This is a genomic window from Bacillus sp. lyk4-R2A-2, from assembly GCF_030209735.1.
GTDB classification, from domain to species: Bacteria; Bacillota; Bacilli; order Bacillales; family Bacillaceae; genus Bacillus; species Bacillus pumilus.
The window spans coordinates 230,687-286,986 of record NZ_JARVRK010000004.1 but is presented as its reverse complement, the minus strand read 5'-3'; the positions used below and the strand labels follow the sequence as shown (position 1 = coordinate 286,986).

The following is a 56,300-nucleotide window of genomic DNA, read 5'->3' as shown; positions in this document are numbered from 1 at the left end:
GGTAGCGATTCGTCAATTTGATCTGCAAGATATCGATGCATTTTATCAATACCGAGCAACCCCCTCTATTGCAACCTATTTAAAGGAAAGGGCTATATTCACGAAGCCTTGAGTTCAATGATCGAATATATTTTCACTACACTGAACAAGCATAAAATCATTGCCTTTACTGATGTGCGCAATGAAAAATCTATTCGCGTGCTGGAACGTTTAGAAATGAGACGCGAAGGACATTTGCTTCAAAATGATATGTCAAAAGGACATTGGGTTGAAGAATATCAATATGCGATTCTTCAATCGGAGTGGACCGCTAAGCGCCAGTAAAAGACGCTTTTGATAAACCTTCTATATACATATAGAACTTTTCTATAACGCTCACCATGCTTTCTTTTTTTATAATAGAAAAAAAAGAAATGTGGTGGCGTATATGTCTACAACGATCGGAATTATGGGCGGGATGGGTCCTTTAGCAACGATTGATCTGATGAAAAAAATCATTTCTCATACTCCAGCGATAAAAGATCAGGATCATCTCCATGTGATTGCTGATAATTATCCGCAAATCCCTGATAGAACCAATGCCATATTTGGGAAAGGCGAAGATCCTACAGATGATATGATTGCATCAGCTAAGAGATTAGAACGTGCAGGAGCGGACTTTATTCTCATTGCATGCAATACCGCTCACTTCTTTTTAGAAAACATACGACATTCCACTCATATCCCTATCATAAATATGCCATTAGAAACCGCAAGTTACCTAAACAAACATCACTATACATCTGTGGGCTTACTATGTACTGATGGAACATTAAAAACCGAGCTCTATCAAAGGGCTTGTGCTCATCACAAGATTGACGTCATGACTCCTAGTGAAAATCTTCAGAAGAGCGTTATGAATGGGATATATGCGGTGAAAGCAGGAAAATTAAGTAAAGGCGAAAGTGAATTAGCGGTAGCTGCAGAGATTTTAATCAATCAAGGAGCAGAAGCCATCATTGCCGGCTGTACAGAAATCCCCTTAGTCTTAAGGTCAACTAAAGATGTGAAAGTGATTGACCCTACTGTCATTTTGGCGAAAGAAGCTGTAAAATTAGTGTATGAGCTTGAAAAGCTAAACATTTAAAGTACGTAATTTAAGGGGATAAAATGAATATTGAGAATATAGAAGCGTTTATTTACGTATGCCAGCTAGGCAGTATCAATAAAGCTGCGGAAGCACTGTATTTAACCCAGCCTTCTGTTTCGGCACGTATTCAATCGTTAGAAAAGGAATTAGACCTAAAATTATTTGATAGACAGAGAAATAAACTATCTCTGACGGAAAAAGGTGAACAGTTTTACCCGCATGCCAAAAAGATCCTCCATTCTTATCAAGAAGCAAAGCATAGTCTCAAACAAACGATGATTCCTTATGAATTGACGATTGGATGCGCATCCTCTATTTCCAATAATCTATTGCCTAACATATTGCCCGCCCTAAAAGAAAAATACGAAAACCTGAAAGTGAAAATCGTAACAGGACACTCAAAGGATGTTGTCCAAAAAGTGATTAACAACCAAGTAGACTTTGGCATTGTCAGGACTGAAACACATCCTCAAATTGAATCAATCCCGATTTTCAGTGATCCAATCGGGCTGTTCGTCCCAACTCATCACCCGCTCGCTAGCCTTGACAACATTAATATGAAAGAACTAGAAGAACAGCCTTTTATTTTCTTTGACTATGGGTCATTTGATTGGTTGATGCTCCACCGATTATTTCAAAAAAACAGCATCACACCGAACATTTCCATTGAGGTTGATCATATGGAAACCGCAAAAAATTTAGTACTTCAAGGAATGGGACTATCGTTTCTACCTCATCATTGCGTTAGAAATGAGGTAGAACAAGGAACATTAAAACAAATTTCAATCGATCCATCCATCAATTTCAACATCAATATCGAGTTCATTTATAAAAAAGGAAAATCCAAATCAGTTTTTATTGATCAACTCAAACAGTTTTTTCATGAATTAGATTAAAAAAGCCCTTTTTAGGGCTTTTTTGGATACGTTCTGATTAGCTTTCCAAAGTTAAATAAAGTAAGCTCCCTTTAGAGAGGTTTAATACTCTCTAAGTGAAGTGAATTTTTCTAAGAATGTTCTTTTTATTATACAAGCCCTAATGAGGAAGGTTGTTTTGAAAATGAGACCCAAGAAAAAATTAGTTATTAGCATCATCATTGGTTTTGTTTTCTTCCTATTATCTACTAAAAAATTTATTCTTAAAAGAACATGCTACACACGTTTCAGAAAATGAGTTCAAACCTTCATTTCTAAATGACAAATTAGCTACCATCTACCTTTCAGCATCAATTGATTATCAGCGTGAAGGGAGCTACACAATATATATGAATAAAAAAGGTGAATTAACTACTTCAGAAGGTGATGCAATTGAATTAGGTTCTATTGCTCAAGGTGAACAGATGTTACTGAAAGAAAACCCTTCAGAAATAAATATTCTTGGAAAAAAAACTGCTCATTTTAAGTTCAAAAATAAAGTACATACTGGTTATGGACAAGCTAATGGATATTTAAAGAACAAAGAAATATTTTATACATTAAACAACCAAGGTTTTGGAGAGAAGGACTATAAAAGTTTAATTAGATGGGGCAACAGTCAAAACTTTCACGAGCAGATTTTAAATGGATACTTTGTTAGTACAGGAAACGACGAAGATAAAATTTACGTGATCAATCAAAATATGGATACTGATCGATCTACTTTTCATGAATTGAATTTAGAGGACAAACCGACTCTTCAAAATGGTGGTCATATTAAACTCATTAATGAAGACTGGGAAGTTTATTCAAATATTATCATTAAGGACAAATTAGCTTATTTTATCCTCTATCACACTCCTGAAGATTCTAAGGATGTGTCTTTTAAAGTAGCAGTATTTGATATAGAAAAGAAAAAATTAAGAGGAGCATATTTACTTGGCAGCTATAAAAGTGAAGATCAACTAATTCCACCAAATGAAAAGCACTTCTATATAAAAGACGATATTTTATATCACTTAACTGCAAATTCTAAGATTTATACATTTAACACAAAAACGATGAAACCAGAAGAATCCTATTCCTTAGAGCATGAGGAAGGACTCAATGTTAAGTTCGTCTATTTAAATTCTGATCATATCTACTTATTAAACCAAAAAAAGACTGGAGAATATGAAATTTCTTCTTATTCATATCAAAAGGGAAAAAGATTGAATTCTTTAAAGATAAAAGGTCTCGACAAAATTCTGGATAAGAATCATTTATCTGAATATGATTTTTTGATGTTAGAACAAAATAGAAATGATATTCTCAAAATATTTAATAAGTGATTCTAAAAGGAGAATTGATATGACTCATTTAGAATTCGCATTCGGCTTGCTTCCAGTCAGTATGATCATCGCTTCTTTTATCGTCACATTGATGTACAAAAAGTTTATTTCATGCCAGTTGTGAGCTTTATCTTTTTACTCATCCTGACATTTACACTTTTTAATGTCTCCTTCTTAGGCTGGGCAGTTGTTTACACTTTTGGCTCATTCATTGCTTCATATATAGCATTATTCATCATGAAAATTTTAAATAAAAAGAGGTCTTAAATACATTTAAAAAGCCCTTTACAGGGGCTTTTCTTCTTTCACTATCGTTTTTCCACTGGATGAATGTCTTCTCCCAAAAAGGCGATATTAGGCTCTCCACTCTTTTCTAGAAATTCAGCAATTTCTTGCAGCTCTTGATCGATACGGTCATTCCTTGGCATATCCGGGTTTAACAGAAGGATGGAGTGAATCGTTGTCGCTGTTTCATACAAGACATGTTGATCTTTTATCTGTTGGATGCATTGTTTCATACGATCGAAAAACCATTCGATCTCTTCCGTTTCTTCCATCGAATAATGTGCCATTTTGAAGAGATTCTGCTGACGAAGGTCCTGCCTCTCAAATATGTGTTCAAGCTCTTCTTTACTGACATATAAATCCGAAGCTTCCTCCTCAATCTCTACTACTTCGATCATCGCATCTTCAGCTGTATATAACTGTCCAATGAATTCATCGAAAGTTTCTGCCAGCTTAAAATCTACTTCCAGCTCTAAATCAAAATAGTGAATAGAAGGATGTTCCTTCGTTTCTCGATAATCCATGGCGATCCATGTATCTTCTTCTCCGCTGATGATCACAAGTCCCTCAGGCAGATTCAATTCATTACTTAACTCGGGACTATTCATGATGCCATCACCTTTGGCGATTCCTCTTAGATGGTCAAATTGAACATGATCCTCAGCCCATGAATTCGGCTGTTCCGTTGGAAAAGCATTGCGAACTGTAAAACCGCCATTCCATTCTAAAATGAGCTTTTTGTATGTATCAGGTAAAGTGACTCCAAAAGCTCCCTCTGCTTCACGAATTTGTTCCTCATTTATCTTTTTTAATGTGAAAGGGCTCTCTTCTTCTTTTTCCCAGAATGATTTCAAAGTGGGTGCCTCCCAATCTGTATTAAGGTCAGTATAACATTGGTTCATTATGAATTCTCTACTCAAACTTATCTATTAATAAACTGGTGATGAGGAGAAGATCATAAACCTTTCATCCTCTCTGAGACCTTAAAGGCTATAAGCTTTACGACAAAATAAAAAAGCCCCTTGGAGGAGGCTTTTTTACGTTTGTTTTCTTGAAGCAACCTCGATGTTGCTGTTATCACTTTTAGAAAGTGATGGAATACCAGCAGTAGATGCGAGTACAATGACTGCCAATGCACAAAAAACAACTTTTTTAATACTCATAAAGACAGTCCCCTTTCAAAATTTTTGTTTGCGCGTCCAACATTTTCATTAAAAATTCATTTGCTGTTTCGTGATCATTTTTAGATTTGAACACACCTGCCACATCATAAGACAGCTCTTCTAAATAAGCATAAATTTTGTTCTCATCTAAAAAATGAAAGACCTGTTTAATTTGGTCAATATTTACTTTATCAACATATAGGGCTTTGATAAAGTGGAACAGTCGTTTGTATAAATCGTCATCATATTGAACAGAGATCGAAAAGCCATAATCAAGGACATCTTTTCCCTTTTTATAATCGCCTTTTTTCATCAATAACGATGACAGAAAATAAAGCGAATGTGGTAAGTTGTCATATCGTTCATTTTTGTTGATACGAACAGCCTTTTCACAATAAGCAATAGCTTGATCTGTATCACCTAAACATTCATAGCAATCAGCCAGATTATAATATGCTGATGAGATCAATCTATTGTTTTGAATTTCTTCAGCCATCCTTAAAGATTTTTCTAAATGAGGAAGAGCTTTATCGCTGCGTTTCATATCATCGTAGTTTCCTGCAATTACAAATGAGCATTGAATCTTTCTTACTTTATACAGGTCATATTGTTCGTAAATCTCCATTGCTTTCAGAATATGGTGCATAGATACATGTGTCTGTTTCATCATGTAATAAGCTTCTGCAACTTTAAAATGGAATTCAGCTCTTTCAATTTCGTCAGAAACAATCTCCAGCTTTATTTCTGCTTTTCTATAATATTTTATCGCTTCTACATACTCTTTATTACTGAATTCATACATGCCTCTGAAAAATAAATTGTAATACTCTAACATGCCGGTGAGCGTTTCTTGAGAGGTTTCTATCAGATCTAAGAGGGATGAAATGGTTGGTCTATTTTTATTAAAGTCTACAGGTTTAATGTAATCTAACATGATTTGATGTCGAAAGCACATCAATTGATAATAAATGAGTAAATCTTGATCCTCTTCCATTCGTTCAATTTCTTGTTCTACCTCAGCTTTCAAAATCTCTGCGTCGGGTACACTGAATTGCCGAATCATTTTATACCATTCATTTATTTTCACACCTACATGTGAAGAAAGAACTTTCTCCATCCCTTATTCCCCTTCCACTAATTTCCCTTATATTACATTTATTATCACATATAGGAATTTACAAAGCACCGAAAAGAAACCGCAAAAAGAACAATTGTTACATCAATAAACCTTTGGCACATTATCATCACAAAACAAAAAGGCAGACTCATTTCAGTCTACCTTCATCTTCTAGATTTTCATGGGAGCACCTTTTGTCTTCAGGTAATATGCAATGAATCATTTAACCACTCTTCACAATGTTCAATAAGCCACCTCAAATATTCAACATATTGACCGGCATGATAGCCATCACAAACAGCATGATGTACTTGTATGGCAACGGGCAAAATGATTTTTCCTTCTTCCACCTTAAATTTGCCTATCGTAAATATTGGCAGTAAATAAGCTTCATCTGTAGATACATTAAGGTTAAAAGAAGTAAAATCAATCCACGGTAGACTTGAAATATTGAACATGTTTTCTGGCATATGAGGTTTCGGAAATAGGTTGCTGCTTTTGCTAAATGTTTCAATATCGGCTACACAGCTTTTATAAAACTGAGCAAAGTTTTCATCAAAAGGCGTCCAAATACTTGAAAACGTCTTTGTTTCTTTATTTAGAATCGTATAACTAGGATGGAGAATCTCCCAGTAACCAAGTTCATCGTTCACTTGATCCATCCGAAACTCAGGAATTTTTTGCACAGCTCTTGCTAACAAATAAATTTGCACAGGATATACTTTTAGCTTTTTTTCTTTTAATATTGCATGCAATTTCGTGATGTCTAGATTGATCACCAAGCTATATGAGCATCGGGTTAACGTCATATAATGGTGAAAGTGCTCTTTTCGCGGATAATTTTCGTCTATTTGTTTAAACATTTTTATCTCCTCCTGAATGTGATTTACTGTATTCAGGAGGAGACTTTATCTGTTTTCACCACCACAGTCATCCTTTCAAGAGATTTGTCATCTTTCTGTCCATTCAAAGTCTACCATGAGCTTTGCCTACGTTAAAGCCTGCAGCAACTCTTCGTAAGTCATCTTGCCCAACGTGAATTTTTCTAGTGCTATATATGTTTTCTCCGCTGAGGTATTCATTCTATTATGACATTCATTCACTAACTCATTTTCATTTGTTATTGGCTCATGTATATGTTCTTTTTTTCGAAATGCTTCATAATATCTTATACCAAATATTCTCTGGGACATCGCATTGATGTGAATTCCGTCCGGGTTAGGTATAAGGCCTTTCGCAGTAACATAATAACAATTTTCATGATGATGTGCAGATTTTTGTAGTTCCTCATTGATCAGTTGATATTCCACACATCCTGCGCCAAATGCTCTCTTTCCCAAGAAATCGCCCAAACCTCCTATCAAAAGCGGAATGTTAGGTGCAGATAATTCAGTTCTTAGCTCATGAAATAATCTTAGTATTTTTTCATAATATGCTTTGTACTTCCCATCTTGGCTGTCACTTTCTCCTTGATGCCATAATATCCCGGCCAATTCGCTATTTTCCTTTGCAAATTTAGCTTCATTTATTGCATGACGAAATAAAGCCCCCTCTCGTGACCACTCATCAATGGAACTGCCACCTTCGGCACATGGAATCAGACCAATCTTCTCTCCTTCATGATCCTTACACCAAGCCTCCGCAAAGGAAGCCGCCAGTCCAACGCCAGCTACCGGCCTATCAAAATGAATAGGTTCAGTCATCATTTGCCATCTACCATTTCGCAGCATCATGATTCTTTCATTATAAATTGGCGGCACTTCATGCATGAAGCCTCGACCCGCCATATTGGATTGTCCAATTAGTAAAAATGACTTCATATCATTTTCCCCTCCACTAAATATTTTATTAAATATGTATTCGCTTGAACGTTATCATTTTCTTTTTTTATAAATTTCAACAATCTCAAGCCCTATTAGCGCTTATTTTAATTAATTCAAAAAGTGCATTCAGCTATTAACACAATGAAAACACAACACTCCTATAAAATGGTATTTAAGTCTCTTTTTTATATTTGTTGAAAAAGATAAGATTGTGTCGCAAGACTATATTTTCCATAGGAGGAATTACATGAAAAAACGGGCGTTGTTTATTATTTTGTTGTCCTTGTCCCTGATTTTGACCTCTGTTCCCCCAAGTTTTGCAACTGAGAAAAACACCTCAAAAGAAAACGACTCTTTTAAAAATCACGAAGAATTCACCGAAGAAATAGACGGATTGAAAACAAATATAAAAACCATGGAAAACGATTCGCAACATGTTACCACTTTTAAAACTGAACTTGGCACAATCACCTATACCTCTAACAAAGAGACAGGTAATATTTCTGTTACTAGTAACTATCTAAAATCTGACGAAATAGCAGCAATTGAAGAACAGGTAAATAAGATTGCAAACAGCATTGTACTAGAAAATCAAATGAATCCAACGGTCACTAATTCAATTGAACAATTAGCAAATGATGATTTCATAACACAGAAACAAAAGGGCAAATGGGCATGGTCCAAATATGATCATTACCGTATTACAGTAGAAGGAAAGGCAGCTTTAGGGGTGATTGTAGCAGCCATTTTAAACCGCATTCCTTATGTTGGCTGGATTGCTACTGCCGCTGCTCAAATAATGATTCAATTGAAAATGAAAACAGGTTACTTCTCCGCACGTTGGGGAACACGAGCCGACACTGATATTTGTTATTTGTGGAGAAAGAGACACTTGAAAATGTTCTCGGACAGTAAACGTAAAAATAAAAAACTGGACGAAGTAGGATCGGCAGGAAAAGTTTATATGTGTGGAACTGGTTGAATAAAAAAGGCCCCAGTCTAATGCAGACTAGGGCTTTTTTTATTGCTGTTTTTGCTCTTTTAGTTTTTTGAAAATCACAAATTGATATACTCCAAATAGGACGGTTAGGATCATAATTGCGGTAAATATTTGTTCGACTGGAAGCAAGAAATATACGACAATAAAAGATAAAAGCAAAACAAGGTAACCTATATTGAACGCTTTTTTAAATGTCATCATATTACCTCCTTTTTACAATCATATCACGTTTTACCTAACCTTATAACCAACTTTTCACTATTAAAACACAAAAATTCCCTATCAAGGACAGTGGATTTACTTATTTCAATGCTTTTCGAAGAGCTGCTTTTGTCTTCGGACCATAGATACCATCAGCACTAAGCCCATACATGAGCTGGAATCGTTTAACCACATTTTCTGTTTTTGCTCCAAGTAGCCGTCTATCCCATTGTGTCAAAAGCTCGGTCACTTTAACGATGACAGATGATAAGTCGAACACCTTAATCGTTTTGATCCAAAAAATACTGAGAAACAATCTGGTGGATAAAGATCGTCCCCAATTCGTCCCCAATCAACAGAAACAGAAACAGAACAATTATTCGTTTTCAGAAAAACAAAAAACCCTTGCTACACAAGGGTTTCAACGATGATTCCGACTGGGCTCGAACCAGCGACCTCTACCCTGTCAAGGTAGCGCTCTCCCAGCTGAGCTACGGAATCGGGTTATGTATCAGTTCTGGGCTTTCTGTTACTGACAGTCTCTATTATATAATCATCATGATCCGTCGTCAATGGTTTTGTTCAAAAAAGGTCAAAAAGCCGGCGGCTGTGCCGGCTTTTTTCTCTTCTTTATGATTGGTTTACAAGAACAGGCTTGAGTTGATCGAGTGCTTGTTTGAAGTCGCGTTTGAGGTCTTCTCCGTTTTCTACTCCTACACTTAATCGAAGCAGGCCGTCCGTAATCCCTCTTTTTTCTCTTTCTTCTTTTGGCATAGCAGCATGTGACATTTTGGCTGGGTATGACAGAATGGATTCGACGGCGCCAAGGCTGACGGCGAATACAGGTAATGTGACAGCATCCACTAATTCTTTGACCGCTGCTTGGTTTTCTAATTCAAATGAGAGAACTGCTCCAGCTCCGCTTGCTTGCTTTCGCTGAATGTCTGCCCCAGGATGGTCATCTAAGCCTGGATAGTATACTTTTTTCACCGCAGGATGCTCTTTGAGGAATGAAGCGAGTTCAAATGCCGTTTGGCTTGCTTTTTCTAATCTGACTTGAAGGGTTTTTAACCCTCTTAATACGAGCCAGCAATCCTGCACGCCAAGGACCGCACCGAAGGAGTTTTGCAGCGAATAAAGCTCCTCACCCAGTTTCTCGTCTTTCACTACAGCTAACCCTGACAGTACATCACTATGACCGCTCAAAAATTTCGTTGCGCTGTGCAGGACAACGTCAACACCAAGATCGAGCGGACGCTGAAGAGCAGGTGTTAAAAACGTATTATCTAAAAAGGTCAGACAGTTATGCTCTTTTGCAAGCTGAACGACGCCCCCAATATCCGTAATCCCTAGAGTCGGGTTTGACGGTGTTTCCATGTAAATGACCTTTGTATTCGATTGAATGCCTCTTTTGACTTCATTCAAATCGGTCATATCCACAAAGGTATGCTCGATGCCAAATCGCGAAAGAACTTGAGTAATCATTCTGAAAGTACCGCCATACACATCTCTTGTGACAAGGACGTGATCTCCTTTTGATAATAGAAGAAAAGCGGTTGAAATGGCTGCCATGCCTGATGCAAAAGCAAGCCCTCGTGTTCCTCCTTCTAGCGCCGCAATCGTATCCTCTAATGCTTGACGTGTAGGAGTTCCCGATCTTGAGTAGTCATATTGACCAAAATCATCGAAGCTGCTTTGATGAAAGGTGGATGCATGCTGAATCGGCACACTGACTGCACCTGTTGAACGGTCTGTTTTGAATGCATTATGAACGAGTTGGGTTTCGAATGTCCAATCATGTGTGGTCATTTGGCGTGTACCTCCTCTTTTACTTGTGATAGTGCCTGCTTTAGGTCTGCCTTCAGGTCATCTACGTGCTCAATACCAACGGAGAAACGGAGCAGTTTGTTACACACACCGTTTGCAATGCGAATTTCCGCAGGAATATCCATGTGCGTTTGCGTCGCAGGATACGTAATGAAGCTTTCGACTCCGCCAAGACTTTCAGCAAAACAAATCGTTTTCAGCTGCTTTAAAAATGGATTGACCCAGTCCTCTTCGGCTACACGGAATGACAGCATTCCTCCCTTGCCCGGGTAAAGGACATCTTGAATTTCTGGCTGTTTCTTTAAAAACTCAGCTAGCTCCTTCGCATTTGCCTCGTGTTGGCGCATTCTAAGTGCCAGTGTTTTCATCCCTCTCATTAACAGCCATGAGTCAAATGGAGATAAAACGGCGCCAATTGCGTTTTGATGCTGGAACATGTCTTCAGAGAGCTTCTCTCCTTTTGTCACCACAAGCCCGGCAAGAACGTCATTGTGTCCACCTAAATATTTGGTTGCACTATGGATGACAATGTCCGCTCCAAGCGTAATCGGCTTTTGCAAAACGGGTGTGTAAAAGGTGTTATCGACAATGACCAAAGCGCCATGTTCTTTTGCAATCTTCGCTATTTTTTGAATATCTGCTTCCTGCATAAGTGGATTTGTCGGCGTTTCAATAAAGATTGCTTTTGTGTTCGGCGTGATTTTAGAGCGTAAACAGTCTTCATCTGAAAAATCATCGTAAAGAAAACGTAAGCCGTACTTTTTCCATTCGTTTTCAAACAAACGGTATGTACCGCCATATAGGTCTGATGAGACGATGAGTTCATCACCGCTTTCAAATAGCGCCATGATCGTTTGGATCGCAGCCATTCCCGAACTGAAGGCAAATCCGGCCGTCCCTTCTTCGAGTGAAGCAATTGCATCCTCTACAAGCTGTCTTGTTGGGTTTTTCGTACGAATGTAATCAAATCCGGTTGATTCCCCTATGCCTCTATGTCTGTAGGCTGTTGAAAGATAAACGGGGGGACTGACCGTACCAGTCGCCTCTTCGCTGCGGTTTCCAATTTGCGCTAATGTCGTTTCCACATGTTCTGTCATTTGACACCATCCTAAGTAAAAATCTGATTTCAAAACAGAAAACCCCTTCTTCATAAGAAGAAGGGGTTTTAATCGCTTCCTCTTATCTTCCAAGCAAAAAAGCTGCTTGCTGGATTTAGCACCTTGGTACATCACATGAAGTGATGCATACCGGTTGCTGAGGTTTCAAAGGGCCAGTCCCTCCACCTCTCACGATAAGAATGTGTTGTCTGTCTGTTCTAATTCTTAATACTGTAACGCATTAAATCTCATTTTTCAAGAGGAATCTGAACAATTAATTGAAATTTTCTGTATTTTATAACAGATTCGGTGTTAACTGAATTGATTGCATGTTAGCATATAGGAACAACGCTATTTTTCATGTTACAATGAATGGAAACGTTTCACTTTGTGATGAAATCGGTTAGCTGGAGGAATGGATTATGGTGAAGAAAACAGGCATTATTCAAGAAGAAACCTTACATTCAAAAGAACTTGGGGCGGATATGACCCTTTTGATCTATTTGCCAGTCAATTATTCCCCCCTTTATACATATCATGTCATCATTGCCCAAGATGGTCATGATTATTTCCGCTTAGGCAAAATAGGCAGACAGGCAGAAGAATTGATGCAAAACAAAGAAATGGAACGCTCCATTATCATTGGTGTTCCTTATGAAAATGTCACGGAAAGACGGAATACGTATCATCCAGACGGCACAAAATTTGAAGCGTACAAACGCTTTTTAGCAAATGAACTTGTCCCTTATATTGATACGCATTATCCAACCTATCAAATTGGCTCAGGTCGCACGTTTATTGGTGATTCACTGGGTGCTACGATTTCTCTTATGACAGCGATTGATTATCCTTCTTTATTTGGCGGACTCATTTTGCAGTCCCCTTACGTCGATGAGTCAGTCTTAGAAGCTGTTAAACAGTCGGCAGCCCTTTCTCATTATGCGATTATCCATCAAATTGGACTGGAAGAAACGGCTGTGAAAACAACAGATGGCCAAGTGCTTGATTTTATTCAGCCAAACGACGATTTAAAGGCACTTCTTGAACAGTCAGGTGCGGATTATTTATTTGAGACCTTCGAAGGGGATCATAAATGGACGTTTTGGCAGCCGCTCATTGCGCCTTCGTTAAAAAGAATGCTCCCATATTCGTTAATCAACTGAATTTTGTTATAATAAACAATAATAAATACTTTCTTAATCAGGAGGGAACAAGATGAAATACGGAGTTGTTATATTTCCATCAAAAAAATTGCAAGATATTGCGAACTCTTACCGGAAGCGTTATGATCCGAACTATGCACTCATACCGCCTCATTTAACACTTAGAACACCTTGTGAATTAACGGATCTAGAAGCGGCTGAGGTCGTCTCAACGTTAAGAGAGTATGCAAAAAATGTTTCTCCTATTACGTTACGTATTAAAAAATTCAGTTCATTCGCTCCTGTAAACAACGTCATTTATATGAAAGTAGAACCGAACGAGGAAATCATGGCGCTCAATGAAAGATTGTACGCAGATCCACTTGAAGGTACACCTGAATATGCCTTTGTTCCGCATGTGACAGTGGCTCAAAAACTATCAGATGATGAGCATTCAGACGTACTTGGCACATTAAAGCTGAGAAAGATTGACCATGAAGAAACCGTGGATCGCTTCCACCTTTTATATCAATTAGAGAACGGATCTTGGACCGTCTATGAAACATTTATTTTAGGAGAAGAGGGTTAAGTACACTTGAAAACAGTCATCGCAACAGCACAAACACAACGAGAAGATGCATATTACGTTCGAAAAGAAGTATTCGTCAAAGAACAAGAAGTCCCAATAGAGATTGAAATAGATGAACTAGAAGACAAGGCCGTTCATTTTGTCATTTATAACGATGAAATGAAGCCTCAAGCAGCCGCTAGATTACGGATCATTGAAGGGCCAAAGGCAAAGCTAGAACGAATTTGTGTGTTAAAAGAGGCGCGCGCTTTCGGCCTTGGCCACAAACTATTAGAAGCGCTGGAAACAGAAGCCATTGCGAATGGAGCGAAGGAAGCGGTTATGCACGCACAAGTCCAAGCTCTTCCTTTCTACGAAAAAAAAGGCTACAAAGCCGTATCTGAACCGTTTGAAGAAGCGGGGATCACACATGTCAAAATGACAAAAACACTGTCTGTTTGACCAAAAGAAAAGCCAGAGCATTCAAGATGCCCTGGCTTTTCTTTCTTTATCATCGTTCGTCAATGGAAGAAAGCGCAATCATTTATATATACGTATTAATATGAACGCCTTTGCCTTCCTCCATAAACATATCTCGTACAAAGCGTTCCCGCTTTTTTTGTTGTACTTTCGTTTCCGCTTCTGTCACTAAGTCCTCTTTTTTCTCCAGCTCTCTGTATATCTTGTCATGAAAGGTGCGAGTAACCTTAGTTACTTTCGCGTAGTCTTCTTTATCCTGAGGAGCAGGACGATTGATATATTGAAAATACAGATCCGGCTGAATCGGGGCTATATATCCCATCAAGAACGCCTCCTTTGCTTCTCTTCTACTCTACTATTCCCTAATTAATACTGTTTGAAACACGTCTCATTTGATATGATTAGATGTGTTTCTTTTTAAGATTGATTAACTATTGGAGGACTAGCTTTGAAATGCGCACGACGACATGATCGAACGATCTCATTACATACGTATTCGAGAGAACATTATCAATTCCTCCATGACGAGGGAAAAAAAGGGCACTTATTCTGCCCATATTGCGGACAACCAGTCTTTTTCAGATTAAATATACATGAAGAACCTGCCTTTACTCATAAACATATGTCTCAGCAAGTGCTGTGTGAACAAGCAGAAGAACAAGAAGATCAGAAAAAACACGCAGATCGAGAGGAAAGTGCTTCTTATAAAGAACTTGGAGGCTTCCGTTTTCCAACAGGTAAACAAATCATCTCGCAAACGAATGAATCATATGACTGGCAGGAACCAAGGTCGATTCAATTTAGTGATGCGTTACATTTAGAAGAGAATGAACAAGCACATACCATCGATCTCTTTCCGCATATCACCTTTAGCACACCGCAGCTTCAAGCTGTCACACATAAAGACGGTTCAATGCTGGTGCTGGCTGGCGCTGGCAGCGGGAAAACAAGAGTCCTGACAGCAAGAGCGGCTTATCTCATGTCACATCATCATATTCCTGCTCACCATATCTTACTCGTGACTTTCACCACAAAAGCCAGCAGTGAAATGAAAGAAAGACTGCGCAAGCAATATCAGCTTCACCCATCACAAGCAAGCCAAGTGGTGACAGGCACCTTCCATAGTCTTTTTTATAAAATGCTGCTTCACGATGACGCAAACAAATGGAATGGCCAGCACCTGATTAAGTTTGATTGGCAGAAGGAACAGTACATTCGGAAAGCCATCATGAATGAAGGACTAGATGAAAAAGACTACCCTACCGATCAAGTCCTGCAATCGATCGGCTATTGGAAAAATGCTTTTTTACCAGGTGAGCTTCCTGATTTGAAGGATGAAAAGGAAAAACACATGTGGACGATCTATCAATCTTATGAACATCAAAAACGAGACAATCAGCAATTTGACTTTGATGACATGGCCATTGCCTGCTTACATATGCTGACAGAACAGCCCGAACTGCTAAAACGGTATCAAGAACGATTCCAGTATATTTTAGTGGATGAATTTCAGGATATTAATCCAGTACAATATCAATTAATTCAACTTTTAGCCGGAGAATCAGAGCAGTTATTTTGTGTAGGTGATGATGATCAAGCCATTTATGCCTTTAGGGGCAGTAATCCTGCTTTCATTCTTGAATTCAAACGAGATTATCCTTCGGCTCAGATTGTCCATTTACATGCCAATTATCGGTCGCATCATACAATTGTCGCAAGTGCGGATGCCATTATTAAGAAAAATCAGCATCGTTATGAGAAAACGTTAAAAGCCGTCCGATCGGAGACAATCCCTCCTACGCTCTTTTATCCATATGACGAGGAAGAGGAAGCGACCATGATCGTGGCAGATATTCAGGAGAAAATTAAAAACGGCGCAAAGCCGAATGATATCTGCGTGCTCTTTCGCACCAATACGGGAGGCCGCGCGATTTATGAGCGTCTGCATCAATCCGCGATTCCGTATGAGACGGAGGCTGGTGTCAAAGCCTTCTACAGCAGACGAATTGTTCGGGTTCTTCTCGCCTTTCTCTCTTTAAGTCAGGATGCCGATGATGTAGCTGCTATGAAACAGCTGCTTCCAGTTTTCTTTTTAAAGCAACAGACCTTAAACACAATGAAGGCACTGACCATCACGGAAGATTGTTCAATGGTCGACGCACTCGGAAAACTAACTGATATTCAGCCGTTTCAACAGAAAAAGCTGCAATCTATTGTTCCTCTGTTCCGCACGTTACGAAATTTAAAGCCGTCTGATGCTGTGGCGTTTATTGAACAAAAGATGGGACTTGGTGATTACTTAAAAAAACGAGTGAATGATACGAATGTGCTTGAAAAAGGGGCGGATGACGTACGAGATGTAAAAACCGCCGCCAAACGCTTTGAAACGATTGAAGCCTTTCTCGCACATGCCGAACACATGAAATCTGCCGAAAAGGATAAAACAGACGAACCAGGTGTTCAGCTCATGACGATTCACCGTGCAAAGGGTCTGGAATTCCAAACGGTGTACATCACTTGCGTGGTCGACGGAGCACTGCCTCATGATTTCTCACTTGATGAACTCAGAAACGGTGATGAAGAAGCCTTGGAAGAAGAGCGCCGTTTATTATACGTGGCTATGACAAGAGCTGAACAATCTCTTTATCTATCGGTTCCATCATTTAGACGAGGGAAAACCGCTCATCGCTCGCGCTTTTTATATCCCCTTCTAAAGAAAAGCCGAGAATTATTCACAGAAAAACAACAGGCCCCCCTTTAAGCGGAGAGCCTGTTGTTTATTTTTTGTTGTTCATCATTTTAGCGATGGTATTGAAATCAAGCTTTTCTTTTCCACTTGTAATCGATTGAACGATTTTGTCTTCCATTTCTTTCGGTACACGTTTATTCGCAAGCTGCGCTACTTTTTTAATGACGCCTCGAACCGTTGCTTCATCTTTAAAGTTGGCATTTTGCAAAGAACCTGCAAGCTTGAAGACATCGTTCATATTCACACCTGTTTTATTTTCAACGCTTTTAAAGAATTTATTATCCATTCATTTACCTCCTTTTTGTGGAGTAATCACCTTACTATATGAAAATAGGCGAGATATGTGCCTATCCTAAAGCCTTGTTTGCCCAAAGAGAAAGGAAAGCAAAAGGCTCCCCTATTGCTTCCCTCACCTTCTTACTGTTTAGTTAAAGAAAGAAGCACCAACGATGATTAGAAGGATGAAAAGCACAACGACAAGAACAAATGTTGATCCATATCCGCCGCCATAACCTCCGCCGTAGCCGCCGCAAGAACCGCCACCGTAACCGTAACAACTCATATATAAGCACCTCCTCTTCTCCCTTACAAAATATGAAAAATACAACAAATGGTTTGGACGATCACATAAAAAAGTGCGGAATTTTTATTTTCGCTGTTTAAAGACGTAATCTGCCTCTCCATGACGTATCATGAATGCTTCTGTTTCTTTCGCAAAAGCATCCATCTTCACGCCAAATGCTTTTAAATGCTCCTCAAGATCCTTCGCTTTATCCGTTAGATCCATTTCAACCTTTTCATGCGCTTGCTCTTTCCCATCATGGGGTTTAGTGAACAAGGAACCGATTAATTGTTCGAATGCATCCATTCTGGTCACCCCTTCTCTCTTACATATGCATCACTCAAAAAAAGGGCAACAAAAAAACCGGATAAATCCGGCTTTTGTTTTCTCTTCTATTGAGGTTTCTTTTTGTTTCCACAGCCGCAGCCTGCTTTTTTAATTTTCTTCGTATAAACAGATTGTTGATTTGACTGCGCTGGATAACCTTGAAGCGTATGTGACGGCGTTTCAGTTGGTTTCATCGCAACCCTTCCTTTCCTATTCCATGATAGTATATGCATTTTTTAAAAGCGTGTCTGATCAGAATGCCTGTTTATTTCACCAGCTTTGAGACGATCGCTTCAATAATGCCTGCTGCTGCGGCAATCGCTAATAGTAAATTAAGCCACATGCTAATGACAGGAAATAATATGTATATCAGAAGTAAAGCAGCAGTGCACCACATGCCCGTACACCAATAACAGCTTAACAGCTCTCCTACCCAAGACCGCAGTCCTTTACCTTTAATGATGATATATGTCTCCACTTCACCTTGTTCATTGACCTCTTCCTGTTCTTCATGAAATAAACGGCGGAAAGGAGCAGTAATGGTATCAAATACAATGAGCCTCGTCAGTCTAAAGGATGCGAGGGCAAACACGACAAATGACAAAGCACCGCTCAGGAGCCTCCACCTCCTTCTTTCTTCTTTTTTGCGTCCTTTCTTTATATATGCAAAAAGAAAGACCGCCATGATGAATCGAGCGGAAATAAAATTGGGTTGTACTTTTTCACACTTTCCGATTCCACCTTGAGCCTCTGCTGCATTAAATAATGTATAGATAAGAAAGGAGTGAAAGTATTGTCTATTGAAGAAAGTGCTGATTTATTATACACACAACTGTTAAACGAATTAATCAGCAATTATGATGATTTCATTGAGATCAAAGATTCCGAAAATGTCACAATTCATAAAACAGATGTAACAGCCGCACTCTCCCTTCAAGCGACCGTAACGACAATCATTACTCTTTTAATCCAACTTCTTGTACCAGACGATGAATTGGCTACAGACATCACAGATCAGCTTTTAGCCACACAACAAGTAACAGTCCAAAAGAAAACTGTGATCCAAATCATCAATTGCTATAACGTCACGATTACATTATCAGATGCATCTATTATGAACTCTGTCCAAATTCTCACTCAAACATTGAATGTACTCTTAGTTGAAGCCGGCATTCTTTGACCCTTTCTTTTTCTAACATTATGTATGAAAGAGGTGAAATAATCGTGGCTGAAGAGAACGAAAAAAAGGAGTTTCAAATCAACACTGATGTTGATCCATTAACGAGCCTTCTTGTAAGTGATATTTTAAACAAAAACAATATCACAGATGATCAGAAAGCAAATATTACAGATGATCAAAGAAGAATGATTTTGAAATTAGTTGAGGACTTACAAAAGAAAGCAGATGACTTCGTACAGCAGCAGCAGGAGAAAAAAAGGCAGGCAGAGACAGCAAAACATCCGGAAGAAGTACAGCCTGAACCAAAAGTACGTCCAAAACGAAATTCACTTCGAGATCGTATTCAGCAGCGCCGTGATGCGCAGCGTAATAACGATTAAATAAAAATGGGTTGCCTGCTAGGGTAAATGCCCGAGACAAAACCACGCATTCCAGCATTTAATAAAGTAAACGGAAGGAGGAATAGAAATGGATTCTAAACCATACTCTTGGGTCGCTCTAGATCGTAACTGTACACACCACGGCGATTACAACTATGAAAGAAAAGCAGTTTGTGACGGCCACTATTATGATGATGAAGATGTCTTGCAAGACTTTGATCAAGTGAGTTTTACAAAGCAGACATCTGAGGAAGTCATTATCGTCAGAGACTCTTGTGACATTAATGTCTCTTCTGTTGATGCACAGGTTGCAGCATCTATCCAAGTAGCTGTTCAAACAGCGATCATCACCATTACAAATATCTCAATCGCAGATGGTGATTTAGCAGACCGCGTCACACAGGATCTTTTACAAGCTGCTACTCACAAACAAACAAACCGCCAAAAACTTGTCATCGAAAATTCAAGAAACGTTACAGTATCGACAATCGATGCGGACATCTCAATCGCAATCCAAACACTTACACAAACACTTGTTGCGACAATCATTGCGATCGGTATCCTCTAATGTACAAAAGCAGAGCGAAAAGCTCTGCTTTTCCTTTTATAAAAATACAACAAATATAAATAGTCATTTACCCACACCAACTAGAGGGCGCATACATATGTTGTTAAGGACTAAAGTCAAATACCTTGTTAAAGGAGCTGAAATCCATGAGCTGCGGAAAACACCATGGCCGACATGATGAAAACTGTGTATGCGATGCGGTTGATAAGATTTTAGCAGAGCAGGAAGCTGTAGAAGATAAATGTCCTACGAGCTGCTACAGTAATTTATTAAGCCCAACCGTTTCTGGAAAAGATACGATTCCGTTTTTACTTTTCGATAAAAAGGGCGGATTGTTTTCTACTTTCGGAAACATTGGAGGATTTGTTGACGATTGCCAATGCTTCGAATCCATTTTCTTCCGGGTTGAAAAATTACACGACTGCTGTGCTACGTTATCTGTATTAAGACCTGTTGATGTACACGGACATACGCTAAGCGTTTGTCACCCTTGTGACCCTGACTTCTTTGGTCTAGAAAAAACGGACTTTTGTATTGAGGTTGATCTAAACTGCTTCTGCGCAATCCAATGTTTAAACCCAGAACTAGTAGACAGAGTCATGCCATCGAAAGATAAAAAGCATCATCACCACGGCTAAATCAACCGCCATTGATCTCACTTGTCATGAGTCAAAGCATCCCCTTCCTTACGAATGACAGTCAATCATGCGGAGCAGTCAGCATAAGAGCTGCCGCTTCCGCATTGATTGTAAGTAGAAGTATCAACCGGCAAAACAAAAAGCTTGTAGATGATGACAGTGCTCAAACACTCAAACAAATTTCCTAGTATAGGAGGGTTGAATATGAGCCGCAAACATTCATGGAATTGTGTAGCAGAGGCTGTTGAAAATATTAACGACTTACAAAATGCCGTCGAAGAAGAATGCCCGACCAGCTGTTACAGCAATCTCCTTTCTTCATCCCATTCATTAGGTGACACTGTCCCGTTTGTTCTCTTTACATCCAAATCAAAACCATTCGTCGCATTCGGAAACGTCGGAGAAGTAGATGCAGGTCCTTGCTTCAGCACTACATTTTTCAGAGTCGAACACATCTCTGACCACTGCGCAACACTCAGCTTGCTTATCGCATTTGACAAAGACCGTCATATTTTAGATTTTACAGACAAAGATTCCGTATGTGATGTGTTCCGATTAGAAAAATCGAAGTATTGCATTGAAGTAGATCTTGACTGCTTCTGCGCAATCGAGTGCTTAAATCCACGACTCATCAACCGTAACTGCTAGCAAAAAAAGTCCCTCTATGGGACTTTTTTTATTCGTTAAAAGCCAAGTGGATGAATCGAGGAAATTTCATCTATTGCTAATTCAACTGGATTTCCCCCGCCCGCTGTTCGAATGACCACTGTATCTTCTTTTCGATCCATGATAATCCCTCTATATGTTTTACCATCAGCTTCAATCAGGCAAAGGGCTCTTGGCATATTATGAGGCAGGCTTGTGAGAAAATCGACTTTTTCGTCAATGCTCATCTGACTTAAAGGCTTTTTCACTCGTTTTCTTCTAGGTTCTTCTTTTGTTTCATGAAAAACGCCTTCTGGCGGCTTCTCCTCTTCTCGCTGAGGTTTTCGTTCTTGTATAAGCTCTGGCTCTTTTGTGATGTCTTGTTCTTGGGTAAGCTCTGCTTCTTGCATCATGTCTTGCTCTTGCTGACGCTCAGGCGGCTTTGCTTCTTTTTTCTTCTCGATTTCTTGAGCCACGGGTTCCTCGTGCGTACTTTCTTCGATCTTGTCTTTTTTACTCTTAGAAATTTCTTGTGGTTTTTCTGATTTCTTTCGCTTTCTCACAATATTTTGCATGGCCGGCATTGACTCATCATAGCTCGGCTGAACAATATACATAAGCGGCTTCTGGTTCTCATCACCTTTATTTGACATACTAATCCCTCCCGAATGATTCATTCCTTATATATATGAGCGGACGCCTCAAATCAGAAGAAAAATAAAAAAACAGCATACCCTTATTCGGTATGCTGCAAATCATTTAATTGGTTAGCGAGCAATGATATGGAAGCCAGAATCAACATGCAGATTCTCACCTGTCATGCCGCGTGATAGATCACTGAATAAGAATAGAGCTGTATCGCCAACTTCTTCAGGAGTCGTTGTACGACGAAGCGGTGCACGCTCTTCAATATCCTTCAGAATGGTATTAAAACCACTGATGCCTTTTGCAGACAGCGTACGAATTGGACCAGCAGAAATACTATTCACACGAATACCTTCTGCGCCTAAATCAGCTGCTAAGTATTTCACACTTGCTTCAAGTGCTGCTTTTGCTACACCCATTACGTTGTAGTTAGAAACCACCCGCTCTCCGCCTAGGTATGTAAGCGTGACGATGCTTCCACCTTCTGTCATTAATGGACGTGCTGCTTTTGCTACAGCTGTTAAAGAGTATGCACTAATGTTGTGCGCCAAAAGGAAGCCTTCACGGTTCGTGTTTAAGTATTCGCCGACAAGCTCTTCCTTGTTTGCAAATGCAATCGCATGCGCAACGCCATGAATGACTTGTACTTTTTCTTTAATTGTAGCGAAACATTTTTCGATTTCTTCGTCACTTGTCACGTCACATGGAAGAATGATTGAATCATCGCGCTCAAGTGTGCTTGCAAGTTCTTTTACAGATTCAGCAAGACGATCTCCAACATAAGTAAAAATCAAACGAGCTCCAGCTTCGTGAAGTGAGCGGGCAATTCCCCAAGCGATGCTTCGTTTATTGGCAACACCCATTACCACGATATTACGGCCTTCTAAAGAAAAGTTCATATGTAATAAAGCCTCCTATTTTTTCAAGACATAGTATTAGTACCTGATCATAATATTATCACAGATCACGAGAGAATGACAATTTCCTCAGAAAGAAAGTTTCTTTTTCATCAAAAAACCGTCCTCGCAAATGAAGACGGTTCGATTCTCTCATCGTTTGAGCCGGTTTTGCTGATAAGCAAAATGGTTGGTAGGTCCGTGTCCAGCCCCAATATTCAAAGGGAACTTGATGGCTTCATGGACAAAGGTTTCTGCTGTGTCAAAAGCCTCCCTCATGGAGTATCCTTTCGCAATTTCAGCTGTTAATGCCGCTGCAAACGTGCAGCCTGTGCCATGTGTATGGGGAGTATCAATGTGTTCGTTTGTGACTTCTATAAAGCCTTTTCCATCATACAATAGGTCTGTAATCATTCCGCCAGATGGACCGTGACCGCCTTTGATCACGACATGTTTCGTACCAAGCTCATATAAACGCTCCGCTGCTAGATAGCGATCCTCTTTTGTCTGAATCCGCATGCCTGTCAGCACTTCTGCCTCAGGAAGATTCGGCGTTACGGCATAGCTGACAGGCAGCAAGTGTGTTTTCAACGCTGTGACCGCATCTTCATTTAATAAAGAAGCGCCTCCTTTTGCGATCATCACTGGATCGACAATGAGCTTCATGTCATATTGAACCGTTTTTTCAGCAACTATCTTGATCATGTCTGCGCTCCACAGCATTCCTGTTTTGACGGCATCTGGCAGTAAATCCTCTGCCACTGCATCAATTTGACTTTCTAACGCCTCGTTTGAAAGCGGATATACTCCGTGAACACCTAGTGTGTTTTGTGCTGTAATCGCTGTGATCGCAGACATTCCGAACACACCGAGCTCCTGAAAGGTTTTTAAATCAGCTTGAATGCCTGCTCCGCCGCCAGAATCAGAACCTGCAATTGTGAATGCTTTTTTGATCGTCATTTCATCACACCTCTCATTAGCCAATCCATTGATGATAAATGGTTCTTGCTTTTGCCATATCATTTGTGCCATGGACAAGAGCTCTGCCGTCTTTAAATAAGACAAGCTTATATTCATCCTTTTGACAGGAAAGCAAATACGGATTTTCAAGGACATCCATCCCTGCTTTCTTTAACCGAAGAGCCACTTCGTGTAATGACGGCGGGGTTTCGGCTGCACTGCGGATTTGGACCGTATTGCGGCCGCATAGTACATCTGCTTTCGCTCTCTTGTCATAGGAGAGAAAAGGATATGTCTTCAGTCCGCAGCTTGGACATTGCTTCTTCTTTAAGGAGCTGGCTGATCGGATGTCAGACCGCTCATTGGTCCATAAATCAAACGATCTTAAAACTGGCGTCACTTGATGACCTGTTAAATACTTCAGAGCATCTGCCACTTGATATGCTGCCACCTGCTGCACAACTGGACTAATGATACCGGCTGTATCACAAGTCATGCCTTGTGCGGGTAAATGTTCAAGCAGGCAGTGTAAACATGGCGTCTCACCAGGAATGACAGTAAATTGAATACCATAGCTGGCGACGCAAGCTCCATAAAGGAATGGAATTTGATGTTTGACGGCAGCATCATTTGCGATCATCCTTACCTCAAAATTATCCGCTGCATCCACGATAATCGAAGCCCCGCTGACAAGTTCATCAATATGTTCAGCGGTCACATCAATGACAATTCCTTTGACCTGCACGTCACTATTTATCTGTTTGAGTCTATTTTCAGCCGCCACAGCCTTTGGCAGTCGATCCTGTACATCTTGCTCCGTGTAAAGCTGCTGACGCTGAAGGTTGCTCCATTCAATATAATCTCGATCCAAAATGGTGACAGATCCAACGCCAGCACGAACGAGCATTTCCGCACTAGCTGTTCCAAGCGCTCCTGCACCAATAATGGCAGCCTTTGAGTCATTTAACCGCTTTTGCCCCTCTATGCCGATTGGCTGAAAGAGCTCTTGTCGTGAATAACGTGTGCTCAAAATGCCGGCATTCCTTCCTGCGGACTGCTTGCTGTCCCGTAGTTTTTCAAAGGAATACGTCCCGCCTCGAAGCCTAGCCTTCCTGATTCAATCGCCAGCTTCATGGCTTTAGCCATTTTCACAGGGTCCTTTGCACCTGACACAGCGGTGTTCAGTAATACAGCGTCAGCCCCTAGCTCCATCGCATAAGCCGCATCCTTTGGAGAGCCTACACCAGCGTCAATAATCACCGGTACCTTTGCCTGCTCGATAATAAATGAGAGATTCAGAGGGTTTAGTAAGCCTTGCCCTGAACCAATCGGCGAAGCACCTGGCATGATGGCATGGACACCAAGCTCTTCTAATTTTCTTGCCAGTACCACATCATCAGATGTATATGGCAGCACGATAAATCCTTCTTCGAGTAGCATTTCGGATGCTTTTAACGTTTCGACTGGATCTGGCAGAAGAGACCTTGAGCAGCCAATGACTTCTACCTTGATCATGTCACACAGTCCAGAAGCCTTCGCTAAACGAGCAATACGAACTGCCTCTTCCGCTGTACTAGCACCAGCTGTATTCGGAAGCAGCGTATATTTTGATAAATCAAGCTGCTCCAAAAAGTTTGGCTGAGATGCTTCGAAAATGTTCATTCTTCTCACAGCAAAGGTTAATATTTCTGCTTCTGATACGTTCACGGCTTCTTTTTGAACTTCAAATGATGGGTACTTTCCTGTACCAAGTAATAATCTTGATGTGAATGTCTTTCCGCCAATGTGCAGCATGTTGTCATCCTCCTCCTACAAAGTGAACGATTTCGATCGTGTCATTAGGTTCAATTTTCACTTGTTGAAACGCTTCTTTATCAATAATTTCTTGGTTCTTTTCCACAATCACTACTCGATTTTCAAGCTGATAGTCTGATAGCAGGTCATAGATCGTTCCATTTTCTTGTTCGAAATCAACGATTCTGCCATTCAATTGAATTTTCATACAAACAGTGCCTCCTTTCGGCCAATACGAAATGCGTGAAGCCATTCCTTTTGGACCGGTTCACCTAATATCAGGTCGCGAATGATTTCTCCAGTAATCGGGGCAAGTAAAATACCATTTCTGTAATGCCCTGCAGCAAAAAGAATACGCTGATCTTCCGGGTGTCTTCCGATATAAGGATGCCGGTCGCTTGTCGCCGGACGAAGGCCAGCCCAGCACTGATCAATCGGCATCTCCTTGATCGAAGGCATCAGCTGTGACGCCTTTTGAATAACAGCTTCAATGCCGCCAAGCGTCGGAACAGTTTGCCACTCGTTTGGCTTCATCGTTGCGCCAACGACCAGTTTGCCGCTATCTCGTTGAACGATGTAACTATGATCATGGTAAATGGTGTGTTGGAGTGCTGGACCATGATTCCATACAGACACACATTCCCCTTTTACTGGATAAAGAGAATGAGATAATCCAAGCTCTTCAAAAAAACGGCCAGACCATACACCACTTGCTACAGTGAGATCATCACATGTGAATGTTCCCTTCGTTGTTCTAATCGCTAACGCTTCTTTCTCCCGCTTCACTTCGATCACGGATGTACACTCATTCACTTCTGCCCCGTACCTGACCGCCGCCTGCCAAAATGCCCGGCATACCGCATAAGGTTCGACATGAACATCCTCTTTAATCAAACCTGCTCCTAAGATGTTCTCTGCTATTTGAGGCATGCATTTTTTTACGCTGCTTGCGTCAAGCCACTCAAATGTAGACAAATGCTGCATGCGGCAAAGTGCTTGTTTCTCCTCTTCTGTAAAGGCTACCTTCATGATACCGCCCGCTGATGTTCGAATATCAATGCCAGATTCATGCTGTAGATCGACTTTTAACTTTTCGTACAATGCCTGGCTTGCTCTGCCTACTTGAAAAAAAATATCCTCATGACCCTCTCCTTCAGCATGTGCACCAAGCATCCCAGCAGCCGCACTTGTCGTTTGCTTCCCTACCTCATTCGCCTCAAATAAGACGACCTGCTTTCCTGCTTTTGCAAGGTGATAGGCAATGGACATCCCTATAATTCCACCACCAATGATTGCCACATCATAATGCTTCTTCATAAGGATGCTCCTTTACTTGTTTAGAAAATGCTTGTGCCATCTTGCGCGGCTGATGATGAGTAAAAATTCCAGACATGACAGCAATCCCTTTCACATTCGCGTGTCTCAATTCTGGAATGCGGTCAGGTGTCACACCACCGATTGCCACGACTGGAATAGATAGTAGAGATGTCAGTTCTTTCACAAGCTGTACGCCTCTTGCCTGAAGTCCTGGTTTACAAGTGGTGTCATATACGTGCCCAAATATGACATACTCTGCTCCATTTTTCTCAGCTGCTTTCCCTTCTTCAATCGAATGAACAGAGACGCCCGCATGAAGATGAGGGAATTTTTGCCGCAGCTCTTTTGGCGAAAAGCTATGGCCCGGGAGATGTACCCGGTGAATATTGGTGAGCAGTGCAACGTCTACTCTGTCGTTGATGATGAGCTTCTCTTTCGGTACACCTTCTAAAAGGAGACCTTTCACGAGATCAACAAGCTCACTTGCTGTTTTAGACCGTTCCCGGATATGAATAAAATCCACTTCAGGTGCAATGTTTTTTATTTGTTTGATCAGCTCACCCGCAGGAAGCGAATCATTTGTCACTGCGTGGAGTTCCATTTGCACCAACCCCATCTAAGCATGCTGTTTGCCACATTTCTTTTTGATACGCCATCTCCCAGAAATGGTATTCGTAATAGCTTGAAATCACAAAATTTTCTTTCATATTGGCCCGTACATGTTCTGGTGCTTTTTCGGCTAGTTCATCAAAGCGGTTGACTTGTTCAAAGACAAGTTCCTTAAACCAATCCCCTCCATATGTCAAAATCCATTCCTGATAAATCGGATGGTCAGGTGTGGTTTGTTTCAGCTTTTCACCCACCTCATAATAAAGCCAGTAGCACGGCAATAACGCAGCTAATATCTCTTCGAATCGTCCGCTTTTCACAGATCGGTACATATGAGACGTATACGCATATGCAGTGGGAGAAGGCTTAAAGTTCTCGATGGCTTCATCTGAAATCTCTAAAAGCTCTGTAAACTTTCTATGCAGCGACAGCTCTGCTTCATACGTTCCCTGCGCATGATACGCCATTCTGCCCGTCGTATGTAAGTCCTCACTAATTGCCGCTCCATATGCTTGCACCTTTGCAAAATGAGTTAAATAATATGAATCCTGCATCACATAATACGTGAAACGATCGAGTGACAGCGTGCCATCGCCAATCCCTTTCACAAAGGGGTGTGTAAAGCTTCCATTCCACCATGGTGCTGCTGCTTCTTTACATTCAGTTGAAAATGTCATGTTTCTCTCCTCCTGTTTTTCCATATAAAAAAGCCACTTTCCGTATGGAAAGTGGCTTGGAATTTGTAAAAAGCATAATCAAAAACCGCACCACTTCCCTACGCAGGTATGAACCTGTTCAGGTAATGAGGGTCTAAAAGTCGATACTTTTATCTCAGCCCTTTTAAAGGACTCCCCTAGTGGATCAAATATATGATGTTGTACTTCTATCTTAATCAGGAATTGTTCATTGGTCAAGGGTTCATTCTCACTCTAATTGGGCTCTAAGTCCTGCTACATACTCACGAGAGCCCGACACAAGCACACGGTCACCGCTTCTAAGCGTCGTATCTCCATGTGGTACTAAGCTGTCTATCCCTCTGAAAATACGGACAAAGACCAAATCGCCGGTAAACGGAAATTCCCTCAGCATGACATTGTGATAGCGATGATTGTTCATTTGAATTTGATACAAGGAAGTATCCTCATTTGTTAATAATCGAATTGCATCCGGTGCTTCAATCAAGGCTCTTAGCACCGTTTTAGATGATAGGAAATTAGAAAACGTATCAATGCCCGCTTCCTTCAATGTTAGCTCTGCCTCAGCTTTATTCACACTCGCAATGACTTGTTTCGCTCCTTCTTCCTTTGCAAATAAAGCAATTTCCTTATTTTTCGTCTCACTGCCTGTTGCGACGACGAGGACATCCTCCTGGCCAACGCCTGCCTTTCGCAGCGTCTCATCGTCGTACTCTTCAATTGATTCGACTTCAAAGATGGAGTCGGCGAGCATCGCTTCTTTATTTTCTTGAAAGACATGCAAAATTCGAATATCATATTCATCCTGATGTAAATCGAGTGTGACAGGTAAGGTCAGCTGATTTGCACCAATAAAGGTCACACGTTTTTTATGGCTCACAACTTGTTCTTTTTTAAACAGTGCTTTAAACCAAACTGGCGTTAAAATACTCGTGAGTATCGCGACTAAAATCAGCGCGCCGGACATTTTATGATCAATGACTCCGAGCCGCTCCCCGATCGTCGCAGCTGCAATGACGAGTGATAATGTCGATGTTAATAAAAAGCCAGAGCCGATCACTTTTTTCATGTCATACCATTTTTTCAAATAAAGAATCGGGATGAGCTTACTAATCAGTAATGCAATAAATAGCAGCGGGATCATGATCATAATAGTTGGGTCCTTGAACAGTGCCCATATATTCAAATCCACTCCAACCATCACAAAGAAGATGGGGATCAAAAATCCGTAGCCAAATGAATCCAGCTGCTGGACAAGCTCTTTATTCGGCGAAAGAAGGGACACAAGTACGCCCGCTAAAAACGCCCCAAGAATATTTTCAGCACCGAGTGATTCAGATAAAGCAACTAAGACTATAATGAGAGTAAAGATCGCCCTTGTCCCAATTTGCACGGTCCCTTTTGACATGGACTGAAAAATTGACTTTGTCTTAAATACGCGGCCAAATAAATAAAGAAGGATGCCCGCAGCAAATAATAAGAGCAGAAGCCACATATTCCCTGTACCATCGCCATAAATGGAGGAAAATACAGCAAGTAAAATCATCGTCACCAAATCCGCAATGACAGCGACAAGCAAGATGATTTGACCGATATTCGTCTGCATCAATTTTTCCTCTTTTAAGGTGGGAACCACTACCCCTAATGAGATCGTCGATATAATGAGCGTCATTAAAAAGGCATTTTGGATAAACCCTGCAAGGACAAACGCATAGGACAGAATAAAAGAAATACTAAATACGCCAAGAAAAACAATAGTGGCTGCTTTAAACGTATTCGGTTCTTTTAGACCATTTGGTAGTTCTCGTGCTTTCTTCTTTGACTCGAAAGAAGAAAAATCTATTTCAAGTCCACTTAAAAACATCAGAAAAATAAAACCGAGCATGGATAACGTATCTAACCATGCATCATGTTCAACTACCAGTTGAAGACCGCTTTTTCCAATGATGAGCCCCATGATGATTTCAGCAACAACGACCGGAATGGTCAGCTTAAATCGGTGCAATAAAAGTGGGGTGAAAAAGGCAACAATAATAACGACAACGAGTGATGAAACAGATGTATGCTCCATTGGCTAAAGCCTCCTAACATTGATGTTTAATCTTTTATGGTTTACGTTAAAGCATTGATTCTAACAATTGCCTAAATGAAAAGAAAGCCATTCGTTATATGTTCTAAAATTCAAACTTCTTTAACCCCGATGAATGGATGAGAAAAATCAGGAGGAAATCTTATGAAATTTGATATCATTGGTGATATCCACGGCTGCTACGAAGAGCTGCTTGCCCTCATACACAAACTAGGATACGAATTCAAACATGGATTACCCGTCCATCCTGATAAGAGAACGCTAGCACTTGTCGGTGATTTAACAGATCGAGGACCTCAGTCAGTAGATGTCATGCGATTTGTCATTCATGCCTACGCACACGGCGCGATCCGCTACGTACCTGGCAACCATTGCTTTAAGCTTTATCGCTATTTAAAAGGAAATCCGGTGAAATTACTTCATGGCATTGAAACCACAGTGAACGAAATAAAAAAGCTGCCCCTTCATGAACAAACCAAATTGTCACATGAATTTAAGCAGCTATTTGAGAAGGCTCCGCTTTACGATGTACTTATTCCTGATGAACTGATGATTGCTCACGCAGCGATGAAGGAAAAGGACATTGGAAGAAAGCCGAACAAACAGATGCGATCCTATCTATTATTTGGCGCAGTCACAGGAGAAACGTGGCCGGATGGGCGACCTGTGCGGAAGGATTGGGCAAAGGAATATCGCGGAAAACCATGGATTGTCTACGGACATACACCAGTGAAAGAACCGCGATTCGTTGGCAGAACTGTCAACATTGATACAGGCTGTGTATTTGGCCACCGGCTGTCTGCCCTTAAATATCCTGAGCTTGAAACGGTTTCTGTTCCTTCCTCTATGCCTTATGACGATTCAAGGTTTCAGCATTTCACATCATAAAAAAACCCGGTCCTGCGCTTGCAGGTAGCCGGGTTTCTCTATTTAAAGCAGCAATGATTTCATGTCTTCAGGAAGCGGAGCCGAGAATGTCATTTCCTCCCCGGTCATCGGATGAGGAAAGACAAGAGTCTCACTATGCAGTGCCTGCCGGTTCATCTGCTCACTCGTCCCGCCATATAACGTATCTCCGATGAGCGGATGACCAAGATACTGCATATGAACACGAATTTGATGGGTTCTCCCCGTTTCAAGTGCCAGCGTCACATCTGACATGTTCAACTCAGCATCCACCGCTCGCACTGTAAAATGCGTCACAGCTTCCTGCCCAGTATCATCGACCATTCGCTCGATGATACTATCTCCTTTTCGGGCAATTTTTGCACGAATGGTTCCATGCTTTTCTTTGATCATGCCATGTGTAAACGCTCTGTATGTTCGTTTGACCGCTCCACTTTTCTGCGCTTTTGATAAAAGGCTGTGGGCAAAGCGATGCTTGGCCACAAGCATGACGCCAGATGTATCTCGATCAAGGCGGTTCACTAAATGAACCGTCAGCCGAACAGACTGCTCTGCATAATGATGCAGCAATCCATTCGCAATACTGTGCTCTGGGTGCTCCCGAGAAGGAATGGACGGAATATATGGCTTTTTATTCAGCACAAGGACATGCTCATCCTCAAATAAAATATCAAGCGGAATCGGAGCAGGCTTTAGCCCTTCACTCACTTTTTCCTCTGGGAATAAAATGGTGAGCCTGTCTCCGTTATGCAGCTTGTATCTCACAGTCACATGCTCTCCATTAATGAGGAGATCACCGCCATCAAATTTAATATCCGTCAGCATTCTTTTCGAAATGCCAATATCTATTAAATAATCCTTTAAAAGCAGCCCTTCTTCTTTGGCTGTCATGGTTTTGTTTAGTGTAAAGTATTCCAGCGAGAACGACCTCTTTCTTATTCACCTTTTCCGATAAAGGAATCTTGCACCCTTTTCCAAAACGGAAATGGTCTAAATCGGGCAAAGCGGACATTCTCGTCTGCTACCCGGCATTGAATGGATTTGACGTCCTTATGAAGCAGCGTCAAATGATCAATGGTTACCTGAAAATCGACATCATTCCTCGGTTTAATGACACAAGTATGGTGGTCTGGTAAAATAAGCGGCGAACCGACCGTTCGAAACACTCTGTTGTTGATTGAAGCCATTTCTGCCAGCTGAATGGCTCTAATGGAAGGATGAATAATGGCGCCCCCAAGTGCTTTATTATAGGCTGTACTGCCAGACGGCGTAGACAGACAAAGACCGTCACCTCTGAATGTTTCAAACAGCTGCCCCCTAATTTCAACATCTGCCACAAGTGTCCCTTCCATACTTTTAATCGTACATTCATTCATGGCTAAATATTTCTCTTCTCTGCCGCCATCGTTGTATCTGACAATGACTTCTAAGATCGGATATTCCACAATGTGATAAGGGGTTTTCGCAATAGCTAAAACGAGTTTTTCAATTTCACTTGGCACCCAGTCAGCATAAAAACCAAGATGACCTGTATGAACACCGACAAAAGCTGTTTCATTCAGACGGTCGCTATAACGGTGAAACGCATAAAGAAGGGTGCCGTCTCCACCAACCGTAATGACAAGATCGGGTTCCTCTTCATTGAGTTCCATCCCGAAATCCAATAAGTAGGTCTGAATTTTACTTTTGAGTGTGTCAGATACAGAATTCCCTTTCGAAGAAACTGCAAATTTCATGAATTCTTCTCCTTTTCCACCTTGCTGCTATGAGAGGGCAGCATCATATTTGATCAAGCACAGGCTCAGCTATCGTTTTTCTTTTTCCGGGAAAATGCCACTTGTGCTTCTTGAATTTCCCCTCTAATTTCAGACATCTCATCATCAAGAAGAGATGCTGCCTCGGAAGCTCTTTGAAGGCGCAGCTTGACTTTCTCCGGGATATTCCCGCTATATTTATAATTCAGAGAATGCTCAATGGTCGCCCAAAAATTCATCGCAAGTGTACGAATTTGGATTTCGACGAGGAGCTGCTTCTCTCCATTAATCGTTTGCAGCGGATATAACACAACAAGGTGGTACGAACGGTATCCGCTTTCTTTATGCTCTGCAATATAGTCGCGTTTATCAACAACCACGAAGTCTTTTCGTGACTGGAGCATTTTTTTCACGACTTGTATGTCTTCTACAAACTGGCACATAATGCGAAGCCCAGCAATATCCTGCATCGTTTCGATTTCATGCATTGGGATGTTTTTACGCTTTGCCTTTTCTAATATGCTGGCAACAGGTTTCACTCGGCCTGTAACAAATTCTACTGGTGAATGGTCATCCTCGAATTCATACAGCTTTCGAATGCCTTTTAGTTTCACTTTTAATTCTTCGACTGCTTGTTTATACGGTGCGAGGAATTGATCCCATTGTTTTTTGTCCATGAAACTTCCCCCAATTCCATATACCTAATTATTTCAGAGGAATGTGCTCTTCACTTTCTCTTCCATATCTCCGTAATTGGCATTGTCTTTAATATTGTCGATTAAATAATGTAATTCTTGATGAAGCTGAATGAGTTCTAACGAATGTCCTCCCGCTGTCAAATAGACAGGGATGTCAAGATTCATTGCTTCTTTTAATGGAGTCCATGTATGTTCCCCTAAGATAAGATATGAAAAGGACTCCTCGTTTTCAAGTATGTAAACGAACGCAAAGTGATCAGAATCAACAAGCATTTGTCCTGATGCTTTTGCTTTTTGGATTTGCTCTTCTGACTTGGTCGTCAAAATCAGCCTGTCTTCTTTTAAAGTTGCTTCTGCGATTTCAATTCGGTTTTGCATCATGATCTCCTTTACAACAAAGTACAGCTTTATTTTATCATATCAAGTTCAATATTGATAAACCGAACTTATTGAGAAAATCCTATTTTCTTCTTATAAATGATCCTTTCACGTAATTATCCATTGATTTTGGCACATGTGGAAAGAGAAATAATAGATAAAAACAGTCTTTTACATGATGAACATACTTCATGTACAATAATCATATTTCCTCTAAATGAAAGGTTGATGTCAAAATGGCACAGGAAATTGAAATAGAACTAAAGCAATTGTTAATGAAAGAAGAATTTGAACAGTTGAAACAACATTTTCAATTGAAGGATTCGGATTTTCACACGCAAACCAACCATTACTTTGATACACCTCAATTTGATATAAAATCTCAATTCGCTGCATTAAGAATGAGAGAAAGAAACGGTCAGTGGGTTCTCACGTTAAAGGAACCACACGAAATAGGCTTGCTCGAAACCCACCAAACGATCGCTCCTCCTTCAAGCCTTGCCGATTTCCAGCTGCCAAAAGGTGAAGTGGCTGACAGGCTAGATCATTTGAACATTCAAAAGGATCAAATTGTGTATTTTGGTTCACTTGAAACGTCAAGAGCTGAAAAAATGATCAAAGAAGGCTTAATTGTTTTGGATCACAGCCGATATTTAACAGTAGAGGACCATGAACTTGAATTTGAAGTGAGCGACCTGGAAATCGGACAAGCCGCATTCTCCGCATTGCTCCAACAATTCCAAATCCCTGTTCGAAACACGAAAAACAAAGTCGTACGTTTTTATGAAGAGAAAATGAAAACACAGAATAGATGAATTCCTTGAAGGAGGAACATGATGAACGTCAATCAACTTCAATCCTTTATGCAGCTCCAAGCGCTTAAAACATTACAATCAGACCCTGGACAAACGCAAATGCCGGGCGGCCAAGAATCGAATGCTCAAGCTTCATTTCAGTCGCTGCTGCAAGATTTTTTAGGCGGATCAGAATTATCACGCCTCCCGCTTTCAATTTCTGCATTTATGGGAACGGACCCATCAACGGCTCCGAACACGCAATACGCGCGTACAAACCCATACTTATCTGCTATCGCTGGCGGTGAGCAGCTTCAAGCTCAACCTTCATATGCGAATGACGCTCAATTGAATACAGCAAATGGTATTGGGAATGTCTTAAACAACAGCTACACGCCGCCGCTTCAAAAGGCTGTTTCAAGCGGCTCATCATCAAAGGAAATTAATCAAATTGTGTCACAAATGGCTCAAAAACATGGTGTTCCAGAAAAGCTAATTCATGCGGTCATCAAGCAAGAATCTGGCTATCGTACGAATGCGGTCAGCCATGCAGGCGCGCTTGGCCTTATGCAGCTTATGCCATCTACAGCTAAGTCACTTGGCGTGAATAATGCCTTTGATGCGGCTCAAAACATCGAAGGCGGCACGAAGTATATCAAACAAATGCTTCAGAAATATAATGGAAATGTCTCACTCGCCTTAGCTGCTTATAATGCAGGCTCAGGAAATGTTGATAAATACGGCGGCATTCCACCATTTAAAGAAACACAAAATTATGTAAAGAAAATTACAGCACAATATTTCGCTTAAACCGAAGAGAATAACCTCTTCGGTTTTTTGTATGTCGCTTTTCACCCTTTTTTGACTGAATGTGTTATGATATGGTCAATTGATCACGGAACCCGCCCCTCCCCTTATTTCCAATAGACCAAAGCGGTTTGTTTGTGGAATTGAGATGAGGTTGTTAAAATAAGTACAAGAATAGAAACATTAAAATAGAACAAACTGAATATCACTTTTGAAATAAATGAATTCACAATAGGGCGCTTCATCCTATTAACTACGAGTAAAAGGAGTAGTCAACATGGTACAATCGTTTAACGCACCTTACGAAGCGGTTGGAGAGGAACTTCTATCGCAACTTGTTGATACTTTTTATGAAAATGTAAAGTGTCATCCTTTGCTTCATCCTATTTTCCCGGATGACTTAAAAGAAACAGCAAGAAAACAAAAACAGTTTTTAACGCAATATTTAGGCGGACCCCCGCTTTATACAGAGGAGCATGGCCACCCTATGCTAAGGGCGAGACATCTCCCTTTTCCGATTACTGAGGAGCGGGCTGACGCATGGCTTGAATGCATGGAGGATGCAATGGATCAAGTAGGATTAACCGGCGATATTCGTGACTTTTTATTTGAGCGACTTTCTTTAACGGCTCGTCATATGGTCAATCAAACACCTGAAAAGGATGGACGATCTTGAGCTGCAATACGCACGATCAATATTTCTCACACTGTCACGGACATCCTCAAAAGCCGATTGAAATCTATGTATTCATTGACCCTCTAAGTCCAGACTGCTGGTTATTAGAGCCATCCATTAAAAAATTAAAAATGAAGTACGGCCGTTTTTTCACTTTACGAACGGTAACAAGCTCTAGTATTAATGCATTGAATCGGAAAAGAAAAAAGCATTTACTGACTGAAGCATGGGGGAAATTTGCGACCAAAACTCAGACCAAAAAAGAACAAATGCTGTCTGAACAAATTGTGACTTCACCCTATCTCGCCTCGCTTGCATTAAAAGCGGCTGAACTTCAAGGTAGAAAATGCGGAATGAAATTTCTGCGACTCATTCAAGAATCACTTTTTTGCCATCAGCAAGATGTCACAAGTGAACATGTACTGCTAGAAAATGCAAAAAGCGCTGGACTAGACATCGAGGAATTCCAGCGCGATATTCATTCTCAAAGTGCTGTCAAAGCACTAAAATGTGATATGAAAATTGCCGCTGAAATGGACGTGTCTGAGCTTCCGACCTTTGCCTTTTTTAATACAGTAAACGGAGATGAAGGATTAAAAATTTCAGGTGCGTACTCTTATGATGTATACGAGGAAATCCTTTTTGAAATGATTGGTGAAAAACCAACCCCATCAGAACGGCCTCCAGTTGAATGGTTTATTGCTTACTTTCAATTTGCATCTGCCAAAGAGATTGCGGTTGTTTATGACCTGACACTTGATGAAGTTGAACGAGAAATGAAAAAGCTGGCTTTCGCTAAAAAAGTCGAACGTGTACAAGTGCAGCAAGAAATGTTTTGGCGCTATAAAGAAGATGATCATCATTCAGATCTTGATGTCTATCGCTGTGAGAATGAACATGGGTGCTGACCCATGTTTTTTCTTCACTCCTCAAAAGAACATTTGTTCTATTTTTAAGTACGAAGAAACCGCGCCGGGATAAGCGCGGTTTCACTATGTCTTAACGACAACAAAGGGGATGGGAGAAATTTTTCACGGTCAAACAAAGGGGTAATGTTTGTATGTGATTAATTTCACATCTTTAGTATATCAAATTTTGTCGACTTATGACAACAGATATACTATATGTTCATATTTTTGTCACAAAACATAAGAGGGTTGTCACTTTCATATAGTGAAAGTAACGAAAAAATGGAGGGATCTGCATGCGCAGCACAACCATTGGACTTGTTTCCATTGGCTTATGTTTCTTTTTAAACATACTAGGCTTAATGAAAATGCTTCCTCTTTATCTCACATCGCCACTCTTATTTGCTGCAATACTTTTTACACTTTATCGACTGAACCACCGGAAGACCTTTAAGGGATTTAAAGGTTGATGATAATGAACGGCCTCTACATGTGAAGAGGTCTTTTTTGTGAAAAAAACTCCTGTCAAAAGATGAGTTTGCACTCACACGTCTGACAGAAGTCTTTTCATTACTCACCCGTTTTAGAGATGAGCTCTTCCATTTCTTTTAATTTTTCCTCGAACAATTGACATGCTGCTTCGATTGGTTCTTTGGAAGCCATATCAACACCCGCTTTTTTCAGCACATTGATTGGATAATCAGAGCTTCCTGCTTTAAGGAAGTCTGTGTAGCGCTCCACCGCAGGTTTTCCTTCTTCTAAGATTTGCTTGCTTAATGCCTGTGCAGCACTATAGCCTGTAGCATATTGATAGACATAATAGTTGTAATAGAAGTGAGGGATTCTCGTCCATTCTAATCCGATTTCCTTATCCACAACCATGCCGTCTCCAAAATACTTCTTATTCAGGTCGTAATAAAGGTTCGTCATGAATTCTGGCGTTAAAGCCTCTCCTTCTTGTGCTTTCACATGAATCAAATGCTCAAACTCAGCAAACATCGTCTGTCTGAATACCGTTCCTCTAAATCCTTCTAGCAAGTGATTTAACACATACAAACGCTGCTTTTTATCATCTAGATGATTCAGCAGGTATTCGCCAAGTAACGCTTCATTTGTCGTAGAAGCTACTTCAGCTACAAAGATGCTGTAGTTTCCATACGGATATGGCTGGTGCTTTCTTGTATAGTAGCTGTGGACGGAGTGCCCAAATTCATGAGCCAGTGTAAATAAATTATCAATATTATTTTGCCAGTTCATGAGGATATATGGATTTGTGCCATAGCTTCCAGATGAATACGCACCGCTACGTTTCCCTTTATTCTCATAAACGTCTACCCAGCGATTATTGAGTCCCTCTTTTAACACGGACACATATTCTTCTCCTAATGGCGCTAACCCTTTTAGCATATAATCCTTTGCTTCATCGTAGGTTAGCTTCATGCCAGCATCTTTTACAAGTGGCGTATACAAGTCATAATTGTGCACTTCATCAAGCTTTAACACCTTTTTACGCAATTCAATATAACGGTGTAATAACGGTAAATATTGATGAACTGTATCAATTAGATTGTCATATACTTCTTCTGGAATACTGTTTCGAGATAGTGCTGATTCTCTTGCCGATTTATAATTTCGTACTTTTGCATAAAAATTATCCTTTTTAATCGAACCACTCAGTGTCGAAGCAAGCGTGTTTTTATACTGATCATACGTTTTATACACAGCTTTAAAGGCATTCTTTCTCACTTCACGGTCATCACTGTTTAAAAATGTGATAAAGTTGCCGTGGGTAATTTTCTTTTCTTCCCCATTTTCATCCTTTACAGAAGGGAACGAAATATCAGCATTGTTAAACATACTAAAAGTAGTAGATGAAGTTGAGAGAGGTTCAGATGCCTCAGCTAATAAGGCCTCTTGCTCCTCACTTAAAATATGTGGACGTTCTTTATTAATTTCTTCAAGAGCATGAGAATACAGTTTTAATTCTTCTTTTTCCAGAATAAACTGCTGCAATTTATCTTCTTGAATCGATAAAATCTCTGGAACAATATAAGCAGAAGTACTAGAGAGCTGTGTAAATAAATTCGATGCTTTATCATTCAGCGCTTGAAATGATGAGTTAGTTGTATCCTCATCGTATTTCATGTGCGCATATGTATAAAGCTTACCAAGCTTTTCAGAAAGCTGATCCTGAAAGGTTAGGGCTTCATACAGTACATCAGCAGAATGGGCGAGCTTGCCTTTAAATTGGGCGAGCTTAGGAATTTCTTTTTTGACCGCTTCGAATTCCTTGTTCCATGCATCGACGCTTTCAAAAATATCTTCAAGTCGCCATTTGTTTTCTTCTTTTACTTCGCTTCTGTCTGGTAAATGGTTGTTTTTGCTTTGTGAAGTCATATGAATCCCCCTTGCATAAGTTGTGTTGAACCAACCTTTCGGAAAGTGAAAGAAATTGGTGTTGTATTTATCTTCTTTGTTTTGAACTATATTTGTCAAATCATATGCAGAAATAAATACCAAACAAACTAAAAAAATGAGAAAAAAGCGTTTCTTTCTATTCAATCGCAGCACCACCTTTTTCTTATCATGATCAAAGTGGGCATGAAACATGCTAATGAAATAAGAAAGCATCTCGTTTGAACGCTTCATCTACTGTTTGTATCGGCATTTGATTTGACGCTACTTCATAATTACCCTCTTTCGTCATGTGTAAAAACCCTTGTCTGACAAGCGCATGAACATATGATGTGATAACCTCTTTTAATTCTTCTATTGAAACATCCCCATATCGAATCTTTACTTCTTTCATCTGGATACACCGCTTGATTTCTTTCATCAGCAGTTGAATCGTCACTGGACTGCTTCCTTTTTTCCTTATTATCCAATCATATAGACACCCCTGCCAGACATAAACGGGACTTGTAAAGATGTACGCTTCTGGCAGCGGGATAAATAATTCAGCCGGTAGAAAAGGGAAAGCTGTTTGATGATGCTCATAAAAAACGTCTCTCAACCGTTTGCTTTCATTTGATAAAATGCGAGGAGGCCGCTGCCTAAATTGCTGTATGCATCTTAGCCATTGCTTAGAAACTTGACGCTTGCTTGAGGGCGGCGATAGGATATCCGAAAGTTTGCGGTATGCTGTTGGCGGTCTGACAGTCATGGCAGCACATATTTTCGTTGGTTGAAATACAAGGAGTTGAGCAAGATGGATGAATCGATTCTGGAGCGGACAATAAAAAATCAGACTTCCTTTCTGTGATTCCCTTAGCATTCCCCAATGAATGGAGGAGAAGGAAAAGAGCTGGGCAGATTTTCGCTTTAAACGATTTGCTCCTAGGACCCATATAGGGAAGAGCCCTGCTTCGCGGAGTCCTGCTGTTCTTTTACGGAGCTCTTGCCGTGAAATATTTGAGCATTGATATTCGATTGCATAGCTTGTTCCTCCAATAGAGACGGTCACGTCAGGACGCTGATGAACCTTTGACACATACTTTTCAAGCACCGGTTTATGTCCCAGCTGCTGAAGCCAATGCATCATGGCTTCTTTCCCCGCCTGATGATAAGCCGTTTCGCCTGCGGCTAGAGGACATGCTGTCAGCTGTTTATGTGCAAAATGATAAACACGTTGTTCACCAAGCTTTAATTGCACCTCTTCCCTGCATTCAGGGCAGTAAAATTTGCACGTTGTCCTGACATGCTCCAACCTGTTTTTAGATAAGTGATGTGTAATTCGAATAAGCTTTCCATTATCCATGATCGCTGTATTCATTCAGCTCGCCCCTTAGTCTTTGATGATCGTATTATAGCTTTTTCGTCTATAAGAGAGCGAATAGGCAAAATGAGCTTTTATTGTGTGAAAATATGATTTTACTGATGTTTTCTTGAGGAAAATAAAAAAACCCCCTGATAAAAAGGGGGAAAATACAATCTTTATAGTAATGGCGATAATAATCTTGCTGTTGATTCAAAGAGTCTTACCCTTAACGGTCTCTTTGCAAATTCTTCTGGGACAATCTCGTGCGACTGCTCTAAATCACCTAAAAAGTCGTTCACGAGCTTCTCAGTGCTTTTCGTTTTATAGAGGAAGGCATTCACTTCAAAATTCAAATGAAAGCTTCTCATATCCATGTTGGCCGTTCCTATCGAAGCCAGCTCGCTATCTACAATGATAAATTTACTATGCATAAAGCCTTGATCATATTCATACACCTTTGCCCCTGCTTCTAAAAGCTCCGGGAAGTATGAACGGGACGCATGGAAGACGATCCGTTTATCTGGATTCTTCGGTGCAATAATCCGTACGTCTACTCCGCTTAATGCAGCAATTTTCAATGCAGACAAAATATCATCATCCGGCACAAAATATGGTGAAGCAATCCAAATAGACTTTTTGGCAGAGATAATCATGGAGAAAAAGAGATTTTTAATGACCTCCCACTGTTTATCAGGACCACCAGCAATCATTTGTACGCCTTCTGTTGTAATCTCAATGTGGGTGAAATCTTTGAAGTATTCCACACCTGCACATCTCTCATTCGTCATATAGTACCAATCCTGCATGAAAATCTGCTGCAGATCACGAACAGCTTCACCCTTAATCATCAAATGCGTGTCACGCCAAAATCCATATTGTCTGCTTCTGCCCATATATTCGTCTCCAATGTTTAGCCCGCCAACAAATCCAACTTCTCCATCAATCACGACAATTTTTCGGTGATTTCGGAAATTGATTTTATTATTTAACAGTGGCAGCCTCACGGGTAAAAATGGAACGATCTGAACGCCAGCCTTTTCGAGGTCAGCAATATATTGACGAGAGAGCTTTAAACTCCCTACATCGTCATATAAAAAGCGGACAATCACGCCATTTTTCGCTTTATCAATGAGAATATCTTTTAATTCTTGTCCAAGGTCATCGTGGCGGAGAATATAATATTCTAAATGAATGTGATGTGTCGCCTTTTTGATTTCTTCAAAAATATGAGAGAATGTTTCTTCTCCATTCGTCAGGACTTTAGAGGACGTGCGATACGTAATAGGGGTATGTCCAAGTCTGTGGGCCAGCTTAAATAAGAGCTGCTGATGATCACCCATATGCGTCATTTTCTCAATCGCTTCTCTATGAATATGTTCATCTTCCTGGATTAACTGTTCGTCCAGGATGGCTTTCTTTTCAAACAACCGGCGCTTTTTGATATTGCGTCCAAAGAAAATATAGAACAAAAAGCCGAATAACGGAAAGCTGCCAAGCAGGACAAGCCACGTTATCGTTTGAGATGGATTCCGGTTCTCCAAGAATATGACAAACCCGATGAAGATAATCGATAAAGTGAACAGAACGCTGACTGAACTTAATACACTTACCGCTAAATCACCGGCAATTAATTGAATGACTAAATAAGCACCTATCGTAATGATAAGAAAAAATAGAACTTTGACTAAATTTCTCATTTCATTTTCTCCTTGCCGATCTCTTTATTTACCTATTCATTCCGATAAAAAAGCCGATTCCTCTATAGAAATCGACTTTTGTTGGTTACGTGAAGTGCTGTTGAATCGTTTCAAGGGCATTTCCTTCGATAATCAGCTGACCATATTCTTTCAGTCTGTAAATGCTGACCACTGATTCATGAGCATATTCAAGCAAAATGCTGAGCTTATTCTCCACTTGCTCATCTGACAAATCCTCGTGGAAGTCAACATATAGATAATAACGGTTTTCAAACGAATATAAACTTGAGGTAAAATCCTGCATATTTAATTGAGAAAGTGCAATCAAATCTTCAAAGTCATCCATTTTCAACACAAATTGAAGTTGAAGTTTTTTGTCCTTCTCATTATGGTCTTCTTGATCCTGCTCTTCTTTTTGAAAATCATCAAGCAGTGCGTCTAGACTTTCTTCATCTGTTTGATCTTTTTTATCTTCTGGAATCGGCAATTCGAGCTTTTGTCCATCTTTAGAAAGTTGGGCTTTCGTCACGACAATTTCAAGACCTTTGTCAAGTGCCTGCACTTGAATCCAAAGCGGTCCCTCAACTGCAAATTCTTCTTCTTCGTGCACTTCGTCCATTACTTCCCAAAACAGCTCTTCACTGCGTTCACGATTATACCAAATCTCTTCACGGTCAAATCCGCGGTCTTCAATATCACCGTAGGAAATATAAAATTTCACTGTATGTTCATTAATTCTTTCGATTTCCATTTTGCCAACCTTCCCTTCTATATAAGATGTTGAAGGGACATACAAGCTCCCAATTAATAGTACTTTACTACACTTTACCCGTTCCGTCTACATGTTAACCTTTTAAAGAATTGAGGTATTGCTTCGTACTGTCTATTTTATGATAAAACATGAATAAAAGAAATAAAAACGCATTTTTTGCAGAGAAAACTTACAGAAACATATATTTGAATTGTCTTCATATATTGGTTGTACGAGCTCTATTAGACATGAGGTGAAATGGATGGAAACAGAATGGATCATATCCTTACTGATGATTATTGGCATCGATCTGATTTTAGGCGGAGATAACGCGTTGATCATTGCGATGGCTAGCCGCAGCTTGTCAAATGACAAACGCAATAAAGCCATATGGATCGGCACACTTTTGGCAGTGCTGATGAGAATAACAATGACAGGTGCCGCAGTTTATTTATTGACCATCCCTTATTTACAATTTATCGGCGGACTTTTTCTCCTTTATATAGGATACAATTTGTTAATTGAGCAAAAGAAAGAATCAATTCGCATTAAAAGCAGCGGCTCCCTTTGGCGTGCGGTTCAGACCATTGTGATTGCCGACCTCTTTATGTCACTTGATAATGTGATTGCAGTTGCAGGAGCGGCAAAAGGGAACATGCTGCTGACCGCTTTTGGCCTGATGATTTCAGTACCGATTATTATTTGGGGAAGTAAGCTGATTCATGCCGCTTTCACCAAATTCCCGTTTCTTTTATACGGAGGCAGTGCTCTTTTGGCTTTTACTGGCGGTGAAATGATTGTTCGTGATGTGAAATTGAATGAATTTATGGCTCAGCATGCGACTCTTGAATTGATGCTTCCGTTTTTAACAGTCGTAATGGTCATTTTAGCCAGCCTGTTTTACGAACAAACGGCTGAAAATAAATAAAAAAAGCTGCCAAATGATCGGCAGCTTTTCGTTTTTCTATTAGTTAGCAAGTCGCTGAGCTTCTCTTAGTTGGAATGTACGAACCGTTCTTGGAAGGAAACGTCTAATTTCATCTTCATTGTAGCCAACTTGTAGTCTTTTTTCATCCAAGATGATTGGACGTCTTAAAAGACCTGGATGCTCATTGATCAGTTTATACAATTGTTGAAGAGGCATTGTCTCAACATTCACATTTAGCTTTTGGAATACTTTTGAACGTGTTGAGATAATTTCATCTGTACCGTCTTCAGTCATTCGAAGAATTTCTTTAATTTCATCGATTGAAAGAGGCTCTGAAAAGATGTTTCTCTCTTGATACGGAATATTGTGCTCTTCTAACCACGCTCTTGCTTTTCTACATGATGTACAGCTTGGTGATGTGTATAATGTTACCATAAATCTTCACTCCTCAATTTGTAGAATGAATATTGATCTGTATTCTTAAATTAAAATTGTTCTAAATAAGTAATCTTTATAGTGATTATACTATAAAAAAGTAAGTGTGAACAGATTTTCTTGCAATTTTTGTGACAAAAACTAGACAATTTCATTCATTTTCTCGTGTTGCTTGATGTCTGAACATTCTCATTTAGTCGAGATGATCGAAAATATTTTTTTGTTTTCTATTTTCAATGACCTTCAATACATCATCAACATCTTCATACGACTGCCCATACCATTCTTCATCTTTATACGTATGGATTCGTTCATAGGTTTTCCTCATAGCCTCCATCATTTCTTCTTCATTATCTGTAAGAGGCGACCAATAAAGGATTTCCATGCGGTTCACTTCATTTGTTGCAAGTGACCTGCGTTTATAACCGATTGATTCTGCATGCTTGAAGTGCTCTCTTTGGTAAAACTTTAGGCGTTTTGCAGTATCTGCATCATCTTCATCTACAGGCTCAACCTCAAGCAAGATCGGTTTCTTTTTTTCCTTCAGCTTATGAATGAGCTTTGATCCGAGGCCTTCACCTCTTGCATCTCTGGAAACAAATAAATAATCAATAAAGATAAAATTATCAAATTCGGCGTACATCATCACATGATGAGGTCCTTCCTCCTTATGATAAACATCACTTCTTTCCTTTAATAAAGCTTCCATATGCTCTTTTGACTTCATTTCTTCTATCGGGAAGTATTCACTGAGCTTTTCATACCAATTCATGGATCCGCTCCTTATGATATCGTTAAGAACCACTTCCTTAGATATTCCCGATTTCCTGCTATTTAAACGCCTGTACTAGTAAGACGCAGCAAAGTCTCCTCTAGTTTCACTTTTTTTCAAACAACAGAAAAAAAGTTTTATATCGAACGATTCATGAGTAATTGAAAACAGACAAACAGGATAAGTGTCATCCCAGTTTGGAACATGATGAAATAAAGATACTTGCTGCGCCGTGCTTCTCTCTCTGATTGCTTGTTTTCCGGTGAAGCATATATTCCACGGAAAAAGACACGATGCCAATGAGCACCATAAACACGAGTATCCTCTGTCCTCCATTTGGCTTTCTCAAAAAGGACGTTGAAAAAAGCATGAATACCATCAGAAAGTGAAAGAATGAATAACGAAACGTCTTCCATATCGACATCTGATTTCCTCCTAGAATCCGCTTGTTGTTAACTAGAAATTACCATCATTTCGTTTTTTTGTAAAATAAAAAAAGAAGCACTGACATAGCAGTGCTCCTTCCTTCTTATAATTGTTTTGCCTGAAGCTCTTTGAATTCTTCCTCTGTGCAGCTCACAAAGTGACCTGGCTTCACTTCACGGAAATCAGTGTTTGTTCCTTTGTGAACGGACGGATCATACTTGATTCGTTTGCGGTTACGCTCATAATCTGGATCTGGAAGCGGAATCGCAGATAGTAATGATTTTGTATATGGATGAAGCGGGTTTTCGTATAATTCATTCGCTGGTGCCAGCTCTACCAATTTCCCGAAATACATCACGCCAATACGATCGCTGATGTATTTTACCATGGACAGGTCATGGGCAATGAATAAATACGTTAAGCCTTTTTCTTCTTGCAGTTCTTTCATTAAGTTAACGACCTGTGCTTGAATCGACACATCTAATGCAGATATTGGTTCATCGGCAATAATAAAATCTGGCTCAACTGCTAATGCACGGGCAATTCCGATACGCTGCCTTTGACCACCAGAGAATTCATGCGGATATCTATTTGCATGCTCTTTGTTCAATCCAACAGTTTCAAGCAATTGGTACACGCGCTCTTTACGTGCTTGCTTTGTTTTCGCAAGGCCATGAATGTCGATGCCTTCTGCAATGATGTCCTCAACTTTCATTCTTGGATTGAGAGAGGCATATGGATCCTGAAAGATCATTTGCATTTTGCGATTAAATTGCTTAAGATCCGTAGTCGATTTTTTATCATGAACATTCTGTCCATTAAAAATAACCTCACCATCTGTTGCATTATACAACCGAATGATACTTCTGCCAGTAGTTGATTTTCCGCAACCGGACTCACCTACTAGCCCCAATGTTTCTCCTCTATAAATATCGAAGCTAACATCATCAACAGCTTTTACTTCATTTGGTTTGCCCACATTAAAATATTGCTTAAGATTATTCACCTGTAAAATAACATCTTTTTCACTCAATGTGATCCCCCCCTTTTTGCGCTTTAAATTGTCGCATTCTTTGCTTAATTGATTCAGGAGGTTCCACTTTAGGTGCATTAGGGTGTAATAGCCATGTAGCTGCATAATGCGTTTCTGACACTTGATATAAAGGCGGCTGCTTTTCAAAATCGATTTTCATAGCATATTGATTTCTAGCAGCAAACGGATCGCCTTTAGGAGGATTTAACAAGTCTGGCGGCGTTCCAGGTATAGCGAACAATTTGTCCTCTGTTGCATCCAGACTTGGCATAGAACTTAATAACCCCCAAGTATAAGGATGTTTTGGGTTATAGAAGATCTCATCAACTGTACCAATCTCAACAATTTGCCCACCATACATAACAGCTACACGATCAGCTACATTCGCGACGACACCTAAATCATGCGTAATAAAGATAATGGATGTTTCAATTTTCTTTTGAAGGTCCTTCATCAGTTCTAAAATTTGCGCCTGAATTGTTACATCTAATGCTGTAGTTGGCTCATCAGCAATTAGTATTTTTGGATTACAAGCAAGAGCAATTGCCACAACAACCCTTTGTCTCATACCCCCTGAGAATTGATGTGGATATTGCTTAAACCTTTGTTCAGGCTTTGGAATACCTACAAGCCTAAGTAGCTCAAGTGCTCTTTTTTTAGCTTCTTCCTTACTAGCATTTTGATGTTTTAAGATTGGTTCTATAATTTGTTTGCCAATTGTCATCGTAGGATTCAACGATGTCATAGGATCTTGAAAGACCATTGCAATATCTTTTCCACGTATTTTTTGCATTTGTTTATCAGAAAGTTTTGTTAAATTTTTATTTTGAAACAAAATCTCTCCTTTTTTCACTTCAGAGTTAGATTTAGGTAGCAGCCCCATGATTGATTTTGAAGTAACTGATTTTCCTGAACCTGATTCCCCTACAATTGCAAGTGTTTCGCCTTTTTTCAGATCAAAATTCACACCTCTTATCGCCTTAACTTCACCAGCGAACGTGTGAAATGAAATATTTAAGTCATTTACTTTTAGAATAGTTTCTTGTTTATTCATCATCATCACCGTCCCGTACTAATCTTTCATTTTTGGATCAAGTGCATCTCTCACACCGTCGGCAACAAGGTTAAAGACGATCATGATAACACTAATGATAATTGCTGGATAAACCATCTGATATGGGAAAGCGATCATTGATTTAAATCCGTCTTCAATTAACGTCCCTAGTGAAGCTTGTGGCTCTTGGAGACCTAAACCAATAAAGCTTAAGAAAGCTTCGAAGAAAATTGCACTAGGAATGGTGAACATTGTATTAATAATCATCACACCTGTTAAGTTAGGCAACATGTGTTTAAAGATAATTTTAAAGTTGCTTAATCCCAAGGTTCTAGCGGCTAGTACATATTCCTGTTCTTTCAGCTTCATGACTTGGGCTCGTACAACCCTGGCCATACTGATCCACCCGGTAATACTTAGAGCAATAATAATTGGAATAATCCCTGGCTTTAAGACGAGAATCATTAATATGACAACGATCAAGTTGGGAATACCCATTAGAACCTCTAAAACACGTTGCATCGCATTATCAATTTTCCCGCCAAAATAACCAGAAATAGCACCATAAGCAACACCAATAATTAAATCGATCACAGCTGCAACAACAGCAATAAGCAGTGAGATTTGAGTTCCTTTCCACACTCGTGTGAATAGATCTCTCCCAAGATTATCCGTACCGAACCAGTAGTAATGATCAATTCCTTTTTGTTCATAAGGATTGACCACATCACTATTTTTCAGCGTTCTTTCCCCAGTAAATGGAAGAAAACTAACATGCTCTAATCCTTGGATTCGAGGTGGTAGGTTCGCTTCAGACGTTGTCTGAGTACTAAAATCTTTGCCACTAATTAACGGTCCGACTATAGCCATAAATACAATTAAAAATAAAATCACCAAACTTACAACTGCGGCTTTATTCTTTTTGATTCTAAGCCATGCGTCTTGCCAATAATTCAGACTAGGTTTCTCAATTTTTTCAGCAGAAAATGTATCAACACCAGCGGGCTCAAATAGACTTTTATCAATATTTTCTTCTTGCTGTTTCATCATTTGTTACCCCCTGCTACACGAATTCTCGGATCGATAATTCCATATAGAATATCGACAATAAATACAACCACAACAAAAAGAACGGCGAATAAAATTGTTGTTCCCATAATAACTGGATAATCATTTACAGTAATGGCTTTAACAAACTGCTCACCAATTCCAGGAATTGAGAAGATTTTTTCTATTACGAGAGATCCCGTCATTAAACTAACAGTTAGTGGACCAAGAACTGTAACAACAGGGATCAAAGCATTTCTCATCGCATGCTTAAATGCTAATTCAAAATAGCCTGCTCCTTTTGCCTTTGCCAGCAAAATATAGTCTGTCTCAAGAACTTCAACCATTTCTGTTCGCATAAAACGTGCACAAATGGAAATAGGGAACATAGCTAATGCTATTGTAGGCAAAATTGTATACTCGAATCCATTCCAAAATTGAGTTGGTAATAACCCTAATTTCACCGCAATATAGTATTGAAGTAATCCCGCGAATACAAAACTCGGTATTGATTTACCGATAACTGCCAAGAAAGTAGCAGAATAATCTACCCATGTGTTCTGCCTTAAAGCTCCAACTACTCCCAAGAAGATACCAACAATCGTTCCTATAATAATCGCTTGAAGGCCTAGGACAGCAGATGGTCCTACTCGGTATGAAAGAAGTTCTGTTACGGAGGTATTGTTGAATTGGAATGAAACACCTAAATCCCCAGTGAATGTATTAATCATGTAATGAAAGTATTGAACTGGGATAGGCTGATCTAGCCCATATTTTGCATTAAGTACAGCTTGTTGAGCTTCTGACAACTTTTGTGCATTAACAAAAGGAGAACCCGGAATGAGTTTCATTAAGAAAAAAGTGATTGAAACAATGATGAAGAGGGTAACGACCATGAAGCCAACCCGTCTAATTAAGTATTTCAGCATACTTGCACCTCCTGATAAAACTGACTTTTCTGTATATTTCGACATATTTCTTTCAGTGAAAAAGAGAGTATATTCAGAGAATACACTCTCTTTTCTATAAGATTGTTAATTATCCTTCAATTTTCATCCATTTGTAACTGAATTCTGGTCCAACCTTGTGAATGACAAACCCTTTAACTCTGTTATTAATCAGATAGTTAGTTGCTCTCTGATAAATTGGTGAAAGTGCTGCGTCATCTTGTAGTAATACTTTTTCAGCTTCTTGTAAAGCTTTCCAGCGTTCTTCTGGTTTAGCAGCTAATTTACCAGATGCATCTTTTAACAGCTGATCATATTTCTTATCAGAATATCCCATGTGGTTGTTTCCACCACCTGTGATAAACAAGTCAGAGAATGTGATTGGATCAAGATAATCAGGACCCCATCCAGCCATCTGTAGATCGTAATCCTCTTTCTTATCACGATCAATACGAGTAGCAAAAGGAACACTTTGAATATTGATATCTAAGCCAGGTAAAGTTTTCTCAAGCTGATCTTTAATGAAAGCTCCGATTGTTTTAGCTGTCTCAGAATCATCACCTAAGTAGTTAAGCGTTACTTTAGACGTTCCTAATTCTTTTAGACCTTTTTCGAAAAGTTTCTTAGCTTCACCTTTGTTTGTTTCTAAGTATTTAGGCATTCCATCGCGGAAGTCTTTTCCGTTTTCATCATGTACAAAGTCTTTTGGAATTTGATAGTTTGCAGCAACTGAACCATTCTGCAATACATCTTTTACAAACGCTTCTTTGTCAATTGCGGTTGCAATTGCACGACGAACGTTTTCATTCTTTAGTGATTTATTTCCTTGGTTCATTTTCAACCAGAACACAGTAGGTTCTAGTAATCTTTTCATTCGCTTATCACCTTCGTACTGAGAGATGATTGCAGGAGTTGATAATTTAGGTGTAATATCAGCTTCTCCAGCTTCGAATGCGTTAACAGCTGCTTGTGGATCTTTAGATACTTTAAAAGTAAGTTTTGTCATAGAGACGTTCTTTTTGTCCCAATATTCTTCATTCTTTTTGTATTCCCAAGTAGTTGCTTGTGGGCCATCCCAAGAAGAAAGTTCATATGGGCCATTGTATACAAGGTTTTTTGCAGTCTTCGCATATTTATCACCTTGTTCTTTAACGAACTTTTCATTCACTGGATAGAAAGTTGGGAATGAAAGTAGAGATTGGAAGTAAGGAATTGGTTTTTCAAGTGTAATTTGCAATTCTTTATCATTTACAGCTTTAATTCCTAGTTCGTCAGGCTTTGCTTTTTTGTTGTAAACCTTATCAGCATTTTTGATTTTACCAACCATCATATATGGGCCATACTCAGACTTTTGCTCTGGATCTAAAGCACGTTGCCAAGCATAAACGAAGTCTTGAGCTTTAACTGGATCACCGTTAGACCATTTTGCATCTTTCAGTTTAATGTTATAGACTGTTTTATCTTTGTTAGCAACTGGTTCGCCATCCGCCATACCAGGTACTAATTCTTCTTTATCGTTGAATCGATACAAACCTTCAAAAACGTTATTCATAGTTGTGAAACTAATTGTATCACTTGCTTGGATTGTATCCATCGCAGGCATTTCCTGTGATTCTAAAATTGTAGCCTCTTGTTTTGAATCTTTGGATGCAGTGCCCTTGTCGCTACTTTGTTTACCTGAACATGCAGATACAAAAATAGTCAGCACCAATAAAAAAACTAAAAGCAGTGAAAATTTAGACTTTTTCATCTAGTTGTTAACCTCCCCTTCATAAATGAACTACAGGAACTATTATACTAGCAAATAAGTAATTGTGCATTCATTTTTTTAAGAAAATTTTCATATTTCGATGATTTTTTAATAAATTTATTAAAAAATTGAAACAAATTGGTTATTTTCCTTTGATTTTGTGATCTTAAATACCTAATCAGAAGTAATCCTGTCTATACAATTGGCAATCTTCCTGATTCATTGTAAACTGATATAAAGAATTTTGTTAAAACAACTGCTTAATTCCTTGTTTCGTTTTTCTTATATAGTGAAAATCTTGAATTAAGCGTTTTTATTGTTATTTTAGTACAGTAAAGTTTTAATGCGCAGGAGTGATTGTTATCAAATTTTTTATTCTTTTAATTAGTTCTAATTGCCTTGTATTCATTTTGAGTTTCATTTTTTATGGGCATATCTCTCTCTTAAGCCTGATTAACATCACTTTTTATTTAGCATCGGGGACTTTGCTAGTATGGTTATCGTTAATCACTTTAAAAAGTGGCTTTTTTGATCAAACAGCTTACAGCTTTCGAAAAGTATTTGATTCATTAAATAAGCAAAAGAGCCCTATTGACGATGATTTAAACAAACATTTATCATCATCTTTCCAAAGCAACTTTGCCGCCATGAAAATAATAGGTTTTAGCTTACTAATTGAAATGTTTATTTTGCTATTCATTTATTATATATAGGCTTTGACTTTTGATTTTTGCTTATTTATAATGGATTAAATTATAATGTTGCGATGAAAAAGAAGAGTACATATATTCACCATTAACAGAGAGTCTGCGGCTGGTGCGAGCAGATAATGGCATGTATGGAATGGGCTTTGGAGCAGCTAACCGAACACTTTTGAAAGTAAGTAGGCTTAGACGGAGCAGTCTCCGATATCAACGTCTTGAGTGATTTCCATGTGAAATAACAAGGGTGGTACCACGGTTCATTCGTCCCTTTTCTGTTGAAAAGTGACGGGTGGGCCTTTTTATATTGAAGAAAAGAGGTTTTAGTATGACAAAGAAGACAATTTTTTCAGGCATTCAGCCGAGTGGTTCGGTCACATTGGGGAACTATATTGGAGCGATGAAGCAATTTGTCGATTTGCAGCATGATTATCACGGCTATTTTTGTGTAGTCGACCAGCATGCGATTACGGTGAGTCAGGACAGGCTAGCCCTTCGCCAAAATATTAGAAGCTTAGCAGCTCTTTATTTAGCGGTTGGACTTGATCCAGAGAAGGCGACATTGTTTATCCAATCAGAGGTACCTGCTCACGCCCAGGCAGGATGGATGCTGCAATGTGTTGCTTATATTGGGGAATTAGAAAGAATGACCCAATTTAAGGACAAATCCGCTGGTAAGGAAGCGGTTGTTTCAGGACTATTAACGTATCCCCCATTAATGGCTGGCGATATCTTATTATATGGTACTGATTTAGTCCCTGTCGGAGAAGATCAAAAGCAGCATCTTGAATTGACTAGAACGCTTGCTGAACGTTTTAACCGCAAATACAATGACATCTTCACTGTACCTGAAGTGAAGATTCCAAAAGAAGGCGCTCGGATTATGTCTTTAGCAGATCCGGTGAAAAAGATGAGCAAATCCGATCCGAACCAAAAATCGTTCATTACTTTATTAGATGAACCAAAGCAGCTTGAAAAGAAAATCAAAAGTGCTGTGACGGATTCAGAAGGCATCGTTAAGTACGACAAAGAGAACAAGCCTGGGATTGCCAACTTGCTGACGATTTACTCTGTGTTAGGTAACATATCGATTGCAGAGCTTGAGCAAAAGTATGAGGGCAAAGGGTATGGTGAGTTTAAGGGAGATCTTGCGAACGTCGTTGTTGATGCTTTAAAGCCAATTCAAGATCGATACTATGAACTCATTGAGTCAGACGAGCTTGATCGCATTCTTGACGAAGGTGCTGAAAAAGCAAACCGCGCAGCAAACAAAATGCTGAAAAAAATGGAGAATGCAATGGGTCTTGGCAGAAAGCGCAAATAAAAAAAGCTTGCAGCACATCACGCTGCAAGCTTTTTCTAATTCACCTTTGATTCGTTTTCCATTTCCCAAAGCTTTTCAAAAAACGGCTGTCCCTTAATCATTTTTTCACAAAATGCTAAATGATTCTCTGACCATCCATCAATGGTTTCATTGTAAAGCATGTTCCAAATCTCTTCGAATGACATTCGTTTGATTTGATTGTACATGCGCGGATTCCATTCCGTATACCAATACGCAATCTCCGCCCTGTTTTGAAGACCTTTTAATTGATCGAGCGCCATAAACATTAGCTGCTTCAGCTGTCTTTCTTTTCTCGTTAATCCGCTGATGTGCTGCGGCGGCAAAGACAAAATGTGATACTCCTTCGCCGACTCAAGACGGTCCTGAGAGAATTCATATTCCTCAGCCTTCACATCCTTCACCATTTCATACACCAATTGCTCCTGCCTTGGGATTAAGCGGCTTTTCCTCACAGGAATAGAATACCCAATCGTATCCACAGCAATAATTCGTATGCCGTCTGTCACCACAAAGCAATATTCTAATTTACGCCGTTCATGATTTTTTCGAATATATGATTTCTCAAAAACAGATTCTAGCAGCGTCTTCGGCAGCTCTGAAAGATCATTCTCTATGTAATCATACAAAGGACTCTGCACCTTGAGTAAAGGTACTTGATCTAACAGCTCCACACTGTCCTCCTTGCGCCACTCATGAAAATGACACACATTGTAGCCATTTTCTTCCCCTTCAAACCAATTCACCCATACGTCATGAAGAAATAACATAACCAATCCCTCACTTTATAAAAACTGTTGTCCACAGTATGGGCAAGGGATAGAGAAATTATTCCAACTTTATTAAACTTCAAGCGGAGCGAATGTGGTTTGCATTTCTTTATTGCGCAGAGTCCCTTTCATCTTGTCATAAAAATGAGGCATTACTTTAACTTTTTAGGATCAAGCGCATCTCTCAGCCCATCTCCTAAGAAATTAAAGCATAAAACGGTCAGCAATATCAGTAAACCTGGGAAGAGCGGATACCACCACGCTTGCACCATAATCGAGAAGTTTTGTGCATCTTGCAGCATGTTGCCCCAGCTCGCTGTTGGCGGCTGTATGCCAAACCCTAGATAGCTCAGTGTTGATTCGGCTAAAATGACGGAACCTACTTTTAATGTAGCTGACACAATAATAGGACCGATACAGTTCGGTAAAATATGCGAAAAGATGATGACATGGTTTTTCGTTCCAATGGTTCTTGCTGCGAGTACGAATTCTCTTGTTCGCAGTGATAAAAATTCACTGCGGATCAGTCTCGCGGTTGTGGTCCATCCGGTCAAAGCAAAGATTAAAATCAATTTATCAATGCCTGGTTTGAAAATAGTAACGAGCGTGATCAAGAGAAAAATGTCGGGAATCGACAACACGACATCCACAAATCTCATTAACAAGGAATCAACAAATCCTTTGAAATACCCCGCTACCGCTCCGACCACAGTGCCAATGGTAATCGCACCGACCACCGAAACGAAACCGACTAATAAAGAGACCCTCGCGCCATAAAGCACCCTTGAGAAAATATCGCGGCCAAACTTGTCAGTTCCCATCAAATGCTCAACACTTGGCGGCTGGAGCCGTTTTAATAAATCTTGCTGCTCTGGTGCGTAAGGGGCAATCACAGGAGCGAAAATGGCTGAAAAGATAATGACCAATAAGATCACGGAGCCGGCAACCGCCAATTTATTTTTGAAAAATTTCTCGCAAAATAAACGCAGCATCGTCTCTGGCTTTGGCGGAAGACCCTCCTTTAATTTGAGATCAACAGGAGGTGTTCCCATATTAGGCTGTGCCAATTGTGCTTCAGCTCCCTTCTAATATTCAATACGCGGATCAACGATCGCATAGAGAATATCCGCAATTAAATTTCCAACCACCACGAGCACTGCGGAAATAACAGTCATCGCCATAATGACCGGATAATCTCTCGAAAAAGCAGAATCAATGAACAGCTTTCCAAGCCCTGGCCAAGTGAAAATTTGTTCCACTACGACTGCACCACCAATAAAGGATGGAATCATCAATCCGAAAATCGTAATGACAGGCATAAGACCGTTTCTTAACCCGTGCTTGAAAATGACTTTGTTTTCTCGAAAGCCTTTCGCTCTTGCGGTACGAATGTAATCCTGCCCCATGACATCAAGCATACTCGACCTTGTGTACCGGGTGAGCCCTGCCATATCAGCGGTTGCTAAAACAAAGGCTGGTAAAATGATGTGATGAAGCCGGTCAAATACATTAAAATCGGCGTTTAAGGTAGAGACGCCGCCTGTTGGGAACCATCCTAAATTCACAGATAAAACCATTATTAGAATGAGTCCAAACCAAAAGTTCGGAATAGCCAGTCCGATAAAAGATGTAAATGTAATGCCATAGTCTAGCTTTGTATATGGACGTTTTGCCGAAAGAACACCGAATGGGATGGCGATAATCAGGGCGACTAATGTAGAAAAGATCATGAGGATGAGGGTATTTGGCAGCCGGGCAAAAATCAAATCAGCCACAGGCGTTCCCTTTTTAACAATGGAGGTGCCAAAGTCACCTTGAAGCATATTGCCAAGCCATTT

Annotated in this window: 67 protein-coding genes, 1 tRNA gene, 2 pseudogenes, 2 riboswitches and 1 other annotated feature (2 of these 73 running past the window's edge); of the genes and pseudogenes, 25 read left to right on the top strand and 45 right to left on the bottom strand. The window is 39.9% G+C overall.

The window, feature by feature from the left end:
• The 6 genes from QRN39_RS04215 to QRN39_RS04190 all read left to right on the top strand — a co-directional run.
• Positions 1–112, top strand: the 3' portion of a protein-coding gene (locus tag QRN39_RS04215; protein WP_284906251.1) for a hypothetical protein. 38 nt of this gene lie to the left of the window's left edge; only the last 112 of its 150 coding nucleotides appear in the window; its start codon lies beyond the left edge, outside the window; it ends in the stop codon at positions 110–112.
• Positions 113–117: 5 nt separating this feature from the next.
• Positions 118–324 (top strand): GNAT family N-acetyltransferase, encoded by a 207-nt coding sequence (locus QRN39_RS04210; RefSeq protein ID WP_240792636.1) that lies wholly within the window; start codon positions 118–120, stop codon positions 322–324.
• A gap of 103 nt (positions 325–427) precedes the next feature.
• Positions 428–1,126 (top strand): cysteate racemase, encoded by a 699-nt coding sequence (gene cuyB, locus QRN39_RS04205; RefSeq protein ID WP_284906250.1) that lies wholly within the window; start codon positions 428–430, stop codon positions 1,124–1,126.
• 23 nt (positions 1,127–1,149) lie between these two features.
• Positions 1,150–2,025, top strand: a complete 876-nt coding sequence (locus tag QRN39_RS04200; protein ID WP_003211978.1) for a LysR family transcriptional regulator — start codon at positions 1,150–1,152, stop codon at positions 2,023–2,025.
• A 368-nt stretch (positions 2,026–2,393) separates the two neighbouring features.
• Entirely contained in the window at positions 2,394–3,374 is a 981-nt protein-coding gene (locus QRN39_RS04195; RefSeq protein ID WP_284906249.1) for a hypothetical protein, read from the top strand.
• A gap of 111 nt (positions 3,375–3,485) precedes the next feature.
• Entirely contained in the window at positions 3,486–3,641 is a 156-nt protein-coding gene (locus tag QRN39_RS04190) for a DUF2651 family protein (RefSeq protein WP_284906248.1), read from the top strand.
• Between the two features lie 41 nt (positions 3,642–3,682).
• On the opposite strand, the gene QRN39_RS04185 is transcribed toward QRN39_RS04190, so the two are convergent.
• The 5 genes from QRN39_RS04185 to QRN39_RS04165 form a co-directional block, all read right to left on the bottom strand.
• A complete protein-coding gene (locus QRN39_RS04185) occupies positions 3,683–4,513 on the bottom strand; it encodes an SMI1/KNR4 family protein (RefSeq protein ID WP_284906247.1) in 831 nt (276 codons plus the stop codon).
• Positions 4,514–4,696: 183 nt separating this feature from the next.
• Positions 4,697–4,822: a hypothetical protein gene (locus QRN39_RS04180; protein WP_262982764.1), complete on the bottom strand. Its 126-nt coding sequence runs from the start codon at positions 4,820–4,822 to the stop codon at positions 4,697–4,699.
• Entirely contained in the window at positions 4,812–5,939 is a 1,128-nt protein-coding gene (locus QRN39_RS04175; protein WP_284906246.1) for a response regulator aspartate phosphatase, read from the bottom strand. The genes QRN39_RS04180 and QRN39_RS04175 overlap by 11 nt, the downstream gene beginning before the upstream one ends.
• A 200-nt stretch (positions 5,940–6,139) precedes the next feature.
• Positions 6,140–6,802 carry a type A chloramphenicol O-acetyltransferase gene (gene catA, locus QRN39_RS04170; protein ID WP_284906245.1) on the bottom strand — a complete coding sequence of 221 codons (663 nt, stop codon included), beginning with the start codon at positions 6,800–6,802 and terminating at the stop codon, positions 6,140–6,142.
• 126 nt (positions 6,803–6,928) lie between these two features.
• Positions 6,929–7,759 carry a sialate O-acetylesterase gene (locus QRN39_RS04165; RefSeq protein WP_268458834.1) on the bottom strand — a complete coding sequence of 277 codons (831 nt, stop codon included), beginning with the start codon at positions 7,757–7,759 and terminating at the stop codon, positions 6,929–6,931.
• 250 nt (positions 7,760–8,009) lie between these two features.
• Here QRN39_RS04165 and QRN39_RS04160 point away from each other — a divergent pair, with 250 nt between their 5' ends.
• Entirely contained in the window at positions 8,010–8,744 is a 735-nt protein-coding gene (locus tag QRN39_RS04160) for a hypothetical protein (protein ID WP_284906244.1), read from the top strand.
• 39 nt (positions 8,745–8,783) lie between these two features.
• Here the strand turns inward: QRN39_RS04160 and QRN39_RS04155 are convergent, their stop codons facing one another.
• From QRN39_RS04155 to QRN39_RS04135, 5 genes and pseudogenes are all read right to left on the bottom strand, one after another.
• Positions 8,784–8,963: a hypothetical protein gene (locus QRN39_RS04155; protein ID WP_268458837.1), complete on the bottom strand. Its 180-nt coding sequence runs from the start codon at positions 8,961–8,963 to the stop codon at positions 8,784–8,786.
• 100 nt (positions 8,964–9,063) lie between these two features.
• Positions 9,064–9,197, bottom strand: a pseudogene (locus tag QRN39_RS04150) (peptidoglycan-binding domain-containing protein); the annotation flags it as partial.
• 194 nt (positions 9,198–9,391) lie between these two features.
• Positions 9,392–9,464: transfer RNA gene (locus tag QRN39_RS04145), tRNA-Val, on the bottom strand.
• Positions 9,465–9,593: 129 nt separating this feature from the next.
• On the bottom strand, positions 9,594–10,772 hold the full coding sequence (gene metC / locus QRN39_RS04140) for a cystathionine beta-lyase (protein ID WP_284906243.1): 1,179 nt from the start codon (positions 10,770–10,772) through the stop codon (positions 9,594–9,596).
• Positions 10,769–11,887: a methionine biosynthesis PLP-dependent protein gene (locus QRN39_RS04135; RefSeq protein ID WP_050945249.1), complete on the bottom strand. Its 1,119-nt coding sequence runs from the start codon at positions 11,885–11,887 to the stop codon at positions 10,769–10,771. Before QRN39_RS04135 ends, metC begins: the two co-directional genes overlap by 4 nt.
• 79 nt (positions 11,888–11,966) lie before the next feature.
• A riboswitch (SAM riboswitch) is annotated at positions 11,967–12,088 on the bottom strand.
• Between the two features lie 221 nt (positions 12,089–12,309).
• Between QRN39_RS04135 and QRN39_RS04130 the strand changes: the two genes are divergently transcribed.
• Genes QRN39_RS04130 through QRN39_RS04120 form a run of 3 tightly spaced genes read left to right on the top strand, consistent with a single transcriptional unit; the run spans position 12,310 to position 14,059 of the window.
• The gene (locus QRN39_RS04130) at positions 12,310–13,050 is read left to right on the top strand and encodes an alpha/beta hydrolase (RefSeq protein WP_284906242.1); all 741 of its coding nucleotides are present in this window, start codon (positions 12,310–12,312) and stop codon (positions 13,048–13,050) included.
• Positions 13,051–13,102: 52 nt separating this feature from the next.
• The gene (locus tag QRN39_RS04125; protein WP_284906241.1) at positions 13,103–13,618 is read left to right on the top strand and encodes a YjcG family protein; all 516 of its coding nucleotides are present in this window, start codon (positions 13,103–13,105) and stop codon (positions 13,616–13,618) included.
• Positions 13,619–13,624: 6 nt separating this feature from the next.
• The gene (locus tag QRN39_RS04120; protein ID WP_284906240.1) at positions 13,625–14,059 is read left to right on the top strand and encodes a GNAT family N-acetyltransferase; all 435 of its coding nucleotides are present in this window, start codon (positions 13,625–13,627) and stop codon (positions 14,057–14,059) included.
• 82 nt (positions 14,060–14,141) lie between these two features.
• Here the strand turns inward: QRN39_RS04120 and QRN39_RS04115 are convergent, their stop codons facing one another.
• Positions 14,142–14,399 carry a hypothetical protein gene (locus QRN39_RS04115; protein ID WP_003210759.1) on the bottom strand — a complete coding sequence of 86 codons (258 nt, stop codon included), beginning with the start codon at positions 14,397–14,399 and terminating at the stop codon, positions 14,142–14,144.
• Positions 14,400–14,525: 126 nt separating this feature from the next.
• On the opposite strand from QRN39_RS04115, the gene QRN39_RS04110 reads away from it, so the two are divergent.
• Complete coding sequence (locus QRN39_RS04110) at positions 14,526–16,838, top strand: UvrD-helicase domain-containing protein (protein WP_284906239.1); 2,313 nt, start codon at positions 14,526–14,528, stop codon at positions 16,836–16,838.
• A gap of 16 nt (positions 16,839–16,854) precedes the next feature.
• On the opposite strand, the gene spoVIF is transcribed toward QRN39_RS04110, so the two are convergent.
• The 5 genes from spoVIF to QRN39_RS04085 all read right to left on the bottom strand — a co-directional run bounded on the left by spoVIF (position 16,855) and on the right by QRN39_RS04085 (position 18,331).
• On the bottom strand, positions 16,855–17,112 hold the full coding sequence (spoVIF, locus tag QRN39_RS04105) for a sporulation-specific transcription regulator SpoVIF (RefSeq protein ID WP_003212292.1): 258 nt from the start codon (positions 17,110–17,112) through the stop codon (positions 16,855–16,857).
• Positions 17,113–17,250: 138 nt separating this feature from the next.
• On the bottom strand, positions 17,251–17,388 hold the full coding sequence (locus QRN39_RS04100; protein ID WP_003212017.1) for a YjcZ family sporulation protein: 138 nt from the start codon (positions 17,386–17,388) through the stop codon (positions 17,251–17,253).
• An 84-nt stretch (positions 17,389–17,472) separates the two neighbouring features.
• Positions 17,473–17,694 (bottom strand): hypothetical protein, encoded by a 222-nt coding sequence (locus QRN39_RS04095; RefSeq protein WP_044140426.1) that lies wholly within the window; start codon positions 17,692–17,694, stop codon positions 17,473–17,475.
• A gap of 86 nt (positions 17,695–17,780) precedes the next feature.
• Complete coding sequence (locus QRN39_RS04090; protein WP_003211271.1) at positions 17,781–17,909, bottom strand: hypothetical protein; 129 nt, start codon at positions 17,907–17,909, stop codon at positions 17,781–17,783.
• Positions 17,910–17,980: 71 nt separating this feature from the next.
• Positions 17,981–18,331 (bottom strand): DUF1360 domain-containing protein, encoded by a 351-nt coding sequence (locus QRN39_RS04085; protein WP_034620057.1) that lies wholly within the window; start codon positions 18,329–18,331, stop codon positions 17,981–17,983.
• 177 nt (positions 18,332–18,508) lie between these two features.
• Here QRN39_RS04085 and QRN39_RS04080 point away from each other — a divergent pair, with 177 nt between their 5' ends.
• The 5 genes from QRN39_RS04080 to QRN39_RS04060 all read left to right on the top strand — a co-directional run bounded on the left by QRN39_RS04080 (position 18,509) and on the right by QRN39_RS04060 (position 21,129).
• On the top strand, positions 18,509–18,895 hold the full coding sequence (locus QRN39_RS04080) for a spore coat protein (protein WP_044140425.1): 387 nt from the start codon (positions 18,509–18,511) through the stop codon (positions 18,893–18,895).
• A 44-nt stretch (positions 18,896–18,939) separates the two neighbouring features.
• The gene (locus QRN39_RS04075; RefSeq protein ID WP_251190974.1) at positions 18,940–19,275 is read left to right on the top strand and encodes a spore coat protein; all 336 of its coding nucleotides are present in this window, start codon (positions 18,940–18,942) and stop codon (positions 19,273–19,275) included.
• 88 nt (positions 19,276–19,363) lie between these two features.
• On the top strand, positions 19,364–19,843 hold the full coding sequence (locus QRN39_RS04070) for a spore coat protein (protein WP_113768431.1): 480 nt from the start codon (positions 19,364–19,366) through the stop codon (positions 19,841–19,843).
• A 146-nt stretch (positions 19,844–19,989) separates the two neighbouring features.
• Complete coding sequence (locus QRN39_RS04065; protein WP_003211658.1) at positions 19,990–20,481, top strand: CotY/CotZ family spore coat protein; 492 nt, start codon at positions 19,990–19,992, stop codon at positions 20,479–20,481.
• Positions 20,482–20,685: 204 nt separating this feature from the next.
• The gene (locus tag QRN39_RS04060; protein WP_044140422.1) at positions 20,686–21,129 is read left to right on the top strand and encodes a CotY/CotZ family spore coat protein; all 444 of its coding nucleotides are present in this window, start codon (positions 20,686–20,688) and stop codon (positions 21,127–21,129) included.
• A 35-nt stretch (positions 21,130–21,164) separates the two neighbouring features.
• Here the strand turns inward: QRN39_RS04060 and QRN39_RS04055 are convergent, their stop codons facing one another.
• The 10 genes from QRN39_RS04055 to QRN39_RS04010 all read right to left on the bottom strand — a co-directional run bounded on the left by QRN39_RS04055 (position 21,165) and on the right by QRN39_RS04010 (position 30,113).
• Entirely contained in the window at positions 21,165–21,779 is a 615-nt protein-coding gene (locus tag QRN39_RS04055; protein WP_050945254.1) for a spore coat CotO family protein, read from the bottom strand.
• A gap of 114 nt (positions 21,780–21,893) precedes the next feature.
• The gene (gene fabI, locus QRN39_RS04050) at positions 21,894–22,670 is read right to left on the bottom strand and encodes an enoyl-ACP reductase FabI (RefSeq protein ID WP_003211867.1); all 777 of its coding nucleotides are present in this window, start codon (positions 22,668–22,670) and stop codon (positions 21,894–21,896) included.
• 150 nt (positions 22,671–22,820) lie between these two features.
• On the bottom strand, positions 22,821–23,627 hold the full coding sequence (gene thiD / locus QRN39_RS04045) for a bifunctional hydroxymethylpyrimidine kinase/phosphomethylpyrimidine kinase (protein WP_284906238.1): 807 nt from the start codon (positions 23,625–23,627) through the stop codon (positions 22,821–22,823).
• 16 nt (positions 23,628–23,643) lie between these two features.
• Entirely contained in the window at positions 23,644–24,657 is a 1,014-nt protein-coding gene (locus QRN39_RS04040) for a thiazole biosynthesis adenylyltransferase ThiF (protein ID WP_284906237.1), read from the bottom strand.
• Positions 24,654–25,421, bottom strand: a complete 768-nt coding sequence (locus tag QRN39_RS04035) for a thiazole synthase (protein ID WP_034322849.1) — start codon at positions 25,419–25,421, stop codon at positions 24,654–24,656. The genes QRN39_RS04040 and QRN39_RS04035 overlap by 4 nt, the downstream gene beginning before the upstream one ends.
• A 4-nt stretch (positions 25,422–25,425) precedes the next feature.
• Complete coding sequence (thiS, locus tag QRN39_RS04030; RefSeq protein ID WP_044139614.1) at positions 25,426–25,629, bottom strand: sulfur carrier protein ThiS; 204 nt, start codon at positions 25,627–25,629, stop codon at positions 25,426–25,428.
• Entirely contained in the window at positions 25,626–26,738 is a 1,113-nt protein-coding gene (gene thiO / locus QRN39_RS04025) for a glycine oxidase ThiO (RefSeq protein ID WP_284906236.1), read from the bottom strand. The genes thiS and thiO overlap by 4 nt, the downstream gene beginning before the upstream one ends.
• Positions 26,722–27,339, bottom strand: coding sequence for a thiazole tautomerase TenI (gene tenI / locus QRN39_RS04020; RefSeq protein WP_003211366.1), 618 nt, complete (start codon positions 27,337–27,339; stop codon positions 26,722–26,724). The genes thiO and tenI overlap by 17 nt, the downstream gene beginning before the upstream one ends.
• Positions 27,314–28,024 (bottom strand): thiaminase II, encoded by a 711-nt coding sequence (gene tenA / locus QRN39_RS04015; protein ID WP_003211004.1) that lies wholly within the window; start codon positions 28,022–28,024, stop codon positions 27,314–27,316. The genes tenI and tenA overlap by 26 nt, the downstream gene beginning before the upstream one ends.
• Before the next feature lie 78 nt (positions 28,025–28,102).
• Positions 28,103–28,212: riboswitch (TPP riboswitch) on the bottom strand.
• Positions 28,213–28,271: 59 nt separating this feature from the next.
• A complete protein-coding gene (locus QRN39_RS04010) occupies positions 28,272–30,113 on the bottom strand; it encodes a monovalent cation:proton antiporter family protein (RefSeq protein WP_284906235.1) in 1,842 nt (613 codons plus the stop codon).
• A 162-nt stretch (positions 30,114–30,275) separates the two neighbouring features.
• Here QRN39_RS04010 and prpE point away from each other — a divergent pair, with 162 nt between their 5' ends.
• Complete coding sequence (gene prpE / locus QRN39_RS04005; protein WP_003211819.1) at positions 30,276–31,019, top strand: bis(5'-nucleosyl)-tetraphosphatase PrpE; 744 nt, start codon at positions 30,276–30,278, stop codon at positions 31,017–31,019.
• A 42-nt stretch (positions 31,020–31,061) separates the two neighbouring features.
• Here prpE and QRN39_RS04000 read toward each other — a convergent pair whose 3' ends face one another.
• The 4 genes from QRN39_RS04000 to QRN39_RS03985 form a co-directional block, all read right to left on the bottom strand.
• Positions 31,062–31,928 (bottom strand): RluA family pseudouridine synthase, encoded by an 867-nt coding sequence (locus tag QRN39_RS04000; protein ID WP_137054783.1) that lies wholly within the window; start codon positions 31,926–31,928, stop codon positions 31,062–31,064.
• A 44-nt stretch (positions 31,929–31,972) separates the two neighbouring features.
• Entirely contained in the window at positions 31,973–32,773 is an 801-nt protein-coding gene (locus tag QRN39_RS03995) for an NAD kinase (RefSeq protein ID WP_003211364.1), read from the bottom strand.
• A gap of 65 nt (positions 32,774–32,838) precedes the next feature.
• Complete coding sequence (yjbM, locus tag QRN39_RS03990) at positions 32,839–33,468, bottom strand: GTP diphosphokinase (protein WP_003211990.1); 630 nt, start codon at positions 33,466–33,468, stop codon at positions 32,839–32,841.
• A 33-nt stretch (positions 33,469–33,501) separates the two neighbouring features.
• Entirely contained in the window at positions 33,502–33,867 is a 366-nt protein-coding gene (locus QRN39_RS03985; RefSeq protein ID WP_212046067.1) for a UPF0738 family protein, read from the bottom strand.
• Positions 33,868–34,103: 236 nt separating this feature from the next.
• Here QRN39_RS03985 and QRN39_RS03980 point away from each other — a divergent pair, with 236 nt between their 5' ends.
• From QRN39_RS03980 to QRN39_RS03960, 5 genes are all read left to right on the top strand, one after another.
• Positions 34,104–34,682: a CYTH domain-containing protein gene (locus QRN39_RS03980; RefSeq protein ID WP_212046068.1), complete on the top strand. Its 579-nt coding sequence runs from the start codon at positions 34,104–34,106 to the stop codon at positions 34,680–34,682.
• 21 nt (positions 34,683–34,703) lie between these two features.
• On the top strand, positions 34,704–35,471 hold the full coding sequence (locus QRN39_RS03975; protein WP_003212377.1) for a lytic transglycosylase domain-containing protein: 768 nt from the start codon (positions 34,704–34,706) through the stop codon (positions 35,469–35,471).
• Positions 35,472–35,745: 274 nt separating this feature from the next.
• Complete coding sequence (locus tag QRN39_RS03970) at positions 35,746–36,144, top strand: globin domain-containing protein (RefSeq protein ID WP_008355333.1); 399 nt, start codon at positions 35,746–35,748, stop codon at positions 36,142–36,144.
• Positions 36,141–37,052, top strand: a complete 912-nt coding sequence (locus QRN39_RS03965; protein WP_284906234.1) for a ClpXP adapter SpxH family protein — start codon at positions 36,141–36,143, stop codon at positions 37,050–37,052. The genes QRN39_RS03970 and QRN39_RS03965 overlap by 4 nt, the downstream gene beginning before the upstream one ends.
• Positions 37,053–37,348: 296 nt before the next feature.
• Positions 37,349–37,522, top strand: coding sequence for a hypothetical protein (locus QRN39_RS03960; RefSeq protein ID WP_226805021.1), 174 nt, complete (start codon positions 37,349–37,351; stop codon positions 37,520–37,522).
• Positions 37,523–37,622: 100 nt separating this feature from the next.
• On the opposite strand, the gene pepF is transcribed toward QRN39_RS03960, so the two are convergent.
• From pepF to QRN39_RS18455, 5 genes and pseudogenes are all read right to left on the bottom strand, one after another.
• On the bottom strand, positions 37,623–39,449 hold the full coding sequence (pepF, locus tag QRN39_RS03955) for an oligoendopeptidase F (RefSeq protein WP_284906233.1): 1,827 nt from the start codon (positions 39,447–39,449) through the stop codon (positions 37,623–37,625).
• 214 nt (positions 39,450–39,663) lie between these two features.
• Complete coding sequence (locus tag QRN39_RS03950) at positions 39,664–40,824, bottom strand: competence protein CoiA (protein ID WP_284906232.1); 1,161 nt, start codon at positions 40,822–40,824, stop codon at positions 39,664–39,666.
• Positions 40,825–40,985: 161 nt separating this feature from the next.
• Entirely contained in the window at positions 40,986–42,506 is a 1,521-nt protein-coding gene (gene cls, locus QRN39_RS03945) for a cardiolipin synthase (RefSeq protein ID WP_050945276.1), read from the bottom strand.
• Positions 42,507–42,591: 85 nt separating this feature from the next.
• Entirely contained in the window at positions 42,592–43,257 is a 666-nt protein-coding gene (gene mecA / locus QRN39_RS03940) for an adaptor protein MecA (protein WP_284906231.1), read from the bottom strand.
• A pseudogene (locus QRN39_RS18455) lies at positions 43,224–43,344 on the bottom strand (hypothetical protein); the annotation flags it as partial. The gene mecA and the pseudogene QRN39_RS18455, both read right to left, overlap by 34 nt.
• A 175-nt stretch (positions 43,345–43,519) precedes the next feature.
• On the opposite strand from QRN39_RS18455, the gene QRN39_RS03935 reads away from it, so the two are divergent.
• A complete protein-coding gene (locus QRN39_RS03935; protein WP_050945279.1) occupies positions 43,520–44,185 on the top strand; it encodes a TerC family protein in 666 nt (221 codons plus the stop codon).
• Positions 44,186–44,224: 39 nt separating this feature from the next.
• Here QRN39_RS03935 and spxA read toward each other — a convergent pair whose 3' ends face one another.
• The 7 genes from spxA to QRN39_RS03900 form a co-directional block, all read right to left on the bottom strand.
• Positions 44,225–44,620, bottom strand: a complete 396-nt coding sequence (spxA, locus tag QRN39_RS03930) for a transcriptional regulator SpxA (protein WP_003211421.1) — start codon at positions 44,618–44,620, stop codon at positions 44,225–44,227.
• Positions 44,621–44,813: 193 nt separating this feature from the next.
• Positions 44,814–45,392, bottom strand: a complete 579-nt coding sequence (locus QRN39_RS03925; protein ID WP_058014295.1) for a GNAT family N-acetyltransferase — start codon at positions 45,390–45,392, stop codon at positions 44,814–44,816.
• 529 nt (positions 45,393–45,921) lie between these two features.
• The gene (locus QRN39_RS03920) at positions 45,922–46,851 is read right to left on the bottom strand and encodes an ABC transporter ATP-binding protein (protein WP_284906230.1); all 930 of its coding nucleotides are present in this window, start codon (positions 46,849–46,851) and stop codon (positions 45,922–45,924) included.
• Positions 46,844–47,905, bottom strand: coding sequence for an ABC transporter ATP-binding protein (locus QRN39_RS03915; RefSeq protein WP_111912356.1), 1,062 nt, complete (start codon positions 47,903–47,905; stop codon positions 46,844–46,846). The genes QRN39_RS03920 and QRN39_RS03915 overlap by 8 nt, the downstream gene beginning before the upstream one ends.
• 18 nt (positions 47,906–47,923) lie before the next feature.
• Complete coding sequence (gene opp3C / locus QRN39_RS03910; RefSeq protein WP_284906229.1) at positions 47,924–48,952, bottom strand: oligopeptide ABC transporter permease; 1,029 nt, start codon at positions 48,950–48,952, stop codon at positions 47,924–47,926.
• Positions 48,952–49,881 (bottom strand): oligopeptide ABC transporter permease, encoded by a 930-nt coding sequence (gene opp3b, locus QRN39_RS03905; RefSeq protein ID WP_284906228.1) that lies wholly within the window; start codon positions 49,879–49,881, stop codon positions 48,952–48,954. Before opp3b ends, opp3C begins: the two co-directional genes overlap by 1 nt.
• A gap of 109 nt (positions 49,882–49,990) precedes the next feature.
• Positions 49,991–51,649, bottom strand: a complete 1,659-nt coding sequence (locus QRN39_RS03900; RefSeq protein WP_284906227.1) for a peptide ABC transporter substrate-binding protein — start codon at positions 51,647–51,649, stop codon at positions 49,991–49,993.
• Positions 51,650–52,002: 353 nt separating this feature from the next.
• On the opposite strand from QRN39_RS03900, the gene QRN39_RS03895 reads away from it, so the two are divergent.
• A complete protein-coding gene (locus QRN39_RS03895; protein WP_284906226.1) occupies positions 52,003–52,362 on the top strand; it encodes a DUF3899 domain-containing protein in 360 nt (119 codons plus the stop codon).
• A gap of 44 nt (positions 52,363–52,406) precedes the next feature.
• Positions 52,407–52,625: a binding site (T-box leader), on the top strand.
• A 53-nt stretch (positions 52,626–52,678) separates the two neighbouring features.
• Entirely contained in the window at positions 52,679–53,674 is a 996-nt protein-coding gene (gene trpS / locus QRN39_RS03890; protein WP_003212181.1) for a tryptophan--tRNA ligase, read from the top strand.
• 35 nt (positions 53,675–53,709) lie between these two features.
• Here the strand turns inward: trpS and QRN39_RS03885 are convergent, their stop codons facing one another.
• From QRN39_RS03885 to QRN39_RS03875, 3 genes are all read right to left on the bottom strand, one after another.
• Positions 53,710–54,462: a YjbA family protein gene (locus QRN39_RS03885; protein ID WP_050945290.1), complete on the bottom strand. Its 753-nt coding sequence runs from the start codon at positions 54,460–54,462 to the stop codon at positions 53,710–53,712.
• Between the two features lie 152 nt (positions 54,463–54,614).
• Positions 54,615–55,514 carry an oligopeptide ABC transporter permease gene (opp4C, locus tag QRN39_RS03880; protein ID WP_003212337.1) on the bottom strand — a complete coding sequence of 300 codons (900 nt, stop codon included), beginning with the start codon at positions 55,512–55,514 and terminating at the stop codon, positions 54,615–54,617.
• Positions 55,515–55,547: 33 nt separating this feature from the next.
• A protein-coding gene (locus QRN39_RS03875; protein WP_268458868.1) for an ABC transporter permease crosses the window boundary here: on the bottom strand, positions 55,548–56,300 show its 3' portion. The gene runs 198 nt beyond the window's last position; 753 of the gene's 951 nt are visible here — the last part of the coding sequence; its start codon lies off the right edge, out of view; its stop codon occupies positions 55,548–55,550.

Coding starts and splice junctions, on each gene's coding strand:
- QRN39_RS04210 (WP_240792636.1), top strand. CDS start 118: ATGATCGAATATATTTTCACTACACTGAACAAGCATAAAATCATTGCC.
- cuyB (WP_284906250.1), top strand. CDS start 428: ATGTCTACAACGATCGGAATTATGGGCGGGATGGGTCCTTTAGCAACG.
- QRN39_RS04200 (WP_003211978.1), top strand. CDS start 1,150: ATGAATATTGAGAATATAGAAGCGTTTATTTACGTATGCCAGCTAGGC.
- QRN39_RS04195 (WP_284906249.1), top strand. CDS start 2,394: ATGAATAAAAAAGGTGAATTAACTACTTCAGAAGGTGATGCAATTGAA.
- QRN39_RS04190 (WP_284906248.1), top strand. CDS start 3,486: ATGCCAGTTGTGAGCTTTATCTTTTTACTCATCCTGACATTTACACTT.
- QRN39_RS04180 (WP_262982764.1), bottom strand. CDS start 4,822: ATGAGTATTAAAAAAGTTGTTTTTTGTGCATTGGCAGTCATTGTACTC.
- QRN39_RS04175 (WP_284906246.1), bottom strand. CDS start 5,939: ATGGAGAAAGTTCTTTCTTCACATGTAGGTGTGAAAATAAATGAATGG.
- catA (WP_284906245.1), bottom strand. CDS start 6,802: ATGTTTAAACAAATAGACGAAAATTATCCGCGAAAAGAGCACTTTCAC.
- QRN39_RS04165 (WP_268458834.1), bottom strand. CDS start 7,759: ATGAAGTCATTTTTACTAATTGGACAATCCAATATGGCGGGTCGAGGC.
- QRN39_RS04160 (WP_284906244.1), top strand. CDS start 8,010: ATGAAAAAACGGGCGTTGTTTATTATTTTGTTGTCCTTGTCCCTGATT.
- QRN39_RS04155 (WP_268458837.1), bottom strand. CDS start 8,963: ATGATGACATTTAAAAAAGCGTTCAATATAGGTTACCTTGTTTTGCTT.
- metC (WP_284906243.1), bottom strand. CDS start 10,772: ATGACCACACATGATTGGACATTCGAAACCCAACTCGTTCATAATGCA.
- QRN39_RS04135 (WP_050945249.1), bottom strand. CDS start 11,887: ATGACAGAACATGTGGAAACGACATTAGCGCAAATTGGAAACCGCAGC.
- QRN39_RS04130 (WP_284906242.1), top strand. CDS start 12,310: ATGGTGAAGAAAACAGGCATTATTCAAGAAGAAACCTTACATTCAAAA.
- QRN39_RS04125 (WP_284906241.1), top strand. CDS start 13,103: ATGAAATACGGAGTTGTTATATTTCCATCAAAAAAATTGCAAGATATT.
- QRN39_RS04115 (WP_003210759.1), bottom strand. CDS start 14,399: ATGGGATATATAGCCCCGATTCAGCCGGATCTGTATTTTCAATATATC.
- spoVIF (WP_003212292.1), bottom strand. CDS start 17,112: ATGGATAATAAATTCTTTAAAAGCGTTGAAAATAAAACAGGTGTGAAT.
- QRN39_RS04100 (WP_003212017.1), bottom strand. CDS start 17,388: ATGAGTTGTTACGGTTACGGTGGCGGTTCTTGCGGCGGCTACGGCGGA.
- QRN39_RS04095 (WP_044140426.1), bottom strand. CDS start 17,694: ATGGATGCATTCGAACAATTAATCGGTTCCTTGTTCACTAAACCCCAT.
- QRN39_RS04090 (WP_003211271.1), bottom strand. CDS start 17,909: ATGAAACCAACTGAAACGCCGTCACATACGCTTCAAGGTTATCCAGCG.
- QRN39_RS04070 (WP_113768431.1), top strand. CDS start 19,364: ATGGATTCTAAACCATACTCTTGGGTCGCTCTAGATCGTAACTGTACA.
- QRN39_RS04065 (WP_003211658.1), top strand. CDS start 19,990: ATGAGCTGCGGAAAACACCATGGCCGACATGATGAAAACTGTGTATGC.
- QRN39_RS04060 (WP_044140422.1), top strand. CDS start 20,686: ATGAGCCGCAAACATTCATGGAATTGTGTAGCAGAGGCTGTTGAAAAT.
- QRN39_RS04055 (WP_050945254.1), bottom strand. CDS start 21,779: ATGTCAAATAAAGGTGATGAGAACCAGAAGCCGCTTATGTATATTGTT.
- fabI (WP_003211867.1), bottom strand. CDS start 22,670: ATGAACTTTTCTTTAGAAGGCCGTAATATCGTGGTAATGGGTGTTGCC.
- thiD (WP_284906238.1), bottom strand. CDS start 23,627: ATGACGATCAAAAAAGCATTCACAATTGCAGGTTCTGATTCTGGCGGC.
- QRN39_RS04035 (WP_034322849.1), bottom strand. CDS start 25,421: ATGCTGCACATTGGCGGAAAGACATTCACATCAAGATTATTACTTGGT.
- thiS (WP_044139614.1), bottom strand. CDS start 25,629: ATGAAAATTCAATTGAATGGCAGAATCGTTGATTTCGAACAAGAAAAT.
- thiO (WP_284906236.1), bottom strand. CDS start 26,738: ATGAAGAAGCATTATGATGTGGCAATCATTGGTGGTGGAATTATAGGG.
- tenI (WP_003211366.1), bottom strand. CDS start 27,339: ATGGAACTCCACGCAGTGACAAATGATTCGCTTCCTGCGGGTGAGCTG.
- tenA (WP_003211004.1), bottom strand. CDS start 28,024: ATGACATTTTCAACTGAATGTAAAGAAGCAGCAGCACCATGGTGGAAT.
- QRN39_RS04010 (WP_284906235.1), bottom strand. CDS start 30,113: ATGGAGCATACATCTGTTTCATCACTCGTTGTCGTTATTATTGTTGCC.
- prpE (WP_003211819.1), top strand. CDS start 30,276: ATGAAATTTGATATCATTGGTGATATCCACGGCTGCTACGAAGAGCTG.
- QRN39_RS04000 (WP_137054783.1), bottom strand. CDS start 31,928: ATGACAGCCAAAGAAGAAGGGCTGCTTTTAAAGGATTATTTAATAGAT.
- QRN39_RS03995 (WP_003211364.1), bottom strand. CDS start 32,773: ATGAAATTTGCAGTTTCTTCGAAAGGGAATTCTGTATCTGACACACTC.
- yjbM (WP_003211990.1), bottom strand. CDS start 33,468: ATGGACAAAAAACAATGGGATCAATTCCTCGCACCGTATAAACAAGCA.
- QRN39_RS03985 (WP_212046067.1), bottom strand. CDS start 33,867: ATGCAAAACCGAATTGAAATCGCAGAAGCAACTTTAAAAGAAGACAGG.
- QRN39_RS03980 (WP_212046068.1), top strand. CDS start 34,104: ATGGCACAGGAAATTGAAATAGAACTAAAGCAATTGTTAATGAAAGAA.
- QRN39_RS03975 (WP_003212377.1), top strand. CDS start 34,704: ATGAACGTCAATCAACTTCAATCCTTTATGCAGCTCCAAGCGCTTAAA.
- QRN39_RS03970 (WP_008355333.1), top strand. CDS start 35,746: ATGGTACAATCGTTTAACGCACCTTACGAAGCGGTTGGAGAGGAACTT.
- QRN39_RS03960 (WP_226805021.1), top strand. CDS start 37,349: ATGCGCAGCACAACCATTGGACTTGTTTCCATTGGCTTATGTTTCTTT.
- pepF (WP_284906233.1), bottom strand. CDS start 39,449: ATGACTTCACAAAGCAAAAACAACCATTTACCAGACAGAAGCGAAGTA.
- QRN39_RS03950 (WP_284906232.1), bottom strand. CDS start 40,824: ATGAATACAGCGATCATGGATAATGGAAAGCTTATTCGAATTACACAT.
- cls (WP_050945276.1), bottom strand. CDS start 42,506: ATGAGAAATTTAGTCAAAGTTCTATTTTTTCTTATCATTACGATAGGT.
- mecA (WP_284906231.1), bottom strand. CDS start 43,257: ATGGAAATCGAAAGAATTAATGAACATACAGTGAAATTTTATATTTCC.
- QRN39_RS03935 (WP_050945279.1), top strand. CDS start 43,520: ATGGAAACAGAATGGATCATATCCTTACTGATGATTATTGGCATCGAT.
- spxA (WP_003211421.1), bottom strand. CDS start 44,620: ATGGTAACATTATACACATCACCAAGCTGTACATCATGTAGAAAAGCA.
- QRN39_RS03925 (WP_058014295.1), bottom strand. CDS start 45,392: ATGAATTGGTATGAAAAGCTCAGTGAATACTTCCCGATAGAAGAAATG.
- QRN39_RS03915 (WP_111912356.1), bottom strand. CDS start 47,905: ATGAATAAACAAGAAACTATTCTAAAAGTAAATGACTTAAATATTTCA.
- opp3C (WP_284906229.1), bottom strand. CDS start 48,952: ATGAAACAGCAAGAAGAAAATATTGATAAAAGTCTATTTGAGCCCGCT.
- opp3b (WP_284906228.1), bottom strand. CDS start 49,881: ATGCTGAAATACTTAATTAGACGGGTTGGCTTCATGGTCGTTACCCTC.
- QRN39_RS03900 (WP_284906227.1), bottom strand. CDS start 51,649: ATGAAAAAGTCTAAATTTTCACTGCTTTTAGTTTTTTTATTGGTGCTG.
- trpS (WP_003212181.1), top strand. CDS start 52,679: ATGACAAAGAAGACAATTTTTTCAGGCATTCAGCCGAGTGGTTCGGTC.
- QRN39_RS03885 (WP_050945290.1), bottom strand. CDS start 54,462: ATGTTATTTCTTCATGACGTATGGGTGAATTGGTTTGAAGGGGAAGAA.
- opp4C (WP_003212337.1), bottom strand. CDS start 55,514: ATGGGAACACCTCCTGTTGATCTCAAATTAAAGGAGGGTCTTCCGCCA.